We start from the raw sequence: 57,671 nt of genomic DNA, 5'->3' as shown, positions 1-57,671 counted from the left end.
AAAACGCCGCGCTGTGCTCCGACGAGCTGTTAAACGAGTATTACGACAGCGGAAAGCTGAGCACGGAGAGCATTTCGCGCGAGATAAAAAGGCGCAAAATCTTTCCGTGTATGTTTGGCTCGGCGCTGAAGCTTGACGGCGTAGAGCAGTTTATGAACTGCCTTGACCGCTACGCCGAACAGCCCGAATACCCTGAGGAATTCGGCGCGAAGGTGTATAAAATTTCCGAGGACAGCAAGGGCGCACGGCTGACGTTTATCAAGGTCACGGGCGGAGCGCTGAATGTCCGCGAGGTTCTAAAAAGCGAAAAGAATGTTGACGGCGAAAAGGTCGGGCAAATCCGCATTTACTCGGGCGATAAATTCACCCAAACCGACCGTGCCGAGGCAGGCACAGTCTGCGCGGTTACGGGCATTTACTTTGCGCGCCCGGGCGACGGCTTGGGAATTGAAAAAAGCGCAACTCAACCGTTTTTGGAGCCTGTGCTGACCTACCGCCTTGAACTCCCCGATGGCATTGACGCGCACACCGCGATGCAGAAAATGAAAATGCTCGAAAATGAGGATCCGACCTTAAACGTAGTGCTCAGCGAACGCGGAGAAATCCTTGTTCAGCTGATGGGCGAAATTCAGCTCGAGGTTTTGCAGAGCATAATACAGGAGCGCTTTGGGTTTGAAGTAAATTTCGGTAAAGGAAATATAATTTATAAAGAAACGATAAAAAACACCGTCGAGGGCGTGGGACATTTTGAACCCCTGCGCCACTACGCCGAGGTTCACCTGATATTAAAGCCGCTCAAAAGCGGAAGCGGTTTGGTGTTCAAATCCGACTGCCGCGAGGACAGCCTTGACAAAAACTGGCAAAGGCTTATCCTCACCCATTTGTACGAAAAAACTCACGTCGGAGTGCTGACGGGCTCTCCGGTTACGGATATGGAAATTTCGCTTGTATCGGGCAGGGCTCACGCAAAGCACACCGAGGGCGGCGACTTCCGCCAAGCTACATACAGAGCCGTCCGTCAGGGCTTAATGACTGCCGAAAGCGTACTGCTCGAGCCTGTTTACGACTTCACTTTGGAACTTCCGAATGAATGTGTCGGCAGGGCGATGACGGATATTCAGCGTATGAGCGGAACAATCAACCCTCCCGAACAGCAGGGCGATACGGTGATACTGACAGGCACAGCGCCTGCTTCCGAAATGCGCGGTTACACGCGCGAGCTAAACGGCTACTCAAAGGGCAGGGGCAGGCTGAGCTGTTCGCTAAAGGGCTACGAGCCTTGCCATAACGCCGATGAGATTATCGCGGAGTTCGGCTACAATCCCGAGGCTGACACCGACAATCCCTGCGACTCGGTTTTCTGCTCTCACGGCGCAGGGCATAACGTAAAGTGGGACAAGGTGCGCGGATACATGCACCTGCCGTCCGCTCTTGAAAGCACCGCGAAGGCTGAGGAAGTCACCTACAGCGCGGTTGAAACTCACACGCTTGACCGCTACAAAAACGAAAAGGACATCTTTGCTCTCGACAAGGAGCTTGTCAGGATTTTTGAGCAGACCTACGGCAGTGCGAGCAAGTCAAAGCAAAGCGCGGTTAAGCGGCATTTTAAAGCGGAAAACATTCCGCAGAAGTCAAAGGCGTACAAAAAACCGCCGAAGCTTGACGGCACGGAGTATGTGCTCGTTGACGGCTACAACGTGATTTTCTCGTGGGAGAACCTCAAAAAGCTCAGCGAGGGAAGCATTGACACCGCGAGGAACGCGCTGATAAATATTCTCTGCAACTTTCAGGGCTACCGCAAATGCGAGTTGATTTTGGTATTCGACGCGTACCGCGTGCCCGGCAACCGCGAGATTGAAAAGGTAAACGGCATTACAATCGTCTACACCAAGGAAGCCGAGACCGCCGATATGTACATAGAAAAGGCGTCGTACAAGCTTGCAAAAAACAACAAAGTCCGCGTAGTGACCTCGGACGGAATGGAACAGCTTATAATATTGGGCAACGGCGCGCTGAGAGTACCGTCAAGCGCGTTTTATGACGAGGTTAAGCAGGCAGAGGAAGAAATCAGAAAAATCATTTCAGAGAGTTAAGAGTTTAGTGTTTAGAGTTGAGAGTTGAGAGTTTAATAGTAGGGGCGTTCTTAGCACAACGGCAACCCTTTTGTCACTTCGTGACATTTCCCCTGATAGGGGAATCACCCGTGTGTCCGCCCGATAAAAAGCCTCCCCCGTTCAAAAAAACGGGGGAGGTGGCATTTTGCTTGCAAAATGACGGAGGGGGCAGACGTTTCCGCAAACGACACGTTATGAAATGCAACGGATAAATCGCGTTGGCACATACGCCGCCCCCTCAGTCAGCTAAAGCTGACAGCTTTTTCTGGCGAAAACGGCAACCCTTTTGTCACTTCGTGACATTTCCCCTAACAGGGGAATTTCCCATAGCTTACGCGATGGGGGAGCCTTTAAATTTATAACGAACGTTTCCTATAAATAATTAAACTCTAGCTAACGCATGGGTGTTGTTACCCAAATCAAAGATTTGGACAACACCTCAAAACTCTAAACATTAAACTCTAAAAAGGGCTTGATTAACCCCTTGACTTTTGCTATAATAAAAATGTTAATAAAAATCCTAAAATACAAGGAGGAAATTTCAATGCAAATTACCAATGATATTAAGTATATCGGCGTTAACGACCACAAAATTGATTTGTTCGAGGGTCAGTATGTTGTACCCGAGGGTATGGCTTACAACTCTTATGTTATCCTCGACCAGAAGATTGCGGTTATGGACACCGTAGACCGCAACTTTAAGAACGAGTGGCTTTCAAAGCTCGAGATGACTCTCGGTGAGAGAAAGCCCGACTATCTTGTTGTTCAGCACATGGAGCCCGACCACAGCGCAAACATCAAGAACTTTATGGATTTATATCCCAACGCAAAGATTGTATCTTCCGCAAAGGCTTTTGTGATGATGAAAAACTTCTTTGGCACAGACTTTGAGGACAGACAGATTGTAATTAAGGAAGGCGACACCCTTGAGCTCGGCAAGCACGTGCTCAACTTTGTAGCCGCTCCTATGGTTCACTGGCCTGAGGTAATGGTTACCTACGACAGCACCGACAAGGTTCTTTTCTCTGCCGACGGCTTCGGAAAGTTCGGCGCTGTTGACAACGGAATTTCAAGCTTTATTAAAAAGGCTGCAGGCGTTGAGGACGACTGGGCTTGCGAGGCAAGACGTTACTACATCGGCATTGTAGGCAAGTACGGCGCTCAGGTTCAGAACCTGCTCAAAAAGGCAGCTAACCTCGACATTCAGATTATCTGTCCGCTCCACGGCCCTGTTCTCACCGAGAACCTCGGCTACTACATCGGACTGTACAACACATGGTCGTCCTACTCCACCGAGACCGACGGCATTATGATTGCCTACACCTCGGTTTACGGCAACACCAAAAAAGCTGTTATGAAGCTTGCCGATATGCTCAAGTCAAAGGGCTGCCCCAAGGTTGTTGTTAACGACCTTGCGCGCGAGGATATGGCAGAGTGCGTTGAGGACGCTTTCCGCTACGGCAGAATCGTACTCGCGACAACTACATATAACGCAGAAATTTTCCCCTTTATGCGCGAATTCATCAACCACCTCACCGAGCGCAACTTCCAGAACAAGACAATCGGTCTTATCGAGAACGGCTCCTGGGCTCCGCTTGCGGCCAAGACTATGAGAAAAATGTTAGAGGGCTGCAAGAACATCACCTTTACCGACAACACGGTTAAGATCATGTCCGCTCTTAACGACGAGAGCACCGCTCAGCTTGAAGCGCTTGCCGACGAGCTTTGCAAGGACTATATGGCTCAGAACGCTGACACCGCGAACAAAAACGACCTCACCGCTCTGTTCAACATCGGCTACGGTCTGTATGTTGTTACCTCGAACGACGGCAAAAAGGACAACGGACTTATCGTTAACACCGTTACCCAGGTAACAAACTCTCCCAACCGCATCGCCGTTTGCATTAACAAGCAAAACTACTCGCACCACGTAATTCAGGAAACAGGCAAGATGAACGTTAACTGCCTGTCGGTAGACGCTCCGTTCAGCGTGTTTGAAAACTTCGGCTTCCGGAGCGGAAGAAACACCGACAAGTTCAAGGACTGCCAGCCGCTTAAGAGCGACAACGGACTTGTTTTCCTCCCCCACTACATCAACTCGTTTATGTCGCTTAAGGTAGAGCAGTATGTTGACCTCGACACTCACGGAATGTTCATCTGCGAGGTTACCGAGGCAAGAGTGCTCTCCGACAAGGAGACTATGACCTATACCTACTACCAGAACAACGTTAAGCCCAAGCCCGAAACCGACGGCAAAAAGGGCTGGGTATGCAAGGTTTGCGGATATATTTATGAAGGCGAGGATTTACCCGAGGACTTCATCTGTCCGCTGTGCAAGCACGGTGTAGCTGACTTTGAGCCGATAGAGTAATTGAGCTAAATTTGCCTTCGGCAAGCTAAATTCGCTTCGCGAGCTGATTAAAATTAAACTACATAACAAAACAGGCTGTTGGCAGAAATGTCAACAGCCGTTTTTATTTACAGTATGAACGTTTCCTCTAATTAATTAAACTCTAAACTCTCAACTCTAAACTCTATTTAAAGATTTTCTGCAAAAAGTTGTACATACACACTCCCCAAAACTCGGAGTCGTGGCCGTAACCCTCTACGTAATCGTGCTGATTTGCAACTCCCATACCGCTGAAAATATCGCTGTACTGAGCGGTAAATGAGATATTCCACGGGTCCTTCGAGCCTACCGCGAGGTATACGTACTTCGGCTTGTTTTCGTCGCTCGGAACGGGAAAGCCGTTCTCAAAATACGGCACTGTCCAGTAGCTGTTCATATAGTTTTCGGTCATCACAACCGCGTTGCCGTCGGGCGCGATTGACGCGATATAGCCGAACTTTTCGGGGCGCTTAAAGCCTGTGCAAAGCGAACGCGCTCCGCCCTCGGAAACGCCTGCGACCGCGGTGCTGAGCCTTTCCTCATCGACCGAATAATGCTCCTTAATATACGGCATAAGGTCAACCGGAATGTCATCGGCAACCTTGTCGTAGGAGTAGCGCATATGCCAGCCGTCGTCCTCGTTTTTCTCGTCCTGATGCGCGGTGTACATATCAACCCCGACAATTATCATCGGCTCGCACCGCTTTTCACGAAGAAGATTTCCGTAGAGCATATGCAGATATGAGCCGTCAAAAACGTGCGCGGTGTAGTCCGCTCCCCAGCCGTGAATCATATACAAAACAGGGTACTTTTTCTTGTTGCTGTAGCCGGGCGGAAGAAGAACATTACAGCGCTTGTAGTCGTCCGCCGTGGCCGAATAGTACTCCACGTTCTCAATCAGCGTGCCGTAATCCGTGCCGTCGTGAAGCTTAAACCAGTCCGGGCTGATGTCGTACTCATTGTCCGTCTCGTAAGGATTGAACGGCGGTTTGGTCGGCTCGGGGATTGTTGTGGGAACAGCGGTAGTCGGCTGAACGGTCGCCGGCTGTGCAGTCGTAGGCTGAACGGTAGTCGGCTGAGTTGTCTGCCAGGGCTCGGTAGTAAATTCTGCGGTCGTTTCCCCATCCCCTGCGCTCATACAAGCGCTCAGGCTGATAATAATTATAAGCGCGATAAACAACGCTGTTATTTTATGTTTTTTCATAATATTCACCGTTTTTATTATACAGGAAAGATTTAGTCAGTTCAAGAGGTTGTCTGCTTATTGATAATTGTATGGTTTGGTCTCGACCAAACCGCGGGCAGGTCAAGACCTGCCCCTACTTTCTGTTAAGGAAAAATACTTTAGCAATTTAAAACAAACAAGCGTTAAAGTTTTGTTGCACTTTTCACAAAGATAATCTCATTTACTCTGTTTTGCTTGACAAACGGGCTAAAAAGTGCGATATTAATATAGTTGTTAAAATGTATAACTATAATGTATCACTATGTTAGAAAAGGAAGATTATATGCCTATCACAGAACTTCTCACCAGAAACGCGACGTATTTTAAGGACGAGGTCGCGCTGGTTGAGATTAACCCCGACGTCAAGAACATCCCCCACGTCACATGGCGAGAGTACTCGCTGATTGAGTCGGCGCGCACAGGCGCGTTCCGCAAGCAAATCACCTGGGGCGAGTTCGACGTAAAAGCCAACCGCTTTGCAAACCTCCTGCTTTCGCGCGGCGTAAAAAAGGGCGAAAAGGTCGCAATCCTTTTGATGAACTGCCTTGACTGGCTGCCCATTTACTTCGGAATTCTCAAGTCAGGCGCAATCGCCGTTCCGCTCAACTACCGCTACACCGCCGAGGAAATTAAATACTGCGTTGAGCAGAGCGACTCGGATTTCCTGATTTTCGGTCCTGAGTTCATCGGCAGAGTTGAGGAAATTCACGACAGACTGCCCAGAGTTAAGGACTATTTCTATGTAGGCGACGAGTGCCCAAGCTTTGCGGACAGCTACGAGGAGATGATTTCATACTGCTCCACCCACGCTCCGAGCGTTTACATCACCGACGAGGATGACGGCGCGATTTACTTTTCATCGGGCACAACAGGCTTTCCCAAGGCGATTTTGCACGCTCACAAAAGCCTTATGCACTCCGCCAAGGTTGAGCAGGCTCATCACCATCAGGACAGAGACGACGTGTTCCTCTGTATTCCTCCGCTTTATCATACAGGCGCTAAAATGCACTGGTTCGGAAGCCTGTACTCCGCGAGCAAGGCGGTACTTCTGCGAGGCGTAAGCCCCGAGTGGATTATCCGCACCGTCAGCGAGGAGCGCTGTACGATAGTTTGGCTTCTTGTGCCGTGGGCGCAGGATATCCTCGACGCGATTGACAGCGGTAAAATCGACCTCGACAAATACGAGCTTTCGCAGTGGAGGCTAATGCACATAGGCGCTCAGCCTGTGCCTCCCACGCTGATTAAGCGCTGGAAGGCTGTATTCCCTCACCACGATTACGACACAAACTACGGTCTGAGCGAATCAATCGGCCCGGGCTGTGTTCACCTCGGAATAGAAAACACTCACAAGGTAGGCGCAATCGGCGTACCCGGTTACGGCTGGGAGGTTAAGATTGTCGATACCGAGCGCAACGAAGTGAGCAACGGCGTCGGCGAGCTTGCGGTTAAGGGCCCGGGCGTTATGAAGTGCTACTACAAGGACGCCAAGGCTACCGAGGAGGTTCTCGATGACGACGGCTGGCTGTATACCGGCGATATGGCTGAACGCGACAAGGACGGTTTTATCTACCTTGTAGACCGCAAAAAGGACGTTATCATCACCGGCGGAGAAAACATCTACCCGGTTCAAATCGAGGACTTCCTGAGAGCAAACAACGCGATTAAGGACGTTGCGGTTATCGGACTCCCCGACTCGAGACTTGGAGAAATTGCAACCGCCGTTATCGAGGTTAAGGAAGGAAAAAGCCTGAGCGAGCAAGAGGTTAACGACTTCTGCCTTGACCTTCCGAGATATAAGCGCCCGAGAAAGATTATCTTTGCGGACGTTCCGCGCAACCCGACAGGCAAAATCGAAAAGCCCGTCCTGCGCAAAAAATACTGCGGAGAAAGCGTTGTGGCTCAGCAGAACGAGATTAATTCAGCGGAATTGAGTTAAGAACTAAAAATATGTTTTTCTGACATTTAAAGGCTCCCCCATTACTTGTCATGGGGGAGCTGTCACCGTCAACTTGTTGATGGTGACTGAGGGGGCTTAGTGTGATTAAGCGCGAGTTTTCCGTTTCATTTCAAAACGTCGCTAAATAGGAAACGCCGCCCCCTCCGCCGCCTTAAGGCGGCACCTCCCCCGTAACAAGTGACGGGGGAGGCTTTAAAAATGTTTTCCATTCTCAATTAATATACTTGGGGGTATTTTAAATGATATTAAAAATTATTATGCTGGTGCTGTTCTTCGGCGTAATGGTCGGCGTGGGCATTTACTGCCGTAAAAACGCCACCGACGTCAACGGCTTTGTGCTGGGTGGTCGAAGCGTAGGCCCGTGGCTTACGGCATTCGCCTACGGCACATCGTACTTTTCCGCGGTAATCTTTATCGGTTACGCAGGCCAGTTCGGCTGGAAGTACGGTATAGCCTCAACGTGGATTGGCATCGGCAACGCGCTTATCGGCTCGTTTTTGGCGTGGGCAATTCTCGGCAGACGCACGAGGATTATGACTCAGCACCTAAACTCAGCCACAATGCCCGAATTCTTCGGCAAGCGCTTTGACAGCAAGGGACTCAAAATCGGCGCGTCAATCATCGTGTTCATCTTCCTGATTCCCTACACCGCGTCGCTTTACAACGGTCTTTCAAGGCTGTTTGAGATGGCGTTCGGTATTCCGTACATCTGGTGCATTATCGCAATGAGCGTGCTGACGGGTATTTACGTTATCGCAGGCGGATATATGGCTACCGCGATTAACGACTTTATCCAGGGCATTATTATGCTTATCGGCATTGTCGCTGTTATCGCCGCTGTGCTCGGCAGCAAGGGCGGCTTTATGGAAGCGCTTAACGGCCTTGCAAAGGTAACCGACGAGAGCGTGAGCACCGCACCGGGAGCGTTCAACTCCTTCTTCGGTCCCGATCCGCTCAATTTGCTCGGCGTTGTTATTCTCACCTCGCTCGGTACTTGGGGACTTCCGCAGATGGTTCAGAAGTTCTACGCGATCAAGCACGAGAGAGACATCAGAAAGGGTACGGTTATTTCGACCGCGTTCGCATTTATTGTTGCAGGCGGCTGCTACTTCCTCGGCGGCTTCGGCAGACTTTTCTCATCCGAAATTCCGATGAAGGACGGCGTGCCTGCAGGCGGCTTTGACTCGATTATCCCGACAATGCTCTCCACCCTGCCCGACTTCCTGATTGCGATTGTTGTAATCTTGGTTCTGTCGGCTTCGATGAGCACACTTTCGTCGCTCGTAATCGCTTCGAGCTCTACGCTTACAATCGACCTGCTCAAGGGCAACATCATCAAGAAGATGAGCGAGAAAAAGCAGGTTATTCTTATCAGAGTTTTCATCGTGGTATTCATCGCGATTTCGGCGTTCATCGCAATTTACCAAACTCAGAGCCAGAACGAGAGCGTAAAGTTCATCGCTCAGCTCATGGGCGTTTCGTGGGGTGCTCTTGCAGGCGCGTTCCTCGCACCGTTCCTCTACGGTCTTTACTGGAAAAAGACAACAAAAATCGCCTGCTGGGTAAGCTTCATCTTCGGCGCAGGAATTATGACGCTGAACCTGTTCTTCCGCTCGGCATTCCCGGTAATTTTGCAGTCACCCATCAACTGCGGCGCGTTCGCAATGCTCGCAGGACTGATTATCGTTCCGGTGGTAAGCCTGATTACACCTAAGCCGAAAAAGGAAATGGTAGACGGCGCGTTTGCCTGCTACGACAAAACCGTTCCGGCTAAGCAGAAGAATTCATTGGATTAAAATCAAATATGGAAAGCGTAATAAAAAACGCAAAAATGAAACCCGGTTGTAGATTGCAGCCGGGTTTTGAATTTTAAAATCCTTATTACTTATTACTTAATTTTCCCGCGTTTTTGAATATAACGCGGTATATTCTCTGCGCGTCGTACCATGTGCGGAAGTGCGAGGTGGTGTTTTTCCCGATGTACAGTGCGTTTATGCACACCTCTTTGATTGGGATACCTCGCTTTGTAAGCTCGATTAAAACCTGCATTTCGTACTCATAACGCTCACCCTTTATTTCGCACATCAAATCCGTCAGCGTGCTGTCAAAGGCGCGCAATCCGCTTTGCGTATCGTAGACGGTAACAGGTGTTAAGGCGTGGAGCACCTTGCGCGTGATGAAGTTTCCGCTTTTTGAGCGAAACGGCGCGTCCTTGCCGAGCCTTCGGCTTCCGATAACGAGCGTGCCCGGGTTTTCCGCAGCCGCTCTGGTGACGTTTAATACGTTGCCGGTTTCGTGCTGACCGTCCGCGTCAACCGTGACTGCAACATACGGCTCTGCAAAATTTTCGCGCACGTAATTAAGCCCTGTCTTTATGGCAGAGCCCTTGCCGAGGTTTTCGGCGTGAGCTATGATTTTGTCCGCTTCGGTCTTTTCAAAAAACGGCTCATACTCCCTGCCGCTGCCGTCGTTTACAACAATCACCTTGTAGCCGTAAAGCTTCAGCGAGCTTACAACACCCTTTAGCTTTGAGTCGGGATTGTAGGCAGGAATGACCGCGATTTTTGTCGCTTCAGTCAGCATTTGTTCTCCTTATTTTTTAACAGGGCGCGTGTTGCGCTCCCAGAATACGCCGTCCTCAAAGCCCTGAATACGCTTGTCAGTTACGGCGAGGTCGAGGCGTTTTTCAGCCCAAACGCAGTACTGCTCGCTTTGCTCGATACCAACGTAATGTCTGCCGAGCTTTTTCGCGGTTACAGAGGTTGAGCCCGAGCCTAAAAACGGATCAAACACAACCGAGCCCTCGTTTGAGCTTGCGAGTATCAGCTTTGCCAAAAGCTTTTCGGGCTTTTGCGTGGGATGGGCGGTATTTTCCGGCATTGACCAGTACGGAATTGAGATGTCGTCCCAGAAGTTCGAGGGGCAGGTGTTGCGGAAATTGCCGTTTTCGGTCTGCTCCCAATCCTTCGGTTCGCCGTCCTTGCGGTAAGGCGCGATTACCTTGCGCCTGAGCTTGACCGCGTCGGGGTTGAAGGTGTAGCGGTTTGACTTTGTTACAAACCAGATGTCCTCCATACCGTTCTTCCAGTTCGACTTTGCTCCCCTACCCTTTTCGCGCTGCCATGTAATACGGTTCTGCACCTTAAAGCGCTTTTCAAGCAGATTGCCGATAACCATTCCCGAACGCCAGTCGCAGCAGACGTACAGCGTGCCGTCGGGCTTTAACAGCGGTTCGATTAAGTCGAGCCACTGCTCGGTGTAGCGCGTGTATTCCTCATTATCTGAGCTTTTGAATTTATTTCCTCCGAAATTCTTGTCGAGGTTATACGGCGGATCGACGATAATTAAATCGGCAAACTCGCGCGGCAAAAGCGGCATTACGCCGAAGGTATCACCGAGGATAGTCTTGTCCAAAATATCATTTATATCCGCAGGACGGTCGAGCCTTACGCAGCGGTCAAGGTACTCCCTGCCGTCCTCTACGGAAATGTTTATCGTTTTGTTACGTGGAGATTTCATATACTTCCCTCTGAATTTTGTTAACAACATTATACCACAACAGGGCTTGTCTGTCCACAAAAAAGTAAGGCTCGGCATACACCGAACCCTACAATTATTATATTTGATTATTCCTCAATCTCTTTTAGGTCGTCCTCGGTAACCTTGCGCAGTTCCTTTTTGTTGAACGCATCGTAGATTGCCGGGATGATATAGAGCGTCATAAAGGTTGCGTAAAGCAGACCGCCGATGCAGACGATCGCAAGCGGCTGCATCATCTCGGCGCCTGTGCCGATTCCGAGAGCCATTACCGAAAGTCCAAGCACCGTTGTCAGGGCGGTAATCAGAATAGGTCTCATTCTGGTTTTGCCTGCCTCAACAATCGCCTCTCTGCGCTCCGTACCCTCAAGCCTGAGGTTATTGATATAGTCAACAAGCACGATACCGTTGTTAACGATGATACCACAGAGCATTATAAAGCCTATCAGCGAAACCACACTGATGTCGAAGCCCGTAATCAAAAGTCCGATAAATCCGCCGGTGAAGGCAAGCGGAATGGTGAACATAATGATGAACGGTGACTTTAAGCTCTGGAACTGGGCAACCATTATCAGGTAAATCATAATTACGCCGAGGAGCATCATCAGCATAAGCTGCTGAACAGCTTCCATTGTCGCGGCGTTTGAGCCTGCGAACTCGGTGGTGAAGTTTGCCGGAAGCTCGTAGGAATTCATAAGCTCCTGAGCGGCATTGTTCGCCTCGGTAAGGGTATGACCTTCCTTGACCGTGCCTGTGATCGCGACATAGCGCTTTTGGTCGCGGCGCGTGATGATATCCATCGACTCCGACTCCGAAATTGAAGCCACGGAGCTAAGCGATACCTTTTTATCGTTGCCTTCCTTGTCGGTGTATTTCAGGTTAATCGCGCCTACCTTATCGGGAGCGGTCTTTTGCGCCTCGTCCTTGATTACAACCACGTCAAGGCTCTTTCCGCCGTCGGTTTTGAGCGTTGTCGAGGTCTTTTCGTCAGCGACAGCCTCGGCTACCTGCTGGAACACCTGTGCAACCGTGAGCCCCTTAGCCGCCGCCTTTTGCCTGTCAACAGTCACCTTGATTTCGGGGCTTGTCTCGGAAGCGCCGCTGTCGGCTTCTTCGATACTGTCGAGGTCGTTAAGCTTTGCGCTGATGTCGTCGGCAGTTGTTTTGAGCTGTTTGAGGTCGTCGCCGTATAGGTAAATCTGCACGTTGTTGTCGCCTATAAGCGTTGACATTGAGGTCATCGCTCCGCCGGAGCGGATTTCGCCCTTAACGTCCGAGAACTGCTCCTCAAGCTCCTTGCTGATTTGACTGCCTTTCTTGACGTAATCGGGCTTCAAAACGCCGTACGCCATAACCGAGCCGGCGTTTGCGGACGAGCTGTCCGAGCCTGCGCCGATTCCCATAAGCGAGGATGAGCTGCCGACCAATACTCCGACGGTCTCGAACTCGCCGCGGTCGTTGAACGCCTTGCTTAGTCTCTCACCGAGCGCCACCGCGTCGTCAAAGGTCGGGTTGTCGTCGAGCTCGATTGTGAGCTGAACCTGCTGAGTGCTCATTGTCGGCATAAAGCTAAAGCCTCTTGCAAGTGCTAAAAAGCCGCTTGAAATAAGCAGAGCCACCGCGACAATAATTGAGAGAACCTTGTGGGCAAGCACAAAGCGGAGCGACTTTTCATAGCCGCGCATAATCCTGCCTGAGCCCTCTTTGGTCTCGCGGACTTTTCTGAGCACCCTCTGGCTGAGGGCGGGCACAAGCGTAAGCGCCACAATAAGGCTTGCGAGCAGCGAGTAAGTTACAGTCAGCGCCATATCGACAAAGATTTGGCGCGTAATGCCCTGCACGAACACAATCGGCGCGAAAACGCAGATCGTAGTCAGCGTTGAGGCGGCAATCGCTCCTGCAACCTGACGCGCGCCGTTTAGCGCCGCGCTGACCGCCGAATAACCCAGCCTTCGCAGGCGGTAGGTGTTTTCTATTACTACAACCGAGTTGTCAACCAGCATACCTACGCCGATTGCCAAGCCCGAAAGTGAAATCATATTGAGCGTTATTCCGCTGAAATACATCAGTACAACCGCGAAAATTACGCTGACGGGAATTGAGCAGGCTACGATTACGGTAGGCTTGATGTCGCGCAGGAACAAAAGCAGAATGATTATCGCAAGTCCGGCGCCCATAAGCAGGTTTTGCAGAACGTTTTGGATAATGAGGTGAATGTAATCGCCCTGGCTGTAGAGGTTTGTAAACCTCAGTCCGTCGTAGTCGCCCTCGAGCTTTATAAGCTCGTTGTTTATGTTGTCGCAGACCGTGGACGTCGCGATGTCGCTCTGCTTTGTAAAGCTGAGCACAACGCCGTCCGAGCCGTTGATTTTTGCGTATATATCCTTGCTGTTGTCCGACACAAAGGTATCGGCAACGTCGCTTAGTCTGATTACTCCGATTCCGTCGATTTTGGTGTCGAAAAGCGCAAGGGTTGAAAGCTCCTTTTCGTCCTTTACCTCGTCACCGACGCGCACCATAAAGCGGTTGTCCTTGTCGTCGGAGACGTAGCCTGCAGGCATAGAGAAGCTCTGCGCCTTAAGGATATTCGAAACGCTGTCGAGAGTGACAAGAGAATTGGCGTCTGCCTTGCTCTTTGCCTTGTCCTTTTCGTCCTTGATTGTGTCGGCGGACTTTTCGAGCTCCGCCTTGGCGGATTCGAGCTGTGTTGAGGCGAGGTTGACCTCGCTCTGCTTTGCAAGCAGCGCCGCGTTAGCCGACGACATCTTGAACTCGGCGTTTGACTGCTGTTCCGAGATAAGCGCGAGCGCGTCGTTCACCGAAACGCTCTTGTCGTCAAGTCCCGAAACGGCATTGTCAATCTGCTCTATTCCCTTGTCAATCTGCGCGATTTGCCCCGGGATTGCCTTAATGGTCTCGTCGAGCTTATCGAGCTCGGCGTCCATATCCGACAGAGTTTTTCTGAGCTTTTCGATTGAAGCGTTGACCTGAGCCAAAGCCGTCTCGATTTGCTTAACGCTTTCATCAATGTGCTCGATATCAATGCCGTAGGGCTTAAGCGCCTCTTTAAGACCTTCAATGCGCCCCTGAAGCTCCGCTCTCTGCTCGTCGGTCAAATCGGGATTGTCAAGCTGTTCGGTCAGCTCCTTGTATTCCCCGCTGATTTTTTTAATGGTATCGAGCTGTTTTTCGAGCTCGTCCTTCTCCGCCATAAGGCTGTCAAAGGTCTGCTTAAGCTTAAGGAGCATTTGATAGTTTTGCTCAAGCTGCTGCTTGGTAACGGTCAGCGCCGTCTTTTGGTCGAGCAGCTTCATCTTAGCGTCGAGAATTTGAACCTGTCCGTTGTCCGCCTGCTTTTTGGCGTCGGCAAGCTTTTTGGCAACCTCTCCCTGCTGATTTTCAAGCTCTGAAAGCGAGCTGTCAATCACCGCGGCTCCGTCCTCGGCAGCGGAGATATTCCCTTCGAGCTCGCTTTTTGCGTCGCTCAGCTTATCCTCAGCCTCGGCAAACTGGTCGTCGAGCGCGGCGTTGATCTTTTTGTTGAGCTCGTCGAGCTTTTTCTGAGAGAGAACGATATTTTCTTTTTCTTTTAAAACTCCGGTAGTAGACACCGAAGCTACGCCGTCAATTCCCTCAATCTTGCCGAGAATTTCGTTCTCGACAAAGTCGGAAATCGCCAGCCTGTCCTTGCCCTCATAATCCACCGCGGTCATCGCCACGGGCAGGATATTCGGGTTGATTTTGAGCATATAGGGACTTCCCACGGAATCGTCCCAGCTGTCCTTGATTGCGTCCAGCGCCGAGCGCACGTTGATTGTGGCAGTGTCCATATTGGTGCCGTCCTCAAACTCAACAATAAGCACGGAATAATTGTCGTAGGACGTAGAATTGATACGTTTTACTCCGTCAATTACCGAAACCGACTGCTCGAGCGGCTTTGTAACCATCATCTCGACAGTCTCGGGAGTCTGCCCCGGGTAGGTAGTCAAAATCAATTGATAGGGCAAATCCAAATTTGGCAGCAAGTCGGGAGTCATTCTGCCGAAAGCAACTATACCCAGCACTATTACCAAAACAACCGCGACAAACACGGTCATCGGCTTTTTTACGCTGAATTTTGAAAGCATTTAATAATCACCTTGATTTGAGCTAAATTCGCCTGTCGGCGAGCTAAATTACAGCTGCCGCAACGCGGCAATTTAGCTTACTTCATCGCTCCCTGCTTGATAATGTAAAGCTTGCGCAGGTAGCGCTTTTTGGTTTCTTCGGAATCGGCGTCAAAAACATAGTAGTTGTAAATCGCGTTTTTGAGCACCGAGGTCAAAATCTGCTGGAGCAGAATCATATCCTCGTCGGATTTAAATCTAAAGCCCTTGCGCGAGAACTCGTCGGTAATGTTTATAAGGCTGTCAATGCCCTTGTAGCGCTTGATGATGTAGTCGGATACAAGGTTGTTGTTAGCCCTTACGTTGGATATAAGGTTTTTGAGCACGCGCTTTTGCTTTTCATCGCTCGAAAAGCCGATAATTACATCGTACATACACTCAAAGGTGTAGAAGATGTCTCCGTCCGAGCTGACAATCGCGCGGCGGACATCGTCAATTCCCTTGTCGATAAACGACTTGATAAGCACCTCTACCAAATCGAGCTTATCGTCGAAATACTGGTAGAAGCTTCCGCGTGAGATATCCGCGTTCTGAACGATATGGTTAATGCTTACCTTATCGCTCTCGGCGTTTGCGAACTCTTCAACAACAGCGTTAATAACCCTTTGACGCTTGTGCTCCGGAAGATTGTAAAATGTTTGTTTAATCATTATAATTACCCCCTTAGTATGTCAATATGACTATCTGTCACATTGTAACATTTGACTGTGCAAAATGTCAAGTATGAGCACAACTATTTTTTAGTAAAATTGTGCCCTAAAACGGCATTTATTTTTCTTTTTCCGCAAAAAGAAGGTAAATATGACAAAAGCGTCCGATTTGTCATTGTGCACCCTAAAATTGCAGTTAATATTCACTAAAAGAACAATGAAAAATCTTTTTCAAAAAACCGGACAAACAACGGCTTTTAACCAATAAAAACGCCGCCCAAAATGTTGCATTTTCCGCGGTTTTATGTTAAAATTGAGTTCTATAGACGAAAAATAATCAAGACATTTTTTGGCTGACTTTCAAAAAAGAAAGGAGTATTTATGGCAAAGGATATGTTAGACGCCGTTTGCGCCGCCGAGGAAGAAGCCGCTTCCCGCGAGGAAAAGGCACTTGAAAAGGCGACAGACACCGCTGAACAGGCTAAAAAGGAAGCCGCTGAGCTTACCCGCAAGCGCAGGAAGGCTGCCGAACAAAAGTCCGCTGACGAGCTCGAAAAGTCAAAGGCGGAGCTTGAACAAAAGGGCAAAGCCGCCAAGGCGGAAGCTGAAAAGGCGTGCGGCGATATTTCGGCGCTTGCCGATAAAAACCGCGAAAGCGTAATAGCAAAAGCAGCAGCTCTGCTTTTGAATTGAGAATTGGAACAAATAAACTTTTAACTCTCAACTCTTAAGGCAATACCGCATAATTCAGGTGTGCGGATTGCGCAGCAAGATTTTTCGTCAGGTTGTACAAATAAATCAAGGTAAGGCTGACGCCTTGCCGAGATTTTTTGGGCAAACTGACGGAATAATATTCAAGCAAGCCGTGCGCCTTGAATTGTGCGGTGTTGCCTTAACTCTAAACTCTAATTAAAAGTGTGGTGATACTGTTTGGCAAAAGAAAAAATGAAAACCGTGCGGATTATCGCCCTGCGCGAGGACAGAAAGCGCCTGCTTGAGCATTTGCAGGACAGCGGTCTGGTTCAGGTTCGCAAGACCGAAAGCGGCAAGAAGGGTTTTAAGAAAATCGACAAATCCTCTCAGATGCAGGTCTTTGAACGAAACGTTCAGCTCACCGAGCACGCCCTTAAGATTTTGGACAACATCGTCCCCGAAAAATCAGGTCTGCTCGATTCCTTTAAGGGAAGGCGCGAGGTTGACCCCGACGAAATCGGCGTTATCGCCTCAAAGTCGGGCGAGGTCATATCGGCATGCAACAAGCTCGTCGAGCTTGACAAGCTGATTACCGACAACTCCGCAGAGCAAGTCAAGATACGCTCAAAGCTCGATATGCTCGATTCGTGGAAAAATCTTGACATTCCGCTGAATACTACCGGCACAAAATCTACCGCGGTGTTCATAGGCTCGCTTCCCGAGGAATATTCCGAACAGAAAATTAAAGAAAGACTGGCTGAGGAAAATCCAAAGCTTGAATGTGAGCTCGAGATTATCCACGCAGGTCACGGACTGACAAACTTTGTTATGTTCGTACCGATAAGCCAAAAGGTTATGGCAGAGGACTGCTTAAGGAGCCTGGGCTATTCGCGCCCGATGAGCCCGACGAGCAAAATCCCGAAGGTCAAGACCGAACAGCTTACGGCGAAAAGCGAAAGGCTCAAAGAGCAGAGCGAACAGGCGGAAAAGGAAATCGCCTCTTTCGCGCCTATGCGTGAGGATATCAAGACAACTCAGGATTATTTCAGAATAAGAAGCGACAAATACAGCGTAATTAACGGACTTGACCATTCAAAGCACGTATTTGTGCTTGACGGTTACGTTCCCGAGAGCGACTGCGAAAAGCTCAACGCTCTCTGCACCAGAGTGTGCGACTGCGTCGTTGAGTTTGACGACGCCGGCGACGACGCTCCGGTTAAGCTCAAAAACAACAAATTCGCAGAGCCTGCCGAGGGTATACTTAATATGTACTCTCCCCCGGGCAAAACCGATATTGACCCAACCCCGATACTCGCGTTTTTCTTCTACTTCTTCTTCGGAATGATGTTCTCCGACGCGGGCTACGGAATTTTGATGGTTATCGCGACAGGGCTTATGATCAAGCTTTTCAAGCCCGACAAAAAAATGCGCAACAACCTAAAGCTCTTCCAGTACTGCGGAATTTCCACAACGCTGTGGGGATTTGCGTTCGGAAGCTTCTTCGGAGACGCGCCGGCGGTGCTTTACAACACCTTTACCGGCAACGAAATGAAGATGGCTGACTTTTTCCTGTGGCCTACGCTCGACCCGCAAAAGGACGCGCTTGTGCTGATGATTGTGTCAATCGCGTTCGGTCTTATCCACATCCTCGTGGGTATGGGCTGTAAGTTCATAGTCTGCATAAGACAAAAGGACTACGCCGGAGCGTTCTTCGACACGGGACTTTGGATGTTAATGCTCATCGGCTTCGCCGTTTTGGCGGCAGGTATGGCGTTCGCGCCCATTCTTGTAACCGTAGGCGCGGTTATCGCGATTGCCTGCGCGGTCGGACTTGTGCTCACACAGGGCAGGGGCAAAAAGGGAATTGTCGGCAAGGCTGTCGGCGGACTCGCCTCGCTCTACGACATCACAGGCTACGTCAGCGACCTGCTCAGCTATTCAAGACTATTGGCGCTGGGACTTACCACAGGCGTAATGGCGCAGGTGTTCAATATGCTCTCGACAATGATGGGCACAAACGTGCTCGGCATTGTGTTTATGATTTTGATTTTCGTAATCGGTCATGTTATCAATATCGGTCTTAACGCGCTCGGCTCGTACGTTCACACTATGAGACTGCAGTACGTTGAGCTGTTCAGCAAGTTTTATGAGGGCGGCGGTAAAGAATTTGAGCCGTTCTCGTTAAATAGTAAATATATTAAAATTCAGGAGGATAAATAATTATGAACGGAATCTTTTTAGCAATCTTAGGCGCGGCGCTCGCTACAGCGCTCGCAGGCGTTGGCTCCGCAAAGGGCGTAGGCGCAGCGGCACAGGCATCAATGGGCGTTCTGTCCGAGGACTCATCAATGTTCGGTAAAATGCTCGTACTTACACTTCTCCCCGGTACTCAGGGACTTTACGGCTTTATCGTAGGCTTCCTTATTCTCGTAAGCAGCGGCGTTTTGGGCGGCGCGGCTAACGTAACCTTTGCTCAGGGACTTGCATACGCAGGCGCTTCCCTCGCAATCGGCATCGGCGGTCTTTTCTCAGGTATCGCTCAGGGCAAGGCGGCTGTTTCGGGTATCGCAATGAGCGCCAAGGACGACAAGAACTTCTCTAAGGCAATGGTTTCCGTAACCCTCGTTGAGATTTACGCACTTCTCGCATTCATCGTTTCACTTCTCGTAGTTATCCAGATTCCCAACCTCGGCTAATCTGAAATTAATTATCTATAAAATACTACGAAAGGACGGTGACTCGCGTGAACGGCAGCGACGTCATTTTAGGCCGCATCAAATCTGACTGCGACCAAAGGGTTAACGCCATCGAGCGTGAGGCTGAGCAAAAGCGCGAAAGCGTTTTGGCTGAAGCCGAAAAGCAGGCGCAGAAGCTCGAACGCGATATTGCCGGCAAAACAAGCCGAGAGTTAAAAAGGCTTGAGGACTCGGCAAAAAGCCGCAGCGAGCTTGAACGCCGCAACGCTCTGCTCAAAAGGCGCAGAGCCGAAATTGACAAAACTATCGACAGCCTGTCGGAATATCTGACAAATCAGAACGACGGCGATTATTTTGAATCCATATACAAGCTCTGCGCTCAGCTCAAGGGCAAAAGCGGAGAGATTATGCTGAACTCCCGCGACCTTGCGCGTCTCCCCGGGGACTTTGAACAGCAGGTAAAGTCGCGCGGACTCGACGCCGCGGTATCAAAAACTCCCGTTAATATCGGCTCGGGCTTCATCTTAAAGTCGGGCGATATTGAGGAGAATATGGAATTTGCCGCAATCATCAGCGCAAGACGCGACGAGCTTGAAGACCTCATTAACCGCGAGCTGTTTGCTCAGTAAGGAGGTCAATATGGCATTATCATACGAATACTCAATAGGTTCGGTGCGCGCCAGGGAAAAGTCACTGCTTAACCGCGCTGACGTTGAACAGCTTTTGGCGAGCAAGGATATCGCTCAGCTTTGCGCGGTGCTGTCCGACAAGGGCTACGGCGACGGCAAGACCGTTGACGAGCTGATTGACAGCCACACAAAGAACGTTTGGGCTTATCTTAAAAGCACTGCGCCGGACTTTGAAATATTCAACATCTTTATTATTCAAAACGACGTTCACAACTTTAAGGTCGCGCTTAAGGGAACGCTTGCCGAGAGAAACTGGGAGAGCCTTATTCTCACACCCGGCTCGGTAGAACCTAAAACCCTTAAGGAAGCGGTTGAAAAGCGCAGGTATTCCCTGCTGCCGGAGTGGATGTCAAAGCCTGCCGAGCAGGCGTATGAAACCCTCGCCCACACGGGCGACGCGAGACTTTCGGACGCTATCATCGACAAAGCGGTGATGAAGCAGACGATTAATCTCGCAAAGGAGCTTCGCTCGGAATTTATTAAAAACTACTTTAACAACCTTGTTTTTTACAATGATATCAAAATCGCAATCCGCGCAAGCCGCACAAAGACCGGCAAGGATTACCTTGTCAAGGCGCTGTGCGAGGTTGACGGACTCAGCAGACGCAGCTTGATTGACGACACCCTTAAGGGCTATGACAAGCTGATTGAGAGCCTTTCAAAAAAGAGCGACTACGACTGCGATAAAGCGATTGAGCAATTCAAAACATCACCCTCCGCCTTTGAAAAGTTTGTTGACGACAGGCTGATTATTATGGCGAGAGAAAGCTGCAAGCGCGCAAGCGAGGGCATGGAGCCGCTTATCGGCTACTACCTCGGCACGGAAGCGGAAAAGAAGGTTATTCACATAATCGCAAGCGGAATCCGCACAGGCAGCGACAGGGAAATTATTTCGGAAAGGCTGCGTGAAATCTATGGCTAAACACATCGCCGTTGTAGGCGACAGCGAGAGCATTAAGGGCTTCGCGGCAGTCGGACTCGATATTTACCCCTGCGACGATACGCCCGACATTTCCAAGCTTATCAAAAACCTTGCCGACAGCGACCGCTACGCTGTAATCTACCTCACCGAGGAGGTTTACAATTCGGCTGAAAAGGAACGCGCCCGCTGCGCTGAAAGGCTTACCCCTGCCCTGATTCCGATTCCCGGCGTAAAGGGCAATATGCAGACCGGCAGACAAAGGCTTTCGTCCTTTGTCGAAAAGGCGGTCGGCTCGGACATCATCTTCAACAACTAATCTGTTGTTAACAAACAATGAGGTGCTTAATTTGAAAACAGGAATTATTACAAAAGTCGCGGGACCTCTGGTTATTGCCGAGGGTATGCGCGACGCCAATATGTTCGACGTTGTGCGCGTTAGCGAACAGCGTTTGATTGGCGAAATTATAGAAATGCACGGAGACAGAGCCTCAATTCAGGTTTATGAGGAGACCTCCGGACTCGGCCCCGGCGAAACCGTTGAGTCCACAGGCGCTCCCCTTTCCGTTGAGCTCGGTCCCGGACTTATCGGCGCGATTTACGACGGTATTCAGCGCCCCCTTGACGAGATTATGAAGGTTGCCGGAACAAACCTTAAGCGCGGCGTTGACGTTCCCTCGCTTAACCACAGCAAAAAGTGGTCGTTCAAGCCCGTCGCTAAGACCGGCGACAAGGTTACGGCAGGCGACGTGCTCGGTACTGTTCAGGAGACCGCCGCTGTACTCCACAAAATTCTCGTTCCCAACAAAATCAGCGGTACTGTTGCCGAGATTAAGGAAGGCGAGTTTACAGGCGACGACGTTATCGCCGTAATCGAGACCGAAAGCGGCAGGCAGGACGTTACAATGTTCACGAAGTGGCCTGTCCGCGTTGGCAGACCGTACAAGCAGAAGCTCTCTCCTGACATTCTGCTGACCACAGGTCAAAGACCTATCGACACCCTCTTCCCCCTCGCAAAGGGCGGCGTAGCGGCTGTTCCCGGCCCGTTCGGTTCGGGTAAAACCGTTGTACAGCACCAGCTTGCGAAGTGGGCAGCCGCCGACATCATCGTTTACATCGGCTGCGGCGAGCGCGGTAACGAGATGACCGACGTTCTTAACGAATTCCCCGAGCTGAAGGATCCGCGCACAGGCAACTCGCTGATGGAGAGGACCGTGCTTATCGCGAACACCTCGGATATGCCTGTTGCGGCTCGTGAGGCTTCAATTTACACAGGTATCACAATCGCAGAGTACTTCCGCGATATGGGCTACACCGTTGCTCTTATGGCTGACTCCACATCACGTTGGGCTGAGGCTCTGCGTGAAATGTCAGGCCGTCTTGAGGAAATGCCCGGTGAGGAAGGCTATCCTGCATACTTGGGCAGCCGTCTTGCCCAGTTCTACGAGAGAGCAGGTAGAGTTCTCGTAAACGGAACCGACGACGTTGAAGGCGCTTTGTCTGTAATCGGCGCCGTATCACCTCCGGGCGGTGATATCTCCGAGCCCGTATCTCAGGCTACGCTGAGAATTGTTAAGGTATTCTGGGGACTTGACGCAAACCTTGCGTACAAGCGCCACTTCCCTGCCATCAACTGGCTCACCTCCTACTCGCTGTACACCGACCAGCTTTCAAAGTGGTTCTCGGAAAACGCCGCTCCCGACTTTATGGAGCTTAGGGGCAGACTTATGGCTCTGCTCCAGGACGAAAGCGAGCTGCAGGAGATTGTAAACCTCGTAGGTATGGACGCGCTGAGCGCTCCCGACAGATTAAAGCTTGAATCCGCACGCTCAATCCGCGAGGACTACCTGCACCAGAACGCCTTTGACCCGACAGATACTTACACCTCGCTTCCCAAGCAGGTGCTTATGATGCGCGCGATTTTGAGCTACTACGACAAGGCTCTGGAGGCTCTTAAGTCAGGCGCGAATATTGAAATGCTCGTAAACATCCCCGTGCGCGAGAGAATCGGCAGATTTAAATACGAGCCCGAGGATAAGATTGAGGCTGAGTTTGAGAGCATCAACGCTCAGCTCGACAGCGAAATTAAAGATGTACTGAAAAGGAGTGACGACTGATGCCAAAGGAATACCGCACTATAAGAGAGGTCGCCGGTCCTCTGATGATGATCAGCGACGTCGATGACGTTAAGTACGACGAGCTCGGAGAAATCGAGCTTCCGAACGGCGAAACACGCCGCTGCAAGGTGCTTGAGGTTGACGGCAGCAACGCTCTTGTTCAGCTTTTTGAATCCGCCGCAGGCATTAACCTGGCGGACAGCAAGGTTAGATTTTTGGGACGTTCAATGGAGCTTCCCGTTTCTCCCGATATGCTCTCGCGAGTTTTCGACGGTCTGGGCAACCCGATTGACGGCGGTCCGGCGCTGATTCCCGAAAAGCGCCTTGACGTTAACGGAACACCGATGAACCCCGCCGCGCGTAACTATCCGCAGGAGTTTATTCAGACAGGTATCTCGGCTATCGACGGACTTAACACCCTCGTAAGAGGTCAGAAGCTTCCTATCTTCTCCGCCTCAGGTCTGCCCCACGCCCAGCTTGCCGCTCAGATTGCGCGTCAGGCAACGGTTCGCGGCAAGGACGAGCAGTTCGCCGTTGTATTTGCCGCAATGGGTATCACCTTTGAGGAGTCCGACTACTTTATTCAATCGTTTAAGGAAACAGGCGCGATTGACAGAACCGTAATGTTCGTTAACCTCGCCAACGACCCGGCGATTGAGCGTATCGCAACTCCTAAAATGGCGCTTACAGCCGCCGAGTACCTCGCTTTTGACCTCGGAATGCACGTGCTCGTTATTATGACGGATATCACAAACTACGCCGACGCATTGCGTGAGGTTTCCGCCGCGCGTAAGGAAGTTCCCGGCAGACGCGGATATCCCGGATATATGTACACCGACCTCGCTACTCTGTACGAGAGAGCCGGAAGGCTCAGGGGCAAGGACGGCTCAATCACCCTTATTCCTATCCTCACCATGCCCGAGGACGACAAAACCCACCCCATCCCCGACCTTACAGGCTACATCACCGAGGGACAGATTATTCTTTCGCGTGAGCTGTACCGCAAGGGCGTAACGCCGCCGATTGACGTACTGCCTTCGCTGTCGCGTCTTAAGGACAAGGGTATCGGCCCCGGCAGAACCAGAAAAGACCACGCGGCTACTATGAACCAGCTCTTTGCGGCATACGCAAGAGGTAAGGACGCGCGTGAGCTCATGGTAATTTTGGGTGAAGCGGCTCTTACCGATATGGATAAGAAGTACGCCGAATTTGCCGAGGCGTTTGAGAAGGAATATGTTTCTCAGGGTTACGACACCAACCGTTCAATCGAGGAAACCCTCGACATCGGCTGGAAGCTGCTCGAGATTCTGCCGCGAAGCGAGCTGAAACGTATTAAGGACGATATGCTCGACGAGTTCTACGGACGCTCATAAGAGGTAGACTATGGCAGTAATGAATGTAAACCCGACCCGTATGCAGCTGAGCAAGCTCAAAAAGCAGCTCACAACGGCGATACGCGGTCATAAAATGTTAAAGGACAAGCGCGATGAGCTTATGAGGCAGTTCCTTGACCTTGTGCGCGAGACCAAGGACTTGCGCGAAAAGGTTGAGCGCGAGCTTGAAAGCTGTAATCATCACTTTGTCAACGCTTCCGCGGTTATGAGCAAGCAGAGCCTTGACGGCTCGCTCCTCTCGCCCAAGCAGCAGATAAATGTTGATGTTTCGAGCAAAAACGTAATGAGCGTTGAGATTCCGCAGTTTGAGACCTCCACGAGAACCTCCGACAGCGCGGACATCTTCCCCTACGGCTTCGCCTTTACGTCGTTCGAGCTTGACGACGCGGTTATGAGCCTTGACAGCCTGCTCCCCGACCTGATTAAGCTTGCGCAGTACGAGAAAAGCTGCGAGCTTATGAGCGCCGAAATCGAAAAGACAAGGCGCAGGGTCAACTCGCTGGAGCACGTTATGATTCCGAGGTATCAGGAGACGATTAAGTACATCTCTATGAAGCTCGAGGAAAACGACCGTTCAAGCCGCACAAGGCTGATGAAGGTTAAGGATATGCTGCTCGACAAAGCGCACGGATATTCCAATTAAATAATTATTAACAGTAAAAGCCTGTTCGCAAGCATTGCGCTTGGAACAGGCTTTTTGTTATAGCTTAAATTACTCTTTGCTGAACACAAACTCGCCGTCCTTGTAATCGCAGACAACCGATGTGCCCTTTTCGATTTTGCCTTCGAGGATTTCCTCGCTGAGCTTATCCTCAATCTCGCTCTGAATAGCGCGGCGGAGAGGTCTTGCGCCGTAGGTGTCGTCAAAGCCCTTGTCGGCAATCGCGGATACAGCGTCATCTGTAAAGCTGATTTTTATCTCGATGTTTTCGAGCCTCTTTGCGAGGGTGTCGAGCATTTTTGAAGCAATCTGCTTAATCTCGTCCTTATTAAGCTTGTTGAACACGATGATGTCGTCAACGCGGTTCAAAAACTCCGGACGGAAAACGTTTTTCAGCTCACCGAGCACAAGGCTCTTAACGTCCTTTGCGTCTGTGCTTTCGTCGCCGTCCTTAAAGCCGAGCGACTTTTGCTTATCGGTAATCAGCCTTGCGCCGACGTTCGAGGTCATAATGATGACGGTGTTCTTAAAATCAACCGTCCTGCCCTGGGAATCGGTCAGTCTGCCGTCCTCGAGGATTTGCAGGAGCATATTGAACACGTCGGGGTGAGCCTTTTCAATCTCATCAAAGAGAACTACCGAGTATGGCTTTCTGCGCACCTTTTCGGTGAGCTGGCCGCCCTCGTCAAAGCCGACATATCCCGGAGGTGAGCCGATGAGCTTGGACACCGTGTGCTTCTCCATATACTCGGACATATCAAGGCGGAGCATTGCGTTTTCGTCACCGAACATCGCCTGAGCCAATGCCTTGCAAAGCTCGGTTTTACCTACGCCTGTCGGTCCGAGGAAGATGAACGAGCCTACCGGACGCTTCGGGTCTTTAAGACCAACCCTGCCGCGGCGGATTGCCCTCGCGATTGAGCTTACAGCCTCATCCTGACCGATTACGCGCTCATGGAGAACCTGCTCCATATTGAGCAGACGTTCGCTCTCCTCCTTTGTAAGCTGGACAACGGGAATACCCGTCCAGTCGGAGACAATCTTTGCGATAACCTCGGCGTCAACGCTGCCGCAGTTTTCCTTTTGGCTCTGCTGCCAGTTTTTCTTGGCTTCCTCGAGCTTTTCTTTAAGGGCGTTTTGCTCGTCGCGGAGCTTTGCCGCACGCTCAAAGTCCTGCTCGTCAATCGCACTCGCCTTCTCCTTTTCGTAGTCCTCAATCTGAGCTTCAAGCTCCTTTACGTTGTCGGGAGAAGTGAGCGATTTAAGCCTGATTTTTGACGCGCCCTCGTCGATAAGGTCAATCGCCTTGTCGGGAAGATACCTGTCCGCGATATACCTTGAAGAAAGGTTTACGGCGGCTTCAATCGCCTCGTCGGTGATTTTTACCTTGTGGTGGGCTTCGTAGCGGTCGCGCAGACCTTTGAGAATTTCAATCGCCTGCTCAGTAGTAGGCTCGCCTACCTTAACAGGCTGGAAGCGCCTTTCGAGCGCGGCGTCCTTTTCAATGTACTTGCGGTACTCGTTGAGGGTAGTCGCGCCGATTACCTGAAAATCTCCCCTCGCCAATGACGGCTTAAGGATGTTCGCCGCGTCGGCGCTGCCCTCTGCCGAGCCTGCGCCGATGATTGTGTGAAGCTCATCGATGAAAAGTATAATATTCTTGCTGTTTTTAACCTCGTCAATCGCCGCCTTTATTCTCTCCTCAAAGTCGCCGCGGTACTTCGCGCCTGCCACCATTCCGGTGAGGTCGAGCGCTACTACGCGCTTGTCGCGGAGGATTTCGGGCACTGTGCCGTTTGAGATTTCAAGCGCCAAGCCCTCGGCTACGGCAGTCTTGCCGACGCCGGGCTCTCCGATAAGAACGGGGTTGTTTTTTGTACGGCGGGACAGGATTTGGATTACCCTTTCAATCTCCTTTTCCCTGCCGATTACGGGGTCAATCTCGCCGTTTTTTGCGGCTTTTGTAAGGTCTCTGCCGAATTTATCGAGCGCTGAGCCCTCCTTGCCGTCCTGAGAATTCGCAAAGCCCTCATTCATTCCGTCGGAATATCCGTCGCCGCCCTGCGACATACTGCCCTGAACAGCCTCGGCAAGCATTGTCGGACTTGCGCCGAGCTCGCGCAGGAAGCTCACGGCGTAGCTGTCACCGTCCGAGATTAACGCGAGAAGCAGGTGCTCTGTTCCCACATAGCTCTGTCCCATCTTGGCGGAGATGTACGCCGCCGTCTGTAAAACTCTTTTTGTTCTGGGGGTGAACGCATCGGCGGAAAGCCTTGTCTGCGCTCCCGTACCGCTTGTCGCGGCAATCTTGCTCTGGATAGACTGAGCGCTGATTCCGCACTGTTCAAGAGCCGCCGCGGCTACGCCGCTGCCCTCTGCGGCAAGTCCGTACAGCACGTGCTCCGTGCCGACGTACCTGTGACCCATATTCTGAGCCGCCTCAACCGCTAAGTTGAGCGCTCTGTTTGCTTTTTGTGTAAAGCCCTTGAATTCAAACATAAAATCAACTCTCCTTTACTGTGTTAATTTCAAAACTCCATAAAATCATTTTATCTAAATTTTAGATTTAATCAGCTTTGCCCTTTCAATATCCCTTTCGTGGGCTGAAAGCTGTTTGCCTGCCGTCACCGACAGGGTTGCAGGCTCGATTTCAGTCATCAAGCTGTCGATAACGTCCGTGCTGACGTCGGTAATCTGACCTGACATAACTCCCATTCTCACGTTCGAGAGCAGCTTAAGCGCCTCGTCGTGGGAGATTACAAGCGTGGTTCTGAGGATTCCGAGGCTCCTCGCGACGGTGTCCTGAACGTCTATGCTCGCGCAAAGGCGCTCTCTCGCCTGCTCCTCCTGAGAAGCGAGCTGTAACGCGATATTCTTAAGGTTTTCAATCGCCGCCTTTTCGGAAATTCCCAAAGTTACCTGATTAGAAAGCTGATACAATGCGCCCTTCGGCTCAGTTCCCTCGCCGTGAGCTCCGCGGATTGTCAGTCCTAATTTTGACAGACTGCCTGCGATCCTGCTGATTGCCCTGCTTCTTTCGAGCGCAGGAAGGTGGAGCATTACCGAGGCTCTCATTCCCGTGCCGAGGTTTGTCGGGCACTGGGTTAGATAGCCGAGCTTTTCGTCAAAGGCGAACTCCAAGTTTTCGTCGAGCAGGGTATCGAGCTTGTCGGCGGTGTCAAAGGCTTCCTCAAGCGCCAAGCCCTTTTTGATGACCTGCAGGCGGATGTGGTCCTCCTCGTTAATCATAATGCTCAGGCTGTTGTCCTTGCTCAAAAGCAAAGCGCGTCCGTTTGTATCGCTGATGAATTCGGGGCTTACAAGCCTTTTTTCAACGAGCGATACGCTCTGCGTAGGTGACAACTCACCGAGCTTGATATAATCAAAATCGTTTTGCAGAGCGCTGTTTGACTGCATAATCGCGGTGCGAACGAGCTCGCTCACCTTGTTTCTGCCCTGAATACTCAGCTTGCAGGGGAACGGATAATCCTTAAGATTTCGCGCGAGCCTTACTCTGGTTGAAATTATAATTCCGCTCATAATTACGCCTCCATTCCCTTAATTTGGTCGCGAAGCTCCGCGGCACGTTCGAAGTTTTGCTCCGAAACCGCCTTGTCGAGCTCCGATTTTAGCTGACTTATTTTATCCTCTTTTGTAGGCTCGGGCTTTTGAGCCTGCGCCTTTGCGGATTTGCTGTTTTTTCCGCAGTGGGTTGTGTTTCCGTGGATTCTCCTGATTGACGGGTAGAGCCTGTCGGCAAAAAGCTCGTAGCACTTTGCGCAGCCTACCTGACCTGATTTTGCGATTTCGGCGTAGGTGCTGCCGCAGAACTCACAGCGCGTTGCCTGGGTTCTCGCAGGTAAGACGTTGCCGAAAAAGCTGCCTAAAAATCCCGAAAACTCGTTTTCAAAATCCGAAAATACATTTGTGTAGCCCATCTTCTGAGCGCAGTCCGAGCAAAGGTCGTACTCCTTAAACTCGCCGTTTACAATAGTTTTTACATGTGTGTTGGCGTTATCCGCGCCGCATTTTTGACATTTCATAAAACTTCCTCCTAAAACCAAAATTTCATTTTGCAGGGGCGGTCATTGACCGCCCGCGGGCGAGCACTGCTCGCCCCTACAGCATAATGTTTACGTATTCGTCGCCAGCAGCATATTCTTGAACAAATCAGCCCTTAGAATGTCGCGGTTTTCCTGCTCGACAGACCTCAATGAGCTGTCTGACAGCGCCGCGGCTATCACCTTGGCGATATCCATCTCAAGCACGTGAGCCGAGAGCATATTATTGAGCATAGCCTCAGCCGTCGCCTTGTCAAGGCTTTTGCCTACGGAATTGACGATGTGCATTACCATAGTGCCCCTGTCCATTTTTACGCGGCTTATTCTGATGTAGCCTCCGCCTCCGCGGCGGCTCTCGACAATATATCCCTGCTCCGGTGTGAAGCGTGACGTGATAACATAATTAATCTGGCTGGGAACGCATCCCAAGTCGCCTGCCAGCTCGTTGCGCTTAATTTCCGCGCTTCCGTTTTGCTCGTCCAACATTTCAAGAATGTACTGAGCTACCAAGTCGCTCATCCTCATTTCCAAAACCTCTTTTCTTTGAGCTTGATTATATTATAGCGGCAAGGTCAGAGAAAGTCAAAGTCAGAAAAAGTCAGATTTTTCTGCATTATCTCTTGAATTCTCGCAAATCCTCGCTTATTCTCCCGAATACTGATTTTTAAAAGTTTTTTGACTTTTTTTGACCTTAGCAAAAAAGGTCAAAAGAATAGCGGCAGGCTCTCGCCTGCCGCTTACAGTAGCTAATTAAAAAATTAATTATAATGTAAAAATTAATTACTCAGCATCTGTCTTTCTTTTTGCAAAACATTCGCTGCAGTAATAGCTTTTGCCTTCCATCGGCTTAAACGGAATTCTCGCAGGACCACCGCACTCTGCACAGGTGGTATCAAAAAACTCGCGTCCTGCTTTAGCGGCGTTCTTGCGTGCCTGTCTGCAATCCTTGCAGCGCTGGGGCTCATTTTCAAAGCCCTTTTCGGCATAGAACTCCTGCTCACCGGCAGTAAAAACAAATTCATTTCCGCATTCTTTGCAAATTAATGTCTTGTCCTCAAACATTGCGCATTACCTCTTTTCGGTTATAATTTGCCCGTTTGCGGATCGCTCCGCTTAATGCTCAGCAAAAACTAACGCAGCTTTTGAATCTTTCTCCTCGCTCTTTGCAGGGAATTGTCAACTGACTTTTCGGAAATTCCCAGCCTTTGGGCGATAGCACTGTAACTCAGACCATCGGTATAGAGCATCAATACCTCAAGTTCCTTATTGCTCAGAATCCCCCTAAGCTTTTGCATCAAAAGATCGATCTGCTCCTTGAGCATTATCTGTTCCTCGGGCGAACGGGACAGATCAACAACTTCGCTGTCAAGCGTGTCAAGCTCAACTATTGCCGACAGAGGTACGCTTTTTTTTGCGTTTTGCCTGCGTATAATGGAGATAAACCTTCGCTCAGCCACCAGCGAAACGTAGCTCTTAAAACTCATACCCCCGTCGGGATTATAAGTTTTTGCTGCGTACAGAAGGCCCATCAACCCCTCCTGAACAAAGTCGTTTTGCTCGTAGCCTTGTGCCGAATACTTGCGCGCAATAGAGGTTATTATGCCGAGATACCGCAAAACAAGCTCGTTAAACGCCGCTTCGTCACCGTTTTTTGACAGCACTGCGAGAGCATCGTCGGAAAAAGTGCCGAAAGAGTATTTTGCAAAGTTCACTTTTTCACCTCATAACACTTATGCTCTACAACAATATAATACAATATTTTATCAGCTGTGTCAATGTGCATTTCACATTTTTGTATATGTGCAACATAAAAATCAAAAAATTTATGCAAATTACACATAGTTTTTGGCAGTTTTTGTAATTTTTATATTGTAAAATATTGCATTATGTGTTATTATAAGTGTATAGTTAAAAATGCCCATAAGGAGGACGGTATGGTCTTTAGATGTTTAAGCTTCGGAATAGACGGAATTGACGGTTTTAAGGTTGAGGTTGAGGCTTCTTCTACGATGGGTTTGCCGCAGATTGACATTGTCGGACTTCCCGACGCGGCGGTTAAGGAGAGCAAGAACAGAGTTCGAAGCGCTCTGAAAAACAGCGGAATTACCCTGCCGTCAAGCCACATCACCGTAAACCTCGCCCCTGCCGATATCAAGAAGGAAGGCTCGCATTACGACCTGCCCTTGGCGGTTGTGCTGATGCAGTTAAGCGGTAATCTCAAAAAGAATATTTCAGAGCAAGCATTCATCGGAGAGCTGTCGCTAAGCGGAAAAATCCGCAGGGTAAACGGCGTTTTGCCGATGGTGATCAAGGCGCGCGAGCTCGGCGTTAAAAAGATTTTTGTGCCTGTTGAAAATTCGGGCGAGGCGGCTGTGGTAGACGGAATTGACGTTTACTGCGCGAAGAACCTGATTGAGCTTATGAACATTCTCAACGAGGACAAAGTTGCCGAAAAGCAGACTTCAAACAGCGTTAAAGCCGAACACGGAAAGGAGCTTATGCCTGATTTTTGTCAGGTAAAAGGTCAGTATGAAGCAAAGCGCGCGCTTGAAATTGCCGCGGCAGGCGGTCACAACGTTCTGCTTATCGGCCCTCCCGGCTCGGGCAAAAGTATGCTTGCAAAGCGCATGCCGTCGATTTTGCCGGATATGACGTTTGCCGAGATGATTGAGGTGACAAAGGTGCACTCGATTGCAGGCAGGCTGAAAAGCGACGGGCTTGTAAAAAACAGACCGTTTTCTTCACCTCACCACAGCGTAACGCCGGTCGGCTTGGGCGGCGGCGGTTCGGGCACGATTAAGCCCGGCGAGGTGTCGCTCGCGCATCACGGCGTGCTGTTTTTGGACGAGCTTCCCGAATTTTCAAGACAGGCGCTTGAGGTGCTCAGACAGCCGATTGAGGACGGAAAAATCACGATTTCGCGCTCGGGACAGACAAAGTCCTTCCCCTGCTCGATTATGGTTATCGCCGCGATGAACCCGTGTCCGTGCGGATATTACGGCGACGGCACGAGCCGCTGCACCTGCTCGGAAAATAAAATTAAGCGCTACTTAAACCGCGTGTCCGGCCCTCTGCTCGACAGGTTTGACATCCAGATAGAGGTTCCTGCAGTGAAGTTTAAGGAGCTCAGGGACAACGCCGACTGCGAGATGTCGGAGGATATTAAAAAGCGTGTTGAAGCGGCGAGGGAAATTCAGCGGAAGCGTTACAGCGGAACGAATACTCCCGGCAACGCGAAGGTCACCGAGGAGCAGTTTGAAAAGTACTGCGTAATCGACAAGGAAGCCGAGCAAACGCTTAAAACCGCGTTTGAAACCCTCGGCTTTACCGCGAGAGCGTACAACCGCGTGCTGAAGGTCGCGCGTACCATCGCGGATTTGGACGGCGAGGAAATCATCAATTCAAGCCACGTTCTGGAAGCGATTCAGTACAGAAGCTTGGATAAAAAATATTGGAAATAAAACTTTTATACTAATATCCAATAAAACCCTTTAACATCTGTCGCGGTAAATTCCGCATAACTGCGTTGTTGTCCTTGCAAGGCGTCAGCCTTGCGGCGTCCTCCGCCTTGTTCTGCAAAATTTTCCGCTGACATCTGTTTTAAAGCGTTTTAATGGAAATTAGTATTACAGGGACGGTTCATTACGGGCTGTCCCTGCTGTTTTTTGCCCTGAATAATCCAACTCAAATAAAGGTTTACAAATACTAAATATAATGGTATAATATTGGGTAGACCACAAAATGTGGTTATTTTTGGAGGTGTTGTTATGGAAATAACAAAAAATTCTATCATCGGTGACGTGCTTGATCAGCACCCCGAGACAGCTCAGATTTTTTTGAGCATCGGTATGCACTGCCTCGGCTGCCCCGCTTCAAGAGGCGAGACAATTGAGGAAGCCTGCATGGTTCACGGCGCAGACGCCGACGCGCTTGTTGAGGCAGTTAACGCGGCTGTTAAATGATAACCCTTGACAGCCGGCTGAGCCTGTGCGCGTCATTTGTGCGGCAGGACAGCAAGCTTGCGGACATAGGCACAGACCACGCATATTTGCCTGTGTGGCTGTGCCAAAACGGCGTCTGCAAAAGCGCCGTAGCCGCCGACATTAACCCCGAACCGCTCAGCCGCGGACAGCTTACTATTGCTCAGGCAGGGCTTGAGGATAAGGTAAAAACCAGACTGAGCGACGGTCTTAAAAGCATTTCGGCGGACGAAGCCGACGACATTGTTATCGCGGGTATGGGCGGCGAGCTCATCGCGAAAATCATACTTGAATGCGAATATTCGCGCGATAAAGACAAGCGCTTTATTTTGCAGCCGATGACCAAAAGCGAGCTGTTGATTGAAAGGCTCTGCCAAAACGGTTTTGAAATTTTAAGTCAGGACTGCTGTGTGGCTTCAAACAAATGCTACACCGTCCTGCTGGTACAATACAGCGGTGAAAAGCGCGCCTACAGCGAGGTATATCCCTACATTTGCGAGCTTAAGCCGAAGGAAAACGAAACGCATCTTCGATTTATAAAAGCCCACATTGAGAGGCTTTTAAAAAAGGCTAACGGAGACGCGGGCTTTGCTGTGCTCGCGGAAAAATTAAAGGAGAGTATTTATGGCGACTGTTAATGATATTCTTGAATTTTTTGAGGAGTTCGCTCCCGTAAGCACCGCAATGGAATTTGACAACGTGGGACTGCTCGTCGGAGACAAAAACCGGTTTGTCCGCCGGGCGCTTGTATCTCTCGACATCACTCCGGAGGTGGTTTACGAGGCGGAAAAGCTCGAATGTGAGCTCATCATCAGCCACCATCCTGTTATTTTTCAGCCGCTGAAAAGGCTTGAAGCAGGCTCTGCCCCCTACCTTTTGGCAAAGAAGGGAATTTCCGCGATATGTATGCACACCAACCTCGATTTGTCCGAGAGCTTCGGCGTGAACCTCTGCCTTGCCTCAGCCGTAGGAATTAAAAACGTGCAAAGGTCTGACAAGGGAGAGTGTCTTTTTGTGGGCGAGCTTGAAAGGGAGATGAACTCCGACGAGCTTGCCGAGCAGGTAAAGTTCGCTCTCGACTGCAAGGGGCTGCGCTACACCACCGCAAACAACAGAATCAAAAAGGTCGCGGTTTGCTCGGGCTCGGGCGGAAGCGAGATTTTCGCCGCTTATGAGGAAGGCTGCGCCGCCCTTGTGACAGGCGAAATTAAGCACCACGAGATAAACACCGCCAACGACCTCGGCGTTACCGTGATTGACGCAGGTCACTTCAAAAGTGAAAATGTTGTAATTATGCCGCTTGTCAATAAGCTCGGCAAGCGTTTTAGTGATATTATTTTTACAAAATCGAAAAATTACGACGATAATATTAAATTTTGTTAATCAAATGACGATTTTTCTCGCTAATTTATTGCATAATCGGTTACAATTTGGTATAATAAAGTGATATTTACTTATTTAAAAGAGGCAATATGAGAATAAGAAAAAAGAAATGGGCTGAGCCCGAGCTGAGCGTTTGCGACTTTTTCGTTAAAAATCCTGACGAGCACGCAGGCAAATGGGCTGAGGCTTTCCCGAAAAAACAGCCGCTGTACCTTGAAATCGGCTGCGGCAAGGGCGGTTTTGCAGGACAGCTCGCGCTTAATAACCCCGATAAAAACATAATCGCCGTCGACATCAAGATTGATATGCTCGGCGTCGGCAGGCGCACGATTGTTAAGCTGTTTGAGGAAAACGGCAAAACCCGGGACGATATTACGAACCTTCTGCTCGTCAACTACAATGTCGAGCAGCTCGATAAGATTATTACAGCCGACGACCAAATCGAAAGGCTGTTCATAAACTTCTGCAATCCGTGGCCGCGCGCAAGGCACAAAAAGCGCAGGCTGACCTTCCCGAGGAAGCTCGAGATGTACAAGACCTTCCTCAAAAAAGACGCGGAAATCCGCTTTAAGACCGATGACGACGAGCTTTTTGAGGAGAGCGTGGAGTACTTTGAGCAGAGCGGATATGAGATTAAATTCATCACGCGCGACTTGCACGCAAGCGATGTTAAGGACAACATCGTGACCGAGCACGAGCGGATGTTCACCGAGGAAGGCAAAAAAATTAAGTATCTGATCGCAGTGCAGAAAACCGACTAAATTACAAAAGGAAGTGATTACTTGAAGCTTAAAAACCTTGCCGCAGTTATTTTGGCAGCGTCAACCGCGCTTTTGTGCGGCTGTAATATTGCGGATTTGAGCTTTGAGGAATCGCTCAGACCGCCCAGAACAATGGGCGACGAGGCGGAAATTGAAAAGCTGATTTCCAAGACGGCAGGCAGCAATTACACGCTTAAGTATCCCAAAAGTGGCTCCTACCGCAGCGCCATTATTATGAACGACCTAAACGGCGACGGCGTTGACGAGGCTATCGCCTTCTTCAAGGGCAAGGACGAAACCGCCGGGGTTCATATGCTGTTGATGTACGATCAGGATGGCGAGTGGAAAACCTCGGGCGATTACGTCACCGAAACCACCGACGTCGACTGCGTTGACTTCGCGGATATCGACGAAAACAACGGGCTCGAAATTATCGTCGGCTACACCACCTACACTCCGAACGTGAACTTTTTGGCGTGCTACACCTACTCAAACGGCGTGACCGACACAATTCAGGCAGGTCAAAATTACTCGTCGTTTTACTGCGGAAACCTTGACAACAACGGCAAGAGCGAGATTATCACTCTCTCGCTTTTCAGCGCGGAAAATCAGGCGAAAGCCTCAATGCTCTCCTACAGCAAGGAGAAAAAGCAGATTTTTGTTAAAGCCTCAGCTCCGATGGACCCGAACGTCGTAAAGATTAAGAGCATCGGAATGTCGGACTTTGACGGCTCGGTTAAGGGCGTTGTGGTTGACGGCTCGTTTGCGAGCGAGGAGCTCGTAACTCAGGTTATCTACTACAACCAAACCCTCGCTGTGCTGAGAAATCCGCTGTATAAAGAAAAACAGAAGAACCCGACTACGCGCACCGTCGGCGTTTTGAGCACTGACTTTGACGGCGACTCAAAGCTTGAAATCCCGATGGCGGAAAAGCTTCCGTTCCACGGCGAGGATATGGCGCTGACCGTGGCTGACAAAATCAGCTGGTGCTCGTTTAATCCCGCAAACGAAACGCTTACGGTAAAAAGCGTTGTCGCTGAGAACAGAAAATGCGGTTTTTCCGTAAAACAGCCTTCAAAATGGGTTGACAGAAGCTATACCGCGATTAATGACGAAAACTCAATGAAGCTTTACGAGTGGGTAAACAACGCACTCGGTGAGGAGCTTTTTGAGGTCAAAGCGTTTGACGTCTCGGCGTGGGACAAGGGCAAAATCGACGGCTTTACGCTGATTTACCGCGACAACCGCTACGCCTATGCGTTCACAAATCCACAGGGCAAAAGCCCGATGAAGCTTACAGACGACGAGATTAAAACGGCGTTTTCAGTAACCGATAACAGAGTGTAAAAAATCACACTTTATATAAAACAAACTTACTTTTCCAAAAACGGAGGTTTTGAAGATGAAAAAAATTCTTGTATGCGAGGACGAATCCGCTATCCGCGATTTTGTCGTAATCAACCTCACCCGTGCGGGTTATGACGTTGTTGAGGCAGACTGCGGAGAAACCGCACTAAAAAAGTACGACGAGTACGACGGCGACTTTGATATCGCTATTCTCGACGTTATGATGCCCGGCATTGACGGTTTTCAGGTTTGTAAGGAGCTGAGAAACCGCAACGGCGGAATAGGCATTATTATGCTCTCCGCAAAAACTCAGGAGATGGATAAGGTAACAGGTCTTATGCTCGGCGCTGACGACTATGTTGCAAAGCCCTTCTCCCCCAGCGAGCTTTTGGCGCGCGTCGATTCGCTCTACAGGAGAGTTGCGCTCGCACAGTCAAGGTCTGAGAACAACTTTAAAGAGGAGCTCAAGTCAGGCGACTTTACACTTAATCTGCGCAACCGTGCTCTGCTCAAAAACGGCAAGATGATTGAGCTTACTCAGGTTGAGTTCCAGATTATGGAGTATTTCTTCTCAAATCCCGGCGTTGCGCTCGACAGAATTGATATTCTCAACCACGTTTGGGGCGACGCTTATGTGGGCGAGGACAAGATTGTCGACGTTAATATCCGCAGACTGAGAATGAAGGTCGAGGACGAACCCTCTAACCCCAAGCATATCATCACTGTATGGGGACTCGGCTACAAGTGGGACTCAGGCGAGTAAGAAAAGAATAATGAACAATGAACAATGAATAATGAATAGTGAGTAATTTAAAGAAGGGATGGTGACAACAGAATGTTCCGCGGCATTACCAAGCGCTGGATGCTCAACACGCTCAGCGTTATTTTGACCATAATTATTCTGATTGTCGTCACCCTTATTTTTGTTGTAACCTACCTGTTCCAAAGCGGAGTTGAGCAGAGGCTCGCCTCTACCGGCAACGAGCTGAGCATTGTCTTTTCGGGCTTTCAGAGCCCGGGCTCGACAGAGTTTACCTCTGCCGCGCGCGACTACATTGAGAACTTCGACAAAAAAGAAAATATGGGGGTTATGGTACTCAACTCCACAGGCAAGGTTGTTTTGACCTCTACGGGTTTCCTGCCCGAGGAGGATGAAAAGTTTACCGACTTTGACTCCGCTGTGTCAAACGAGGACGGCTACGCCTTTTGGCGCGGAACTCTGCTTTCAGGCGAGGCTGCTATGAGCGAGACGAGAGTTATCAAGGATCCCGACGGCGCTGTTGTAGGCGCAATCAGGTACATAGTCAGCATGGAGCCCGTCAACAGCAGGATTATCCTGTCCGCGGTAATTATTATCGCAATCGGGCTGGTGATTTTGGGACTTGTTATTATTTCGGGCTTGCTGTTTATCCGCTCAATCGTCAAGCCTATTCAAAGGCTTTCCGAAGCTGCAGGGCAGATTGCGCAGGGCGACTTCTCCGCCTCGGAGAAAATCGAGCACAAGTACGACGACGAAATCGGTGATTTGTGCGACGCGGTAAGCGATATGGCTAAGGACTTGGAGACTACCGAGCAGATGAAAAACGACTTTATCTCGCGCGTATCTCACGAGCTGAGAACTCCTCTTACCGCAATTAAGGGCTGGGCGGAAACCATGCAGCTCAGCGAACGCGGCACGCTTGACCGCCGCACCTTTGACAAGGGCATGGGGGTAATTATTAAAGAGAGCACAAGGCTTACGGGCATCGTTGAGGAGCTGCTCGACTTCGGCAGAATCCAGAGCGGCAGAATGGTTTTGATGAATGAAAAAATCGACATCCTCGCTGAGTTTGACGAGACCGTATATATGCTCAAGGAACGCGCCGTTGAGGAGGGCAAGCACCTGCTTTACGATGAACCCGAGGTGGTTTATCCCCCGATTTACGGCGACAGAAACAGACTGAGACAGGTTTTCCTGAATATTCTTGACAATGCGCTTAAATACACGCCAAAGGGCGGCGTTGTCGCGGCGCAGGTTATCTACAGCAAGGATGAACCTGATGTTATAAAAATTATCGTTACGGACACAGGCTGCGGTATTTCCGCAGAGGATTTGCCGAGGGTTAAGGAAAAATTCTACAAGGCAAATCAGACCGTCCGCGGTTCGGGTATCGGACTGGCGGTTGCCGACGAGATTATGAACCTTCACCACGGCTCGCTCGATATCGAGAGCGGCGAGGGCGTCGGAACAACCGTAACGCTCACCTTCCCCATATATAAAGAGGGAAGCGAGAATAAAAAGACAGAGGTAGTTAAGCTCTAAAGATTAGAGTTAAGAGTTAAGAGTTTAGAGTTTAATTATTTGTCATTACACTGTGACAGCCTCTACTTTGAAAGGGTATATTTTATGAGTAAAAAGACAAAGAAAATTACTTCAATCGGCGGTAGTGCGCTGATTGAAGGTATTATGATGAGGGGACCGAAAAAGAGCACGGTTTGCGTGCGCACCGCCCCCGATGAAATTTATTCGGAGGACATCAGCATTAACACTATCCCCTCCAAGTTCAAGATTTTTAAAATTCCGTTTTTGAGGGGTATCGCAGGCTTAATCGACTCTATGCGCCTTAGCTACAAGTCGCTTATGCTGTCCGCCGACAAGGCGATTGAATCCGCCGAGATTGAGGAAGAACCCTCAAAATTCGAAAAATGGCTCGACGACAAGTTCGGAGACAAGCTCGTAAAGGTGCTTATGGTAATCGCCTCGGTAATCGGCGTGGCGTTTGCAATCGGACTGTTTTTTTTCCTGCCGTCCTTCCTGTTTGACCTTTGCTCAAACTTCATCCCTGCCTTCAGAGCCGAGGGCAACTCTAACCCCGAGATGGTAAGGCTCTGGAAGTCGATTTTCGAGGGCGTTTTGAAGATTGCCCTGTTTTTAACATACATCGTTATTGTGTCGCAAACGCCCGATATGAAGCGCGTGTTTATGTACCACGGCGCAGAGCATAAAACGATTTTCTGCTACGAAAACGAGAAAGAGCTCACCGTTGAAAACGTAAAAAAGCAGACTCGATTCCACCCCCGTTGCGGCACAAGCTTTATGGTAATTATGCTGATTATCGGCATTTTGGTTGGTCTTTTGATTCCTGCAAATCCGTTCGGAATCGCGTTTTTAAGACCTGTGTTTAAGATTTTGCTCATTCCGCTTGTATGCGGACTCGGCTATGAGCTGATTAAGCTGTGCGGCAAGCACGACAACGTTTTGACAAGAATCATCGCTGCTCCCGGACTTTGGGCGCAGAGAATTACCACAAAAGAACCAAACGACGATATGATTGAGGTCGCCATCAAGGCGATCAAGTCGGTTATCCCCGAGGACGGTTCGGATATTGTCGGCGGCTGCGGATGCTAAAGGATTTATACATAAAATTACGCGGTATCCTCTCGGAAGCAGAAATTGAAGCTCCCGAGCTCGAGGCAAGGCTTTTGATTGAGGGCGTGACGGGTATGAACCGCGCTTCTCAAATTGCAAATTCAAATTCGGAAATAAGCGGAGAAATTCAGGAAAAGCTGATATCTATGGCGCAAAAACGCGCCGAGCACCTGCCCTTGCAGTACATTTTGGGCAAGTGGAACTTTATGGGCTTTGAGTTTAAGGTCGGTGAAGGCGTGCTTATTCCGCGCGACGACACCGAGGTTCTCGTCGGGCTTTGCCTTGACTATCTGAAAGCTTCCGACGGCAAAACCGCACTCGATTTATGCGCAGGAAGCGGAGCGGTAAGCGTTGCGCTTGACAAGCTTGCAAACGCGGACGTCACCGCGGTAGAGCTGTCCGATAAAGCGTATAATTTTCTTTTAGAGAATATTAAAGGCACGAATATCAAGCCGCACAAGGGCGATATTTTTGAGTGCTACAGGGATTTTGAAGCGAAAAGCTTTGACTTGATCGCCTCAAATCCGCCCTACATCAAGACAGATGAAATCGAAACCCTGCAAACCGAGGTCGGTTACGAGCCTAAAACGGCTCTCGACGGCGGCGCGGACGGTCTTGACTTTTACCGCGCGATAGCCCGGCGCTGGACTCCCCTGCTCAAAAGCGGCGGAGCGATGGCGTTTGAGCTCGGTGAAGGTCAGGCGGAATACGTCGGCGGTCTAATGGCTGACCACGGCTATATAAATATCAAAACCGCAAAGGATTTGGGCGGTACCGACAGGGCGATTATCGGTATTTTGCCCTGAGCATTGTACAATTTTCGGTACAATGCAAAGGTTTTAGAAAATTTGTTCGAAGTTTTTGCCCCCAAGCCATTGAAATTTGGATTGGTATGATTTATAATTACTCTTGGAAGTTTAAGGTTGGTTTTTGTATTAAAACTAACATAAAAAGTGAATGAGCTTTCAACTTTCAACTACATTACGGAGGTATATGAAAATGGCAGTAGACAGAAACAAGGCGCTGGAAACAGCGATTTCTCAGCTTGAAAAACAATTCGGAAAGGGCGCTGTTATGCGCCTTGGAGAGAATAAGCATATGGAGGTTGAGCACATCTCAACCGGTTCGCTTTCGCTCGACGTAGCGCTCGGAATCGGCGGACTTCCCAGGGGCAGAATTATCGAGATTTACGGTCCGGAGTCCTCAGGTAAAACAACCCTTTCGCTCACCTGTATTGCCGAGGGTCAAAAGCTCGGCGGCAACGCGGCGTTTATCGACGTTGAGCACGCGCTTGATCCTGTATATGCCGAAGCGCTCGGCGTTGACGTTGATTCCCTGCTCGTTTCACAGCCCGACACCGGCGAGGACGCGCTCGAAATTGCCGAGGCGCTCATCCGCTCAGGCGCGATCGACGTTATCGTAATCGACTCGGTAGCCGCGCTTGTTCCCAAGGCTGAGATCGAGGGCGAAATGGGCGACAGCCACGTTGGTCTGCACGCGCGCCTTATGTCGCAGGCTTTAAGAAAGCTCGCAGGCGCTATCAGCAAATCAAACTGCGTCGCAATCTTCATCAACCAGCTCCGCGAAAAGGTCGGCGTAATCTACGGCAACCCCGAGGTTACCACCGGCGGACGTGCGCTTAAGTTCTACAGCTCTGTTAGAATAGATATCCGCAAGGCTGAGGCGCTTAAGGTTAACGGAGAAATCATCGGCAACCACACCAAGTGTAAGGTTGTTAAAAATAAAATCGCTCCGCCGTTCAAGACGGCTGAGTTCGACATTATGTACGGCGAGGGTATCTCGCGCGAAGGCGAGCTGATCGACCTCGGCGTTCAGGCTGAGGTTATTCAGAAGGCAGGCGCGTGGTTCAGCTACAACGGCAACCGTCTCGGTCAGGGCCGCGACAGAGTTAAGGAGCTGCTCAAAAACGATCCCGAGCTGTACAAGGAAATCGAGACAAAGCTCTGGGAGAACATTGACAAGCTCTACGCTTCCGCAAAGCCCAAGACTGCTAAAAAGGCTACGGTAAGCAAGGTTGACGAGCCTGCTCCGGCTGCCGATAAAAAGAGCGCAAACATCGACATTTTGGCTGAATAATGACTATCACCGCGATTGAGCCGCGCCGCAGGCAGATGTGCGCGCTGTTTATTGACGGCGAGTACGTGATGAACCTTGACGCTCAGACGTTGATTGAAAACCGCTTTGACGTCGGCCGCGAAATTGACGACGACGAGCTAGGGGAGATTATCGAAAAGAGCAACGAACGCCGCGCAAAGGACAAGGCGCTGTGGCTGATTTCGTACAGAAGCCACTCCAAAAAGGAGCTTTTTGACAAGCTCAGGCGCGATTTTGACGAGGACAGCGCTCAAAAGGCGGTTGACCGTATGCAGGAGCTCGGCTTGATTAACGACGGCGAGTTTGCCAAGGCATACGCCCGAAAGCTGGTCTACGGCAAAAAAATGTCGCTGAGAGCCGCGGAGCTTGAGCTGCGCCGCAAGGGCATTGACGAAATAACCGCCGAGCAGGCGCTAAGTGAGCTTGAATACGACGCGCAAACTCAGATTATTGAATTTATAAGTAAAAAATACAGAAATATTGAAGATGAAAAGGTCAGACGCCGCGCCGTTGCCGCCCTGCAAAGAAAAGGCTACGGCTGGGATGACATTAAGCAGGCGATTGAAAGCATGAGCGGCGATTTTGACTAATATCTAATAAATAAAGGACTGAACGCATATGAATTATAAGGCAGGAATTGTGTCGCTCGGCTGCGCTAAAAACCAGGTGGACGCCGAAATACTGCTTTTCAGCCTAAAGCAAAAGGGCTTTGAGCTTGTAGACGACCCTGCCAAGGCTGACGCGGTAATCGTCAACACCTGCGGCTTTATCGAAAGCGCCAAGCAGGAGAGCATTGACGAGATCATCGAGCTCGGAAAGCTAAAGCGCGAAGGCAAAATCAAGGCGATTATCGTTACGGGCTGCCTTGCCGAAAGGTACCAAAACGAGATTACCAAGCAGCTCTACGAGGTTGACGCCGCTGTGGGTATCGGCGCAAATTCAAAAATTGCCGATATCGTGCTCGACGCGCTGGGCGGCAATAAAACCGAGCTTTTCCCAAGCAAGCTTGAGCTGCCGCTTGAGGGCGGAAGAATTCAGTCCACTCCCCCCTACACCGCTTATCTGAAAATTGCCGAGGGCTGCGACAACCGCTGTACCTACTGCGCAATTCCGCTCATCAGGGGCGGTTTCAGAAGCAGAGAGCCCGAAAACGTCATTGAAGAAGCAAAACAGCTTGCCGAAAAAGGTGTTCGCGAGCTAAATGTTATCGCTCAGGACACCACGCGCTACGGCGAGGATTTGTTCGGCAAGCCGTACCTTGCCAAGCTGTTAAAGGAGCTCTGCAAAATTGAAAAGCTGCGCTGGATAAGGGTGCTCTACTGCTACCCCGAGCGCGTTACCGACGAGCTGATTGACGTAATGGCGAATGAGGAAAAAATCGTAAAATACATTGATTTGCCGCTTCAGCACTGCAACGCTGAAATTCTTAAAAGTATGAACCGCCGCGGCTCACGCGAGAGCTTAACCGCATTGCTTAATAAAATCCGTGACAGAATCCCGAACGTTGTGCTCCGCACAACCTTTATCTCAGGCTTCCCCGGAGAAACAGAGGAGCAGTTTGAGGAGCTCTGCGAGTTCGCGAAGGAGATTGAATTTGACAGGCTCGGCTGTTTCCCCTACTCTCAGGAGGAGGACACCCCTGCCGCAGCGTTCCCAAATCAGCTTGACGAGGAAACAAAGCAGAACCGCGCCGATATAATTATGGAACAGCAGCAGCTTATTATGACGCGCCGCTGCGAAAAGCTCGTCGGCACAACCGCCGAGGTGCTTGTCGAGGGCTTTGACCGCATAGCCGAGTGCTGGTACGGCAGAACCTACGCCGACGCTCCCGAGGTTGACGGCTGCGTGTTCTTCACAACCGGCGGCAAAAAGCCAAGCATCGGCAGCTTTGTAAACGTAAAAATAACCGACACAATGGGCATTGACCCGGTCGGCGAAATGATAGAGAATTAAAGAGTAATAACCATATTGATTTAATATAACAGACGGTATTATTTCCAACTTAACTCTTAACTCTTAACTCTCAACTCTTAACTCTAAACTCTCAACTCAAAAAGAGGCAACTATGAACCTACCAAACAAACTCACTGTAGGAAGGATTTTGCTTGTTCCGCTGTTCGTAGCGGCAATGCTTATTCCGTTTCCGCTTCACAATTTAGCGGCGCTGATACTTTTCTCAGCCGCTTCAATAACCGATATGCTCGACGGAAAAATCGCGCGCAAGCGCGGTCTTATCACGGACTTCGGAAAATTTGCCGACCCTCTCGCTGATAAAATTTTGGTGCTGGCGGCAATGCTCTGCCTGGTTCAAAACGGACTTTGCGACTGCGTGGCGGTTATAATTGTGCTGCTCAGGGAGTTTTCGGTAACATCAATCAGGCTTATCGCCTCGACCAAGGGCGAGGTTATCGCCGCCAACAAATGGGGCAAGGTAAAGACCGTTACGCAGATGACCGCGCTGATTATCATTATGGTTTTGCAGTCGGTATGCGATATAATCAAGCTTTCGGGCGGAGTTGTCACCGAAGATTTAAGCCTGATTTTCTTTATTATCGGAGAGGTTCTCATTTGGATTTCCACATTTTTCGCGATTATCTCGGGCGTAATTTACGTAAAACAGAACTTCCATTTTATCTCGGAAACATAAAACCGAATGATTGTTTAATTATTCATAATTAAACTCTAAACTCTGACTGTAAGGGTGATTTTTTGTTCGAAGTATTAAAATCAGATATCCAGGCGGTTTTAGACCGCGACCCTGCCGCAAGGAGCAAGGCTGAGGTTTTCTTCCTCTACTCGGGCTTTAAGGCAGTCCGCCGTCACCGCCGCGCACACTGGTTTTTTAATCATAATCACAAGTTCATAGCCCGCTGGATTTCCCAGCGAAGCCGCCACAAAACGGGTATCGAAATTCACCCGGGCGCAAAAATCGGCAAGGGTTTGTTTATCGACCACGGAATGGGCGTTGTCATCGGTGAAACCACGGTTATCGGCGACAACTGCACAATCTACCAGAACGTAACCCTCGGCGGTACGGGTAAGGAAACCGGCAAACGCCACCCGACTCTCGGCAACAATGTGCTTGTAGGCTCGGGCGCGAAGGTGCTCGGACCGTTCACCGTTGGCGATAACGCGCGAATTGCCGCAGGCGCGGTTGTTCTGCGCGAGGTTCCGCCGAACGCCACCGCGGTAGGCGTTCCGGCAAGAATTGTCAAGCTAAACGGTATCAGGCACGAAAACCTCGACCAAATTCACGTTTCCGACCCTGTCGCTCAGGATTTGGGAGTATTGGAGCACAAGCTTAGCGAGCTTACCGCGGAGCTTGAAAAACTCCGCGCCGAGTCCGCAAGACGTTCAAATCCGGCTGAAAGCTCGTTTGACAGCGCAAGCCTTTAAGATAATTGATAATTGATAATTGAAAATTAAGGAGTAAACAAAATGCAGTTATATAACTCTTTGGGACAGACAAAGCAGGAATTTGTACCCTATTCAGATAAGATTGTAAATATGTACACCTGCGGTCCGACCGTGTACCACTACGCGCACATCGGCAACCTGCGCACGTATATTATGGAGGACGTGCTTGAAAAGTATCTCCGTTTTTCGGGCTACAACGTTAAGCGCGTTATGAACATCACCGACGTCGGACATCTTTCGAGCGACGCCGACACCGGCGAGGACAAAATGCTCGCAGGCGCAAAGCGCGAGCACAAAAGCGTGCTGGAAATCGCGAAGTTCTACACCGACGCATTCTTCTCGGACTGCGCAAAGCTCAATATCAAAACTCCCGACGTGGTAGAGCCTGCCACAAACTGCATTGACGAGTTTATCAATATGGTTTCCACCCTGCTCGACAAGGGCTACGCCTATGTTGCAGGCGGAAACGTTTACTTTGACACCTCAAAGCTCGACGAATACTACGTTTTCGGCAATATGAACGAGGACGACTTGGCTGTAGGCGTTCGCGACAGCGTTGAGGAAGATACAAACAAGCGCAATAAAACCGACTTTGTGCTCTGGTTTACCAAGTCGAAGTTCGACGACCAGGAGCTTAAATGGGAAAGTCCGTGGGGCTACGGCTATCCCGGCTGGCACATTGAGTGCTCGTCAATCAGCTACAAGCACAACGGCGAGTATCTTGACATTCACTGCGGCGGAATTGACAACGCCTTCCCCCACCACACCAACGAAATCGCGCAGAGCGAGGCGTTTATCGGTCACAAGTGGTGCAAATACTGGTTCCACGTGCTCCACCTCAACGACGCGAGGGGCAAAATGAGCAAGTCAAAGGGCGACTTTTTGACGGTTTCTCTGCTCGAGAGCAAGGGCTACAATCCGCTGGTTTACAGAATGTTCTGCCTGCAGAGCCACTACCGCAAGCCGCTGACCTTTACCTACGACAGCCTTGACAACACCGCTAAGGCTTATGAAAAGCTGGTTACGAGAATTGCGAACATCTCCCCTGACGGCGAGGTTGACAGCGCCAAGGCAGACGAGCTTATCGGCAAGTTCAAGGAAGCGCTCGACAACGACCTCAACACCGCGCTCGGACTTACCGCGGTTTATGACGTGCTTAAGGCTGATACAAACGGCGCGACAAAGCTGTTTGTCATCGGTGAGCTCGACAAGGTTCTCTCGCTAAACCTCATTACCGAAAAAGAGGATGAAGAGCCTGCGGCTGACAGCGATTTAACCGCTGAGATTGAAGCTCTCATTCAGCAGCGCACCGAAGCGCGCGCCGCAAAGGACTGGGCAACCGCCGACGCAATCCGCGACAAGCTCAAGAAAATGAACGTGACGGTTATCGACTCCAAGGACGGAATAACTTGGAAGTTTAACTGATTTAATTAACAAAAAGCTTCTCTTATTGAGAAGCTTTTTTCGTTTTCAGAAATATATTGCATTTTATCAAATTATATGATATACTGTCAACGTAAAGAAACGGTGGCGGCTGTTTCGACACCCTTTAGAGATGGGGTGTTAAAGCTTATGGAATATTTAGCTGTTATTGCTATAATAGTTATTTTCACTTTTTACATAGTGATTTCTATAAAGAGATAACCGCCCTGTTCTTGCACAACAGAGCGGTTACATAATTAACCCTTTAGTATTGCGAAACAGTCCATACCGTTTCTTTACACTCTCATTATAATCTATTTTTCGCTGATAGTCAATATGCTTGTAATAAAAATTCTTCCCTTTCCATACAATTCTATGGAAGGGGATTTTTTTATGAAGTTTTTTGTTCTTACAAAGCGGAGCTTGCTGTCTCTCGCGTTTTGCTTAATTATCGGCGCACTGGCGGCGACGGTCGCGGTAAGCTCGGCGGTTAAGGCGGTTCAGACCACCGCCGAGCCGAAGATTGTTCCTGTTTACCGCGTAGAGGGCGGCAAAAATCAGGTCGCGATTTCATTTGACGCCGCGTGGGGCGATGAGCAGACCGAACACCTGCTGAATATTCTCGACGAAAACGACGTAAAGGCGACGTTTTTCCTCGTCGGTGACTGGGTAGATAAATACCCCGACGACGTTAAGGAAATTCACGAGCGCGGTCACGACATCGGCAATCACAGCGACACCCATCCGCATATGCCGCAGCTCGATATTTCGGGAGAAAACGCCGAGGTTCAGGCGTGTAATGAAAAGATTAAGGCGCTCACAGGGCAGTCTCCCACGCTGTTCCGTCCGCCCTACGGCGACTACGACAACAACCTTGTCAACTGCGTAAAAAGCCTCGGAATGTACTGCGTTCAGTGGGATGTTGACAGTCTGGACTGGAAGGATCCATCCCCCGAGCAGATGACGAAAACCGTGCTCGACAAGGTGCAGGACGGCTCGATAGTACTTATGCACAACGGCGCAAAAAATACCCCAGCCGCGCTGCCGAACATAATCAAAGGCATACGCGATAAGGGGTTTGAGATTGTGCTTATTAAAGACCTGATTCCCGAGGGAGAATACTATACGGACGTGCAGGGTGAGCTGCACCTTTCCAATTGAAAATTTGAGGTGTTGTCCAAATCTTTGATTTGGGTAACAACACCCATGCGTTAGCTGAAAATGGAAAATGGAGAATTATATTGACATAATCGTTTAATTGTTATATAATTCCAAAAAAGAAAATATTTATATTTGTATAAAACAGAGCTGCCGACAATTTGTCAGCAGCTCTTACTGTTATTTAATTAATATACAATAACCGGAGTTCCGTAATCGGAGTTGTTGTAGATAATTCTCACCTTATCAACCGGGGTGTTTACACAGCCGTGAGAGCCGTCGCCCTTATAGATTGAGCCGCCGAAGCGTGAACGCCAGCTTGCATCGTGAATTCCGCAGCCTCCGCTGAACGCCATCCAGTACTCAACGAACGACGAGTATCCCGGACCGCTGAGGGTTGTGTTTCTCGCGCGCTGATACATACTAAAGTAACCCTTCGGGGTGTTGTGCCAGCCGTCGGCGTTACCTGTAACAACGTCGGTCTCGACAATCAGCTTGCCGTTTTTGTAGTACCACATATGCTGCTTGTCAATGCTTACCTCAACATATGTATCGCCCATAGCCTTGCCGTAGATGTTTCCGTTTACGGTAAGTGTGCGGTTAACCGCCGTACCGGTAATGCTGTGCTGCTTTGTAACATACAGCGGATATACGCGGAAATACAGCTTTCTGCCGGGCTGGAGTCTGGGAGAAGTAAAGCGGTTTGAGGTTGTGCTGCCGAGCTTTGTACCGGAAAGCGAGTCGGGCTTGTCATAGCAGTAAATATCATAACGGGTAGCGAACTTGTTGTAGTTCCAAACAAGGTCAACCTTTGAGCGGCTTGTCGAGATATTGAACGCCGGAGCGCCTAAGCCCGACAGACACTTAAGTCTGTTGGAGGGTGAAGAATAGCCGCAGCCGTTGCACTCTCTGTACGCCTTTACATTATAAACGTAGATGTTGCCGACCTTAACGTTTGTATCAACAAAGCTGCGGTTCTGCTTGCCGACAATTGTCTTGTAGAGAACCTCTTTGTTGCCGGATTCGGGCGACGAACGGAAAATCTTGTAGCCCGTAGCCTTGGTGTTGGCATTCCATCTAAGCTCGATAATCTGTGATGAACGGACTCTAAGCAGCATACCGACCGCGCCGGGCTGAGTAGCGGTCTTTTTGAGTGTACGGTTACCCTCGTAGTTCTTGCCGTTGTAGGTGAGGTACGCGGATACCATAAAGTGGTACTGAGTTGTGTTTCTCAGGCGGTTAAGTGTAAAGGCGGTGTTCTTAGTAGTACCTGCCTTGTGCCAGCCGCCTTCTTCACCGTCGGCATTATAATAGTATACGATATAGCCTACGGCGTTTGCAACCTTGTTCCAAGTGAGTGAAATGCTGTTTGTAGCATAGCTGGTCTTTTGAAGGTTAACAACGTTGCCGGGTACGGGAATTTGGGGCTCTGTCGGAGCTTCGGTAGCAGCGACAATCTCCTCATCGGGCTCAGCGGCAGCGCTGTGCGCGTCGTCAACAGCGGCAATAGCCTCTGCCTCGTCCTTTGCGCCGTTAAAGTCCTCTCCCTCGTTGTCAGCGAGTGTTACTCCTTCTTCCTCTGCGCCTGCGGTATCTGCATTATCGGAAGCGGCGGCGGTCTGTTCGTCTGTCTGTGCAGCCGAAACGCCTACCACACTTGCCGCCGAAACCGCCATAACAGCGGAGAGCAAAAGCGCAAGCAGTTTTTTGGATTTCCTCATTTTCATAAACGCTCCTTTATTGTTGATGTCCCGAAACCTAATGTTGCGGGCAATCAAATTATACAGATTTATATGCGAAAAAACTGTCGTTAATAACACCAAACAATAATAACCTGTTATTTACCTTCTGCGACAGCTTTTCTGACCTCGGCCTTAAGCCTTTCAAGCGGCGTGTCCTTTTTGCTGATAATCTCTCCCGGGCCGAGGGTTTTGGGAGTGAGATTAGAAGCGCCCGACTGGCTGTGCATCTGAATTACAATGCCTTCGAGCTGAATTAGCGCAAAAAGCTGACTGAGCGACGTGCAGCCGTCAATCGCCTTTAGCAGTTCGGCTTTGGATTTTTTGCGGTATCCTCTGACCGTTGCACCCTTCACTCAATCACCTGCCTTTAAACCTATTTATAATATTATACTTAAAAAACGGAAATTTTTCAATAGTTATTTTAACTTTATTTGTTTACAGAGGGATTATTTTGTGGTATTATTGAAAAAAATCGGAAAATGATAGCATATTTTCGATTTTATAACCTTTATAAATAAAGCAAAGGAAGTGTAATAAAATGAAAAGAATAATTTGTCTGTCACTCGTTTTGGCGGTATTATTCGGTGCAGTATTAACAGGCTGCGGCTCAAAAAACAACCAGAATAACTCAAACAACGGCTCAGCAAGTGCAAATTCAGGCTCTGAGGGTAGCCAAAGCTCACAGACCGCGACCGACGCGCCTGTTCAGGCAACCGGCGGCAAGGTACATATTCAGGACAATGTCCTCGGTGATATCTGGATTACCGAGCTCGAAGGCGTAGAGCGCAATAAGCTCGACAACATCGGATTTTCCACCGAAAACGGCCTGAAGGTCTACACCGAAAACGGCAGTAAAGCCTCAATGGCAGGCATTGACGTGTCGTACAACTGCGGAAATATCGACTGGAAAAAGGTCAAGGAAGCAGGAATTGACTTTGTAATGGTTCGTCTCGGCGGACGCGGCTACGGCGATGAGGGCTCGCTCTACAGCGACGAAAAGGCGCTTGAATACATCAACGGCGCAAAACAGCAGGGAATCAAGGTCGGCGGATACTTCTTCTCTCAGGCTACGACCAATGACGAAGCGGTTGAGGAAGCAAAGTACGCTGTCAGCACCTTAAACGGCTTAAAGCTCGACTTTCCCCTCGCCTACGACTGGGAAATTATCAAGGACGACAACGCGCGTACCGACGGCGTGAGCTCCGCGCAGGCTACCGAATGCGCGAAGGCGTTCTGCGACGAGATTAAAAATCAGGGCTTCACCCCGATGATTTACTCTCCGAGCAAGGAGCTTTACTTCAAATACGACCTCGCGCGCCTTAAGGACATCGACATCTGGTACTGCGAGTACGCCGAGGTGCCGAGCTTCTACTATCAGTTCTCGATGTGGCAGTACAGCGACAAGGGCAAGGTTGACGGAATTGACACCGAGGTTGACCTCAATATCTGCTTCACAAACGTTGCGCAGTACAATTTCTTCTACTAAAGAAAAATAACTGCTCTTTTGATGTTAATAACGAATAATAGCAATTACAATCCGTTTAGTTCCAATTTTGATTATTACTTTTAGTATAATTAGATATAAGAATATTTGGATATTATAGACAAATTATCGTGGGATATTTCAGCGTTATGCCGAACATCCCACGATTTTTAATTCTTCTATTGAAAATGATTTCTTTTTTGTTATAATTAGTATGTAAGGTTTGTTACAATTCTGTAACAGTTAATAAGATAGGAGAATTAAAGTTGGAAACTAAATTCATCGGCCGTGACGGTTTTAATGAAATTGAAAACGTTTCGGGCAAGAAAATTCAGAAAAAGAATTCGAAAAAGATAGGTACAGTTAAAAAGACTATCCGCTTTGCGAAAAGACTTTCAGCGGAAATTTCACACGACATTGAAGCACGCAAGAGCAAGAAGCGCCACGCGCACAGTGCTCCCGAGCGTATTATTATTAAGAAAAAGGCAATCCTCACAGCAATGGCATGCGTTACAGCGGCTATTCTCTGCTGCGCAACCGTAGCAAGCGCGCTTGACTCGGCTCCTGCCGAGACAGAGGTTAAGGCAGAACAGCAGACACAGCTTGTCGCTCAGGCTCCTGCTGTTGAGATTACCAAGCACAACTTCAACGAGATTAAGTCTGATGAGATTGAAAATCCCGAAATCTTCATCGACCTCGGTTATTCGGCGCTGACTGTTGACGGTCAGGTTATCGGAATTACCGACCAGGCAGACGAGCTTCAGGGAATGCTCGACAACTACCTTGTAGAAGCGCGTGCAAAGTACGACGACACAACCACTACAGAATTTGCAAACGACGTTCAGGTTAATATGATTAACGCCGCTCCCTCACAGGTTGAGACAGCCGAGGCTGTTTTTGCAAAGGCAAAGGATAAGTTATCGGTTTCTCTGTACACCGACTGGTCATACGACGTAGATATGGAGTACGAGACAAACGTAACATATGACGAGACAAAGGACAACAGCTACGAGGAAGTTACCAAGAAGGGCGAAAACGGCAAGGTAACCGTTAACCTCAGACTTAACTACGTAGACGGCAACCTTGTTGACTCGGTAGTTACCGACACAAAGGTTACAAAGGAAGCTGTTGCCGAGGAAGTAACAATCGGTTCAAAGCAGGGTGAGCGCGAATACGGCTCAACAGGCGGCACAACCGGAAGCTTTATTTGGCCTCTTCCCCACACCCACAACATCACAAGCCTTATGGAATGGCGCTGGGGCAGAATGCACAACGGCATTGACATCGCAGGCGGCGACGACTACGGCCAGCCGATTATCGCCTCCGACGGCGGTGTTGTAACCTTCGCAGGCAACGACGGCGGCGGCTACGGCAACTACGTTATGATTGACCACGGCAACGGTTATATGACCGTTTACGGCCACGCAAGCGAGCTCGCGTGCGAGACAGGCCAGTATGTAGGTCAGGGCGAGACAATTGCTTATGTAGGTTCAACCGGCAACTCAACCGGTCCTCACCTCCACTTTGAAATCAGACTCAACGGAGAATATCAGGATCCGCTGAATTATGTATCTTAATAAAATATAACATTTAAAGGCTCCCCCGTCGCGTAAGCTACGGGGGAGCTGTCGCGTTAGCGACTGAGGGGGCGGCTTTGCCTATTTCGTTATGTTATAAAATACGACAATAACTTCTAATTTACACCGTAGGGGCGGACCCGTGTGAAATTCCCCTGTCAGGGGAAATGTCGCGTAGCGACAAAAGGGTTGCCGTCCGGCTACGGACGCCCGCAGGACAGGAACAAATCATTTAATAAATATGTTTATTTGTGTGCTGAATTATACGTCCGTTTATCGCGAATAAAACGGATTGTGTGATTAACACGGTTCACGTTCCCCGGGCGGACACGCGGGTGATTCCCCTATCAGGGGAAATGTCACGAAGTGACAAAAGGGTTGCCGTTGTGCTAAGAACGCCCCTACAATTATTCATTATTCATTATTCATTATTCATCATTCATTATTCATTACTACTGTCTGCCCCCTCCGTCACGGCATAAATGCCGTGCCACCTCCCCCAAAGCTAACGCGTTGGGGGAGGCTTTAAACGCTTTTCCATACGCTCCGAAACATTATAAATTCGGAGCGCAGCTCCCTTTAATTTTCCATTTTCAATTACTTAAACATATACTGCGCGGTATCGACGATATTTTCAAAGGTCTTGTACGCGCGGTTTGCTTTTTTTCTTAGCTTGGGATTGTCGTCGGCAGCTTTTTTGCCGATATATCCCACCGCCATTCCTGCCGCCATTCCCACAGCGGCGCCTTTGACGATGTTCATCACATTCTTGTTCATATTATCACCTTCCTTTTTGCAAAAACACTTGCAATAATATTGTTTGTAAACTAAAATAGAATAAACGATTAAGATTTTTACATTAAAGGAATGACAAATTTTGGCAAAATTAAACATTGTACTCGTTGAACCCGAAATTCCGCAAAACACAGGAAACATCGCCCGAACCTGCGCGGCAACAGGCGCGGCGCTCCACCTTGTGCGCCCGATGGGCTTTGAACCCGACGACAAAAAGCTAAAGCGCGCAGGGCTTGACTACTGGCATTTGCTCGACATCACCTATTACGACAACCTCGACGACTTTTTTGAAAAGACAAAGGGCGGCAGTTACTTTTTCTTTTCGACCAAGGGAACTCACCGCCACTCGGACGTAAGCTACCCCGACAACTCATACCTTGTTTTCGGCAAGGAGACGCGCGGACTTCCCGAGCACCTTTTGATGAAGCACCCCAACGAAACGCTCAGAATTCCGATGATGGACGAGGCGCGCAGCCTTAACCTCTCAAATTCCGCCGCAATCGCGGTCTATGAGGTTCTCAGGCAGTGGGACTACCCCGAGCTTTTGAACAAAGGCGAGCTTCACCGCCACCGCTGGGCGGACGTGGAAAATTGATAATGAAAAATGGAAAATGGAAAATTGTAGGGGGCTGTCGCAAAATGAAGCGGCAGCCTCTCAGTATAAGTAACAGGTAAAGACATGTAAAATATCATCACATTTCAACAGCAAGAAAACGACACTAATCAGAGGGTGGGGAAAACTCCATCCTCTCTTTGATTTTTTGTGGAAAACTTTTAAGTTTACGCGGCTTGTTGATTGAATAACGACAGACCTAAACGTCCGTCAATTGTGCGGTTCCATAACTTCTTGATGTTGAAAGCGAAAGCAAGCAGCAAAAATTGCGTTTCCGTCTTTGTTTTTCCGCGTGTTAAGAAGCGTCTGAAATCTCTGTCCTGCTTCAAAACGCCGAAGGCTCCCTCAACTTGAATTGAGCGGTTCTGTCGAAGAATATTTCCTTCATCGGCAGTAATTCGTTCGGTAGCTTCAGCTTTTTGTCTTGCCATAGTTTTAGAAAAAGAAACCTTACGATTTTCGTATTTGCCTTTGTAACATTTATCTCTATGAGGGCATCCTTCACAGCTTTCGCATATGTAGTAACTTTTTATGATTTCATAATCATTCTTTGTTTTGCTCTTGCTGTCATAAGCGTGATTTAATCTCTTGCCGTTTGGACAAGTGAAATAATCTCCGATTTCGTCATAGCTGAGATTTTCTACACGGTAAATATTACTCTTGTATTTTCTTGTCTTTTTAATTTCATAATCCGCGGGCTTGATGTACGCGTTCTGGTCGTTTTCTTCAAGATATGTGTAATTCTCCTCGCTCGCGTATCCCGCGTCAGCAATGATGTTTAAGTATTTTCTGCCGATATTCTTTTGCAGACGTTCAAGAAAAGGAATAAGGGTTGTTGTATCGGTCGGATTAGAAAACAATCCTACCCCAACAATGTACTCGCTCTCAACGCCGATTTGTACATTGTACGCGGGTTTAAGCTGACCATTCCTCATATGATCCTCTTTCATTCGCATAAACGTTGCGTCTAAGTCTGTTTTAGAATAGCTCTTTCGTGTGCCGAGTATCGTTTGACTTTCGTGATATCGATCTATTCTTTCAAGATATTCATATATGCGGTCATAATCCCTCTGGATATCCGTTTTGCGCTTGCCTCTTCCGTATACAAACTTAATACCGAGAAAATCTCTTGCTTTGAGAAGAAACTCAATTACATCTGCCAGTGTAGCGGATTCCGACAATCCGTATTTTTGACATAAATCAGGCAGTTCGTTATTAATCTTTGCGTTGAGCTTCTGCAAATTCTTTTCTACGGTTTTTGCCCATACGAATGTATAACGGTTGGCGTTTGCTTCTATCTTGGTTCCGTCTATGAAGATATTATTAAACTCTATCTCGCCAAGCTCATGAAGTTTTAGAATTAGTTGATAAAATAAATCTTCAATGACTCCCACGAGCTTTTCGTTTTGAAAGCGAGCGAAGGTTGAATGGTCGGGAGCAGGCTCACCTTGAAGTAACCACATAAAACGGATGTCAGTCTTACAGGCTTGTTCTATATCACGGCTGGAATAGATGCAATTCATATTTGCAAATACAAGTATCTCAAACATTATTGCCGGATCAATCGAGCGCCAATGACGAAGGTATACATCATAGAGTTTTGTATAGTCCAATGTATCGCATATTTCTGTAAGTTTCCTTACAGGATCGTTCTCGTCGATTAATACTTCAAAATTTAATGGTAAAAACAGTTGATTTCTTAACACTTTCATAGTATAATTAACCCGCTTTCTATGTGGATTTTGTTGCAATTAATTATACATTGAAAGCACTAACCGGGCAACCCTTTCGGGCTACCCGGTCTTGTTTTTATTTAGGGCTTAGTGCGACAGCCCCGCTGATAGGAAACATATTTTTCCTATCAAAAATCGATGTGATAGGAACACTCGGCATATACGGGCGACCAATGTGATTCCCCTGTTAGGGGAAATGTCGCGGAGCGACAAAAGGGTTGCCGACGTGCTAAGGTCGCCCCTACAATATTAATCAAACGTTTGCAAAGCGAAATCTTAACTTATTCTATATATTTTTTATCAAACTCTATTGTAAAAAATACCAAATCGTTGTATAATATATATGAATGTAAAAAATTCAATTTTTATAAACGAAAGGATGTATTTATTATGCAGCTAAACAAAGTTTCAGTTGATGACATCAACGTAAAAGGCAAAAAGGTTCTCGTTCGCGTTGACTTTAACGTACCGCTCAAGGACGGCGTTATCACCAACGACAACAGAATTCAGGCAGCTTTACCCACAATTAAAAAGCTTATCGCTGACGGCGGTAAGGTTATCCTCTGCTCTCACCTCGGCAAGCCCAAGAACGGCCCTGAGGAGAAGTTCAGCCTTGCTCCCGTAGCAGTTCGTCTTTCCGAGCTTCTCGGTCAGGACGTTGTATTTGCTAACGACGACGAGGTTGTAGGCGAAAACGCTAAGAAGGCAGTTGCCGAGATGAACGACGGCGACGTTGTACTTCTTCAGAACACCCGTTTCAGAAAAGAAGAGACCAAGAACCTTGAGCCCTTCTCAACAGAGCTCGCTTCTCTCGCGGAAGTATTCGTAATGGACGCTTTCGGTTCCGCTCACCGCGCTCACTGCTCAACTGCGGGCGTTACAGACCACATCAAGGATACAGCCGTTGGTTACCTTATGCAGAAGGAAATCAACTACCTCGGCAACGCTGTTGAAACTCCCGTTCGTCCCTTCGTTGCTATCCTCGGCGGCGCAAAGGTTGCCGACAAGCTCAACGTTATCTCCAACCTCCTCGAGAAGTGCGACACACTTATCATCGGCGGCGGTATGGCTTACACCTTCCTCAAGGCTCAGGGCAAAGAGGTTGGTAAGTCGCTCGTAGACGATACAAAGCTCGACTACTGCAAGGATATGATTAAGAAGGCTGAGGAGCTCGGCAAACAGCTTCTTCTCCCCATCGACACCACTATCGCGGCTGATTTCCCGAACCCCATCGACGGTCCTATCGACGTAGAGGTTGTTGACGTTGATTCTATCCCTGCCGATATGGAAGGTCTCGACATCGGCACAAAGACTCAGGAGCTCTTTGCTGACGCTGTTAAGAACGCCAAGACCGTTGTTTGGAACGGACCTATGGGCGTATTTGAGAACCCCACACTCGCTGCAGGTACAATCGCTGTTGCAAAAGCTCTCGCAGAGACCGACGCTACAACAATCATCGGCGGCGGCG

General features: G+C 49.4%; 49 protein-coding genes (2 of these 49 only partly in view). 34 read left to right on the top strand and 15 right to left on the bottom strand.

The window, feature by feature from the left end:
• Nucleotides 1-2,093, top strand: partial view of an NYN domain-containing protein gene (locus AB1I50_RS11265; RefSeq protein ID WP_407724095.1) — the 3' portion only. The gene continues 496 nt to the left of window position 1, outside the view; the window shows 2,093 of its 2,589 coding nt (coding positions 497-2,589); its start codon lies off the left edge, out of view; its stop codon occupies nt 2,091-2,093.
• Between the two features lie 565 nt (nt 2,094-2,658).
• Nucleotides 2,659-4,485: a flavin reductase gene (locus AB1I50_RS11260; RefSeq protein WP_407724094.1), complete on the top strand. Its 1,827-nt coding sequence runs from the start codon at nt 2,659-2,661 to the stop codon at nt 4,483-4,485.
• Between the two features lie 163 nt (nt 4,486-4,648).
• Here the strand turns inward: AB1I50_RS11260 and AB1I50_RS11255 are convergent, their stop codons facing one another.
• Nucleotides 4,649-5,707: an alpha/beta hydrolase gene (locus AB1I50_RS11255; RefSeq protein WP_407724093.1), complete on the bottom strand. Its 1,059-nt coding sequence runs from the start codon at nt 5,705-5,707 to the stop codon at nt 4,649-4,651.
• Nucleotides 5,708-6,011: 304 nt separating this feature from the next.
• Between AB1I50_RS11255 and AB1I50_RS11250 the strand changes: the two genes are divergently transcribed.
• Nucleotides 6,012-7,664 carry a class I adenylate-forming enzyme family protein gene (locus AB1I50_RS11250; RefSeq protein WP_407724092.1) on the top strand — a complete coding sequence of 551 codons (1,653 nt, stop codon included), beginning with the start codon at nt 6,012-6,014 and terminating at the stop codon, nt 7,662-7,664.
• Between the two features lie 260 nt (nt 7,665-7,924).
• A complete protein-coding gene (locus tag AB1I50_RS11245) occupies nt 7,925-9,481 on the top strand; it encodes a sodium:solute symporter family protein (RefSeq protein ID WP_407724091.1) in 1,557 nt (518 codons plus the stop codon).
• Between the two features lie 85 nt (nt 9,482-9,566).
• Here the strand turns inward: AB1I50_RS11245 and AB1I50_RS11240 are convergent, their stop codons facing one another.
• The 4 genes from AB1I50_RS11240 to AB1I50_RS11225 all read right to left on the bottom strand — a co-directional run bounded on the left by AB1I50_RS11240 (nt 9,567) and on the right by AB1I50_RS11225 (nt 16,038).
• On the bottom strand, nt 9,567-10,268 hold the full coding sequence (locus AB1I50_RS11240; protein ID WP_407724090.1) for a glycosyltransferase family 2 protein: 702 nt from the start codon (nt 10,266-10,268) through the stop codon (nt 9,567-9,569).
• A gap of 9 nt (nt 10,269-10,277) precedes the next feature.
• Entirely contained in the window at nt 10,278-11,204 is a 927-nt protein-coding gene (locus AB1I50_RS11235; protein ID WP_407724089.1) for a DNA-methyltransferase, read from the bottom strand.
• Nucleotides 11,205-11,311: 107 nt separating this feature from the next.
• Complete coding sequence (locus AB1I50_RS11230) at nt 11,312-15,349, bottom strand: efflux RND transporter permease subunit (protein WP_407724088.1); 4,038 nt, start codon at nt 15,347-15,349, stop codon at nt 11,312-11,314.
• A 77-nt stretch (nt 15,350-15,426) separates the two neighbouring features.
• Nucleotides 15,427-16,038: a TetR/AcrR family transcriptional regulator gene (locus AB1I50_RS11225; RefSeq protein WP_407724087.1), complete on the bottom strand. Its 612-nt coding sequence runs from the start codon at nt 16,036-16,038 to the stop codon at nt 15,427-15,429.
• A 381-nt stretch (nt 16,039-16,419) separates the two neighbouring features.
• Here AB1I50_RS11225 and AB1I50_RS11220 point away from each other — a divergent pair, with 381 nt between their 5' ends.
• From AB1I50_RS11220 to AB1I50_RS11180, 9 genes are all read left to right on the top strand, one after another.
• Nucleotides 16,420-16,731 (top strand): hypothetical protein, encoded by a 312-nt coding sequence (locus tag AB1I50_RS11220; protein WP_407724086.1) that lies wholly within the window; start codon nt 16,420-16,422, stop codon nt 16,729-16,731.
• 237 nt (nt 16,732-16,968) lie between these two features.
• Nucleotides 16,969-18,951, top strand: a complete 1,983-nt coding sequence (locus tag AB1I50_RS11215) for a V-type ATP synthase subunit I (protein ID WP_407724085.1) — start codon at nt 16,969-16,971, stop codon at nt 18,949-18,951.
• 2 nt (nt 18,952-18,953) lie between these two features.
• Complete coding sequence (locus tag AB1I50_RS11210; RefSeq protein WP_407724084.1) at nt 18,954-19,427, top strand: V-type ATP synthase subunit K; 474 nt, start codon at nt 18,954-18,956, stop codon at nt 19,425-19,427.
• A 47-nt stretch (nt 19,428-19,474) separates the two neighbouring features.
• Nucleotides 19,475-20,056 carry a V-type ATP synthase subunit E gene (locus tag AB1I50_RS11205; RefSeq protein ID WP_407724083.1) on the top strand — a complete coding sequence of 194 codons (582 nt, stop codon included), beginning with the start codon at nt 19,475-19,477 and terminating at the stop codon, nt 20,054-20,056.
• Nucleotides 20,057-20,066: 10 nt separating this feature from the next.
• Nucleotides 20,067-21,038 carry a V0D/AC39 family V-type ATPase subunit gene (locus AB1I50_RS11200; protein ID WP_407724082.1) on the top strand — a complete coding sequence of 324 codons (972 nt, stop codon included), beginning with the start codon at nt 20,067-20,069 and terminating at the stop codon, nt 21,036-21,038.
• Complete coding sequence (locus AB1I50_RS11195; protein ID WP_407724081.1) at nt 21,031-21,354, top strand: V-type ATP synthase subunit F; 324 nt, start codon at nt 21,031-21,033, stop codon at nt 21,352-21,354. Before AB1I50_RS11200 ends, AB1I50_RS11195 begins: the two co-directional genes overlap by 8 nt.
• Nucleotides 21,355-21,385: 31 nt before the next feature.
• Nucleotides 21,386-23,152: a V-type ATP synthase subunit A gene (locus AB1I50_RS11190; RefSeq protein WP_407724080.1), complete on the top strand. Its 1,767-nt coding sequence runs from the start codon at nt 21,386-21,388 to the stop codon at nt 23,150-23,152.
• Nucleotides 23,152-24,525: a V-type ATP synthase subunit B gene (locus tag AB1I50_RS11185; protein WP_407724079.1), complete on the top strand. Its 1,374-nt coding sequence runs from the start codon at nt 23,152-23,154 to the stop codon at nt 24,523-24,525. Before AB1I50_RS11190 ends, AB1I50_RS11185 begins: the two co-directional genes overlap by 1 nt.
• A gap of 10 nt (nt 24,526-24,535) precedes the next feature.
• A complete protein-coding gene (locus tag AB1I50_RS11180; protein WP_407724078.1) occupies nt 24,536-25,189 on the top strand; it encodes a V-type ATP synthase subunit D in 654 nt (217 codons plus the stop codon).
• Between the two features lie 69 nt (nt 25,190-25,258).
• Here AB1I50_RS11180 and AB1I50_RS11175 read toward each other — a convergent pair whose 3' ends face one another.
• The 6 genes from AB1I50_RS11175 to AB1I50_RS11150 all read right to left on the bottom strand — a co-directional run bounded on the left by AB1I50_RS11175 (nt 25,259) and on the right by AB1I50_RS11150 (nt 30,980).
• A complete protein-coding gene (locus AB1I50_RS11175; RefSeq protein ID WP_407724077.1) occupies nt 25,259-27,706 on the bottom strand; it encodes an ATP-dependent Clp protease ATP-binding subunit in 2,448 nt (815 codons plus the stop codon).
• A 54-nt stretch (nt 27,707-27,760) separates the two neighbouring features.
• On the bottom strand, nt 27,761-28,747 hold the full coding sequence (locus AB1I50_RS11170) for a protein arginine kinase (protein ID WP_407724076.1): 987 nt from the start codon (nt 28,745-28,747) through the stop codon (nt 27,761-27,763).
• Nucleotides 28,748-28,749: 2 nt separating this feature from the next.
• The gene (locus tag AB1I50_RS11165; protein ID WP_407724075.1) at nt 28,750-29,250 is read right to left on the bottom strand and encodes a UvrB/UvrC motif-containing protein; all 501 of its coding nucleotides are present in this window, start codon (nt 29,248-29,250) and stop codon (nt 28,750-28,752) included.
• Between the two features lie 90 nt (nt 29,251-29,340).
• On the bottom strand, nt 29,341-29,793 hold the full coding sequence (locus AB1I50_RS11160) for a CtsR family transcriptional regulator (protein WP_407724074.1): 453 nt from the start codon (nt 29,791-29,793) through the stop codon (nt 29,341-29,343).
• A 255-nt stretch (nt 29,794-30,048) separates the two neighbouring features.
• The gene (locus AB1I50_RS11155; RefSeq protein WP_407724073.1) at nt 30,049-30,330 is read right to left on the bottom strand and encodes a zinc-ribbon domain containing protein; all 282 of its coding nucleotides are present in this window, start codon (nt 30,328-30,330) and stop codon (nt 30,049-30,051) included.
• Nucleotides 30,331-30,398: 68 nt separating this feature from the next.
• A complete protein-coding gene (locus AB1I50_RS11150; protein ID WP_407724072.1) occupies nt 30,399-30,980 on the bottom strand; it encodes a sigma-70 family RNA polymerase sigma factor in 582 nt (193 codons plus the stop codon).
• 222 nt (nt 30,981-31,202) lie between these two features.
• Between AB1I50_RS11150 and AB1I50_RS11145 the strand changes: the two genes are divergently transcribed.
• The 17 genes from AB1I50_RS11145 to AB1I50_RS11065 all read left to right on the top strand — a co-directional run bounded on the left by AB1I50_RS11145 (nt 31,203) and on the right by AB1I50_RS11065 (nt 48,263).
• Nucleotides 31,203-32,729 carry a YifB family Mg chelatase-like AAA ATPase gene (locus tag AB1I50_RS11145; RefSeq protein WP_407724071.1) on the top strand — a complete coding sequence of 509 codons (1,527 nt, stop codon included), beginning with the start codon at nt 31,203-31,205 and terminating at the stop codon, nt 32,727-32,729.
• A gap of 306 nt (nt 32,730-33,035) precedes the next feature.
• Nucleotides 33,036-33,230, top strand: coding sequence for a DUF1858 domain-containing protein (locus tag AB1I50_RS11140; protein ID WP_407724070.1), 195 nt, complete (start codon nt 33,036-33,038; stop codon nt 33,228-33,230).
• Nucleotides 33,227-33,886, top strand: coding sequence for a class I SAM-dependent methyltransferase (locus AB1I50_RS11135; protein WP_407724069.1), 660 nt, complete (start codon nt 33,227-33,229; stop codon nt 33,884-33,886). The genes AB1I50_RS11140 and AB1I50_RS11135 overlap by 4 nt, the downstream gene beginning before the upstream one ends.
• Nucleotides 33,873-34,631, top strand: coding sequence for a Nif3-like dinuclear metal center hexameric protein (locus AB1I50_RS11130; RefSeq protein WP_407724068.1), 759 nt, complete (start codon nt 33,873-33,875; stop codon nt 34,629-34,631). The genes AB1I50_RS11135 and AB1I50_RS11130 overlap by 14 nt, the downstream gene beginning before the upstream one ends.
• 89 nt (nt 34,632-34,720) lie before the next feature.
• Nucleotides 34,721-35,392 (top strand): tRNA (guanosine(46)-N7)-methyltransferase TrmB, encoded by a 672-nt coding sequence (gene trmB, locus AB1I50_RS11125; protein ID WP_407724067.1) that lies wholly within the window; start codon nt 34,721-34,723, stop codon nt 35,390-35,392.
• Nucleotides 35,393-35,413: 21 nt separating this feature from the next.
• Nucleotides 35,414-36,739, top strand: coding sequence for a hypothetical protein (locus AB1I50_RS11120; RefSeq protein WP_407724066.1), 1,326 nt, complete (start codon nt 35,414-35,416; stop codon nt 36,737-36,739).
• Nucleotides 36,740-36,794: 55 nt separating this feature from the next.
• The gene (locus AB1I50_RS11115) at nt 36,795-37,502 is read left to right on the top strand and encodes a response regulator transcription factor (protein ID WP_407724065.1); all 708 of its coding nucleotides are present in this window, start codon (nt 36,795-36,797) and stop codon (nt 37,500-37,502) included.
• 72 nt (nt 37,503-37,574) lie between these two features.
• Nucleotides 37,575-39,041 carry a sensor histidine kinase gene (locus AB1I50_RS11110; RefSeq protein ID WP_407724064.1) on the top strand — a complete coding sequence of 489 codons (1,467 nt, stop codon included), beginning with the start codon at nt 37,575-37,577 and terminating at the stop codon, nt 39,039-39,041.
• A gap of 84 nt (nt 39,042-39,125) precedes the next feature.
• Nucleotides 39,126-40,127 carry a DUF1385 domain-containing protein gene (locus AB1I50_RS11105; protein ID WP_407724063.1) on the top strand — a complete coding sequence of 334 codons (1,002 nt, stop codon included), beginning with the start codon at nt 39,126-39,128 and terminating at the stop codon, nt 40,125-40,127.
• Entirely contained in the window at nt 40,121-40,954 is an 834-nt protein-coding gene (gene prmC / locus AB1I50_RS11100; protein WP_407724062.1) for a peptide chain release factor N(5)-glutamine methyltransferase, read from the top strand. The genes AB1I50_RS11105 and prmC overlap by 7 nt, the downstream gene beginning before the upstream one ends.
• 193 nt (nt 40,955-41,147) lie before the next feature.
• The gene (gene recA, locus AB1I50_RS11095) at nt 41,148-42,245 is read left to right on the top strand and encodes a recombinase RecA (protein WP_407724061.1); all 1,098 of its coding nucleotides are present in this window, start codon (nt 41,148-41,150) and stop codon (nt 42,243-42,245) included.
• Nucleotides 42,245-42,853, top strand: a complete 609-nt coding sequence (locus tag AB1I50_RS11090; protein ID WP_407724060.1) for a regulatory protein RecX — start codon at nt 42,245-42,247, stop codon at nt 42,851-42,853. The genes recA and AB1I50_RS11090 overlap by 1 nt, the downstream gene beginning before the upstream one ends.
• 28 nt (nt 42,854-42,881) lie before the next feature.
• Nucleotides 42,882-44,216 carry a 30S ribosomal protein S12 methylthiotransferase RimO gene (gene rimO / locus AB1I50_RS11085; RefSeq protein WP_407724059.1) on the top strand — a complete coding sequence of 445 codons (1,335 nt, stop codon included), beginning with the start codon at nt 42,882-42,884 and terminating at the stop codon, nt 44,214-44,216.
• Between the two features lie 112 nt (nt 44,217-44,328).
• Nucleotides 44,329-44,910 carry a CDP-diacylglycerol--glycerol-3-phosphate 3-phosphatidyltransferase gene (gene pgsA / locus AB1I50_RS11080; RefSeq protein ID WP_407724058.1) on the top strand — a complete coding sequence of 194 codons (582 nt, stop codon included), beginning with the start codon at nt 44,329-44,331 and terminating at the stop codon, nt 44,908-44,910.
• Nucleotides 44,911-44,972: 62 nt separating this feature from the next.
• Nucleotides 44,973-45,659 carry a serine O-acetyltransferase gene (cysE, locus tag AB1I50_RS11075; protein WP_407724057.1) on the top strand — a complete coding sequence of 229 codons (687 nt, stop codon included), beginning with the start codon at nt 44,973-44,975 and terminating at the stop codon, nt 45,657-45,659.
• Nucleotides 45,660-45,701: 42 nt separating this feature from the next.
• Entirely contained in the window at nt 45,702-47,105 is a 1,404-nt protein-coding gene (gene cysS / locus AB1I50_RS11070; protein ID WP_407724056.1) for a cysteine--tRNA ligase, read from the top strand.
• Between the two features lie 390 nt (nt 47,106-47,495).
• The gene (locus AB1I50_RS11065) at nt 47,496-48,263 is read left to right on the top strand and encodes a polysaccharide deacetylase family protein (RefSeq protein ID WP_407724055.1); all 768 of its coding nucleotides are present in this window, start codon (nt 47,496-47,498) and stop codon (nt 48,261-48,263) included.
• A gap of 185 nt (nt 48,264-48,448) precedes the next feature.
• On the opposite strand, the gene AB1I50_RS11060 is transcribed toward AB1I50_RS11065, so the two are convergent.
• Both AB1I50_RS11060 and AB1I50_RS11055 read right to left on the bottom strand, forming a co-directional pair.
• Entirely contained in the window at nt 48,449-49,987 is a 1,539-nt protein-coding gene (locus tag AB1I50_RS11060; protein ID WP_407724054.1) for a L,D-transpeptidase family protein, read from the bottom strand.
• Nucleotides 49,988-50,097: 110 nt separating this feature from the next.
• A complete protein-coding gene (locus AB1I50_RS11055) occupies nt 50,098-50,355 on the bottom strand; it encodes a hypothetical protein (protein ID WP_407724053.1) in 258 nt (85 codons plus the stop codon).
• Between the two features lie 185 nt (nt 50,356-50,540).
• On the opposite strand from AB1I50_RS11055, the gene AB1I50_RS11050 reads away from it, so the two are divergent.
• Together AB1I50_RS11050 and AB1I50_RS11045 are read left to right on the top strand one after the other, a co-directional pair.
• The gene (locus tag AB1I50_RS11050) at nt 50,541-51,488 is read left to right on the top strand and encodes a glycoside hydrolase family 25 protein (RefSeq protein WP_407724052.1); all 948 of its coding nucleotides are present in this window, start codon (nt 50,541-50,543) and stop codon (nt 51,486-51,488) included.
• 263 nt (nt 51,489-51,751) lie between these two features.
• Nucleotides 51,752-53,062 (top strand): peptidoglycan DD-metalloendopeptidase family protein, encoded by a 1,311-nt coding sequence (locus AB1I50_RS11045; RefSeq protein ID WP_407724051.1) that lies wholly within the window; start codon nt 51,752-51,754, stop codon nt 53,060-53,062.
• Nucleotides 53,063-53,659: 597 nt separating this feature from the next.
• Here AB1I50_RS11045 and AB1I50_RS11040 read toward each other — a convergent pair.
• Complete coding sequence (locus AB1I50_RS11040; protein ID WP_407724050.1) at nt 53,660-53,839, bottom strand: hypothetical protein; 180 nt, start codon at nt 53,837-53,839, stop codon at nt 53,660-53,662.
• A gap of 100 nt (nt 53,840-53,939) precedes the next feature.
• Here AB1I50_RS11040 and trmL point away from each other — a divergent pair, with 100 nt between their 5' ends.
• The gene (trmL, locus tag AB1I50_RS11035; RefSeq protein WP_407724049.1) at nt 53,940-54,452 is read left to right on the top strand and encodes a tRNA (uridine(34)/cytosine(34)/5-carboxymethylaminomethyluridine(34)-2'-O)-methyltransferase TrmL; all 513 of its coding nucleotides are present in this window, start codon (nt 53,940-53,942) and stop codon (nt 54,450-54,452) included.
• 185 nt (nt 54,453-54,637) lie between these two features.
• Here trmL and AB1I50_RS11030 read toward each other — a convergent pair whose 3' ends face one another.
• On the bottom strand, nt 54,638-56,182 hold the full coding sequence (locus AB1I50_RS11030; protein ID WP_407724048.1) for an IS1182 family transposase: 1,545 nt from the start codon (nt 56,180-56,182) through the stop codon (nt 54,638-54,640).
• 411 nt (nt 56,183-56,593) lie between these two features.
• On the opposite strand from AB1I50_RS11030, the gene AB1I50_RS11025 reads away from it, so the two are divergent.
• Nucleotides 56,594-57,671: the 5' portion of a phosphoglycerate kinase gene (locus AB1I50_RS11025; RefSeq protein ID WP_407724047.1), read on the top strand. It continues 131 nt past the right edge of the window; 1,078 of the gene's 1,209 nt are visible here — the first part of the coding sequence; its start codon is at nt 56,594-56,596; its stop codon lies beyond the right edge, outside the window.

Origin of the sequence: Ruminococcus sp. NATIVEDY161, from assembly GCF_045819895.1 — a bacterium.
In the GTDB taxonomy this organism is placed as follows: domain Bacteria; phylum Bacillota; class Clostridia; order Oscillospirales; family Acutalibacteraceae; genus Ruminococcoides.
The sequence above is the reverse complement of the archived record's forward strand: the minus strand, read 5'-3'. Positions and strand labels throughout refer to the sequence as shown.

Bases quoted from the DNA above. Each gene is read 5' to 3' on its own strand.
- AB1I50_RS11260 (WP_407724094.1), top strand. From the start codon at position 2,659: ATGCAAATTACCAATGATATTAAGTATATCGGCGTTAACGACCACAAA.
- AB1I50_RS11255 (WP_407724093.1), bottom strand. From the start codon at position 5,707: ATGAAAAAACATAAAATAACAGCGTTGTTTATCGCGCTTATAATTATT.
- AB1I50_RS11250 (WP_407724092.1), top strand. From the start codon at position 6,012: ATGCCTATCACAGAACTTCTCACCAGAAACGCGACGTATTTTAAGGAC.
- AB1I50_RS11245 (WP_407724091.1), top strand. From the start codon at position 7,925: ATGATATTAAAAATTATTATGCTGGTGCTGTTCTTCGGCGTAATGGTC.
- AB1I50_RS11240 (WP_407724090.1), bottom strand. From the start codon at position 10,268: ATGCTGACTGAAGCGACAAAAATCGCGGTCATTCCTGCCTACAATCCC.
- AB1I50_RS11235 (WP_407724089.1), bottom strand. From the start codon at position 11,204: ATGAAATCTCCACGTAACAAAACGATAAACATTTCCGTAGAGGACGGC.
- AB1I50_RS11230 (WP_407724088.1), bottom strand. From the start codon at position 15,349: ATGCTTTCAAAATTCAGCGTAAAAAAGCCGATGACCGTGTTTGTCGCG.
- AB1I50_RS11225 (WP_407724087.1), bottom strand. From the start codon at position 16,038: ATGATTAAACAAACATTTTACAATCTTCCGGAGCACAAGCGTCAAAGG.
- AB1I50_RS11220 (WP_407724086.1), top strand. From the start codon at position 16,420: ATGGCAAAGGATATGTTAGACGCCGTTTGCGCCGCCGAGGAAGAAGCC.
- AB1I50_RS11210 (WP_407724084.1), top strand. From the start codon at position 18,954: ATGAACGGAATCTTTTTAGCAATCTTAGGCGCGGCGCTCGCTACAGCG.
- AB1I50_RS11200 (WP_407724082.1), top strand. From the start codon at position 20,067: ATGGCATTATCATACGAATACTCAATAGGTTCGGTGCGCGCCAGGGAA.
- AB1I50_RS11195 (WP_407724081.1), top strand. From the start codon at position 21,031: ATGGCTAAACACATCGCCGTTGTAGGCGACAGCGAGAGCATTAAGGGC.
- AB1I50_RS11185 (WP_407724079.1), top strand. From the start codon at position 23,152: ATGCCAAAGGAATACCGCACTATAAGAGAGGTCGCCGGTCCTCTGATG.
- AB1I50_RS11180 (WP_407724078.1), top strand. From the start codon at position 24,536: ATGGCAGTAATGAATGTAAACCCGACCCGTATGCAGCTGAGCAAGCTC.
- AB1I50_RS11175 (WP_407724077.1), bottom strand. From the start codon at position 27,706: ATGTTTGAATTCAAGGGCTTTACACAAAAAGCAAACAGAGCGCTCAAC.
- AB1I50_RS11170 (WP_407724076.1), bottom strand. From the start codon at position 28,747: ATGAGCGGAATTATAATTTCAACCAGAGTAAGGCTCGCGCGAAATCTT.
- AB1I50_RS11165 (WP_407724075.1), bottom strand. From the start codon at position 29,250: ATGAAATGTCAAAAATGCGGCGCGGATAACGCCAACACACATGTAAAA.
- AB1I50_RS11160 (WP_407724074.1), bottom strand. From the start codon at position 29,793: ATGAGGATGAGCGACTTGGTAGCTCAGTACATTCTTGAAATGTTGGAC.
- AB1I50_RS11155 (WP_407724073.1), bottom strand. From the start codon at position 30,330: ATGTTTGAGGACAAGACATTAATTTGCAAAGAATGCGGAAATGAATTT.
- AB1I50_RS11145 (WP_407724071.1), top strand. From the start codon at position 31,203: ATGGTCTTTAGATGTTTAAGCTTCGGAATAGACGGAATTGACGGTTTT.
- AB1I50_RS11140 (WP_407724070.1), top strand. From the start codon at position 33,036: ATGGAAATAACAAAAAATTCTATCATCGGTGACGTGCTTGATCAGCAC.
- AB1I50_RS11135 (WP_407724069.1), top strand. From the start codon at position 33,227: ATGATAACCCTTGACAGCCGGCTGAGCCTGTGCGCGTCATTTGTGCGG.
- AB1I50_RS11130 (WP_407724068.1), top strand. From the start codon at position 33,873: ATGGCGACTGTTAATGATATTCTTGAATTTTTTGAGGAGTTCGCTCCC.
- trmB (WP_407724067.1), top strand. From the start codon at position 34,721: ATGAGAATAAGAAAAAAGAAATGGGCTGAGCCCGAGCTGAGCGTTTGC.
- AB1I50_RS11115 (WP_407724065.1), top strand. From the start codon at position 36,795: ATGAAAAAAATTCTTGTATGCGAGGACGAATCCGCTATCCGCGATTTT.
- AB1I50_RS11110 (WP_407724064.1), top strand. From the start codon at position 37,575: ATGTTCCGCGGCATTACCAAGCGCTGGATGCTCAACACGCTCAGCGTT.
- AB1I50_RS11105 (WP_407724063.1), top strand. From the start codon at position 39,126: ATGAGTAAAAAGACAAAGAAAATTACTTCAATCGGCGGTAGTGCGCTG.
- prmC (WP_407724062.1), top strand. From the start codon at position 40,121: ATGCTAAAGGATTTATACATAAAATTACGCGGTATCCTCTCGGAAGCA.
- recA (WP_407724061.1), top strand. From the start codon at position 41,148: ATGGCAGTAGACAGAAACAAGGCGCTGGAAACAGCGATTTCTCAGCTT.
- AB1I50_RS11090 (WP_407724060.1), top strand. From the start codon at position 42,245: ATGACTATCACCGCGATTGAGCCGCGCCGCAGGCAGATGTGCGCGCTG.
- rimO (WP_407724059.1), top strand. From the start codon at position 42,882: ATGAATTATAAGGCAGGAATTGTGTCGCTCGGCTGCGCTAAAAACCAG.
- pgsA (WP_407724058.1), top strand. From the start codon at position 44,329: ATGAACCTACCAAACAAACTCACTGTAGGAAGGATTTTGCTTGTTCCG.
- cysS (WP_407724056.1), top strand. From the start codon at position 45,702: ATGCAGTTATATAACTCTTTGGGACAGACAAAGCAGGAATTTGTACCC.
- AB1I50_RS11065 (WP_407724055.1), top strand. From the start codon at position 47,496: ATGAAGTTTTTTGTTCTTACAAAGCGGAGCTTGCTGTCTCTCGCGTTT.
- AB1I50_RS11060 (WP_407724054.1), bottom strand. From the start codon at position 49,987: ATGAAAATGAGGAAATCCAAAAAACTGCTTGCGCTTTTGCTCTCCGCT.
- AB1I50_RS11050 (WP_407724052.1), top strand. From the start codon at position 50,541: ATGAAAAGAATAATTTGTCTGTCACTCGTTTTGGCGGTATTATTCGGT.
- AB1I50_RS11040 (WP_407724050.1), bottom strand. From the start codon at position 53,839: ATGAACAAGAATGTGATGAACATCGTCAAAGGCGCCGCTGTGGGAATG.
- AB1I50_RS11030 (WP_407724048.1), bottom strand. From the start codon at position 56,182: ATGAAAGTGTTAAGAAATCAACTGTTTTTACCATTAAATTTTGAAGTA.